Here is a 41,779-nt window from a genome sequence, read left to right as displayed (position 1 = left end):
GGACGATCGAGCTGCCGGCCGACAAGGAAATGGTGCTGCCCGGTGACAACATCTCGATCGAGGTCAATCTGATTGCCCCGATCGCCATGGAAGAAGGTCTGCGCTTCGCCATCCGCGAAGGCGGCCGTACCGTGGGCGCCGGCGTCGTCGCCAAAATCATCAAGTAATTGATGGATCGGCGGGGGGAACATCCCCCGCCCCTTTCGTTCTTTAGGGATTCCCATGAAAAGCCAGAAAATCCGCATCCGCCTGAAGGCATTCGACTACAAGCTGATCGACCAGTCCGCCGCCGAGATCGTCGAGACGGCCAAGCGCACCGGCGCCGTGGTTCGTGGTCCCGTGCCGCTGCCCACGCGCATCCGTCGCTACGACGTGCTGCGTTCGCCGCACGTCAACAAGACCTCGCGCGACCAGTTCGAGATGCGTACGCACCAGCGTCTGATGGACATCGTTGATCCCACCGACAAGACCGTGGACGCCCTGATGCGTCTGGATCTGCCGGCCGGCGTGGACGTCGAGATCGCTCTGCAGTAATCCCCGCCCGAGCCGCCTTGCGGCTTGTCCGGACCAAACCGCGCTGCCTTCTAGGCAGGGCGGTTTTTTCATGTTATGATTAAGGGCTTCGTCGTCCATTTTGGTTTTTTAAAAATCGGATGACGGGTTTTACTGTATTACAGCCCCGGCCAATCGCAGTCGGGATCGAAAACTGTGGGGAAACACCCCCCGGAGAAAACAATGTCGAATTCGACACCTACGCCCGCGGCCTGGCGCCTCGGGCTTGTGGGGCGCAAGGTTGGCATGACCCGCATCTTTACCGAGGAAGGCGAGTCCATCCCGGTCACGGTGCTGGACGTGTCCAACAACCGCGTCGCCCAGGTCAAGACGCCTGAAATCGACGGCTATGCGGCGGTTCAGCTTGCCTATGGCGAGCGTCGTGCCTCCCGCGTGGCCAAGGCTCAGGCCGGCCACTACGCCAAGGCCGGCATCGAAGCCGGTTCCATCCTCAAGGAATTCCGCCTGGACCCCACCCGCGCCGCCGAATTTACGGCCGGCGCCGTGGTCACCGTGGAGTCCGTGTTCGAAGTCGGCCAGCAGGTCGACGTCACCGGCACCACCATCGGTAAGGGTTTCGCGGGCACGATCAAGCGCCACAACTTCGGCTCCCAGCGTGCTTCGCACGGCAACTCGCGTTCGCACCGCGTGCCGGGCTCCATCGGTCAGGCCCAGGATCCGGGCCGCGTCCTCCCCGGCAAGAAAATGTCCGGTCACATGGGTGATGTCACCCGCACCGTCCAGAACCTGGACGTCGTGCGCGTGGACGCCGAGCGTGGCCTGCTGCTGGTGAAGGGTGCCGTCCCCGGCCACAAGAACGCCGACATCGTCGTGCGCCCCGCCGTCAAGGCGACGCCCAAGAAAGGAGCCTAATCATGGAACTCAAGCTCCTGAATGATCAGGGTCAGTCCTCGGCCACCGTAGCTGCCGCCGACGAGATCTTCGGCCGCGATTTCAACGAAGCCCTGGTTCACCAGATCGTCGTGGCCTATCAGGCCAATGCCCGCATGGGCAATCGCGCTCAAAAGAGCCGCGAGACGGTCAAGCACTCCACCAAGAAGCCCTGGCGCCAGAAGGGCACCGGCCGCGCCCGTTCCGGGATGACTTCCTCGCCGATCTGGCGTGGGGGTGGCCGTGCGTTCCCGAACTCGCCGGACGAAAACTTCAGCCACAAGGTCAACAAGAAGATGTACCGCGCCGGTCTGCGCGCGATCTTCTCGCAGCTGGTCCGCGAAGACCGCCTGGCCGTGGTCGAAAGCTTCACCCTCGAAGCCCCGAAGACCAAGCTGGCTGCCGCCAAGCTCAAGGATCTGGGCATCGCTGAACCCGTCCTGATCATCACTGATGCCCTGGACGAAAACGTCTATCTCGCGACGCGCAACCTGCCCAACGTGGCGGTCATCGAAACGCGCTACGCCGATCCGCTGTCCCTGGTCCACTACAAGAAAGTGCTGATCACCAAGCCGGCGATCGCCCAACTCGAGGAGTTGCTGGGATGAATGCCGAACGTCTGATGCAAGTCATTCTGGCGCCCGTCGTGACTGAAAAGTCCACGATGATCGCTGAAAAGAACAACCAGGTCGCTTTCCGCGTCGTCGCCGACGCCACCAAGCCGGAGATCAAGGCCGCCGTTGAACTGCTGTTCAAGGTCGAGGTCGAGTCCGTGCAGGTTGCCAATCGCAAGGGCAAGGAAAAGCGCTTCGGCCGTTTCATGGGCCGTCGCCGCAACGAGCGCAAGGCCTATGTCTCGCTCAAGGCCGGGCAGGAAATCGACTTTACGGAGGTGAACTAAAATGCCGCTGATTAAAGTCAAGCCGACGTCCGCCGGCCGCCGGGGCATGATCAAGGTCGTGCACCCTGAGCTGCACAAGGGCCCGGGCTACGGCCCCCTGCTCGAACCGCAATCGCAGAACTCCGGTCGCAACAACAACGGTCACATCACCGTGCGCCACCGTGGCGGCGGTCACAAGCAGCACTACCGTGTCGTCGATTTCCGTCGCAACAAGGACGGCATCGTCGCCAAGGTCGAGCGCCTGGAATATGACCCGAACCGCACGGCGCACATTGCGCTGCTGTGCTACGCCGACGGCGAGCGCCGCTACATCATCGCTCCGCGCGGTCTGGAAGTGGGTGCCACGGTCGTGTCTGGTTCGGATGCCCCCATCCGCGCCGGCAACACGCTGCCGATCCGCTCCATTCCGGTGGGTTCCACGATCCACTGCATCGAGATGCTGCCCGGCAAGGGTGCCCAACTGGCCCGTTCGGCCGGCGCGTCCGCCGTGCTGATGGCCCGCGAAGGTGTCTACGCTCAGGTCCGCCTGCGCTCCGGCGAAGTCCGCCGTGTTCATATCGATTGCCGCGCCACCATCGGTGAAGTCGGCAACGGCGATCACAGCCTGCGCCAGATCGGCAAGGCCGGTGCAGTGCGCTGGCGTGGTATCCGCCCGACGGTCCGTGGCGTTGCCATGAACCCGGTGGATCACCCGCACGGCGGCGGCGAAGGCCGCACCGGCGAAGGCCGCGAACCCGTCAGCCCGTGGGGTACTCCCGCCAAGGGCTACCGGACCCGTCGTAACAAGCGGACGGACAATATGATTGTCTCCCGTCGCAAGCGCAAATAAGGGGCGAACACTATGTCACGTTCGATCAAGAAAGGCCCGTTCGTCGATGCGCATCTGATCAAGAAGGTCGATGCCGCCGTCGGGGGCAAAGAAAAGAAGCCGATCAAGACCTGGTCGCGCCGTTCCACCATCCTGCCCGAGTTCATTGGGTTGACGATTGCCGTGCACAACGGCCGCCAGCACGTTCCCGTGTACATCAACGAGAACATGGTCGGTCACAAGCTCGGTGAATTCGCCCTGACGCGTACCTTCAAGGGACACGCGGCTGACAAGAAGGCCAAGAGGTAAGCCATGGAAACTACCGCAATCATCCGCGGCGTCCATATTTCCGCGCAGAAGACCCGCCTGGTGGCAGATCTGATCCGTGGGAAATCCGTGGCGCACGCCCTCAACATCCTGACGTTCAGCCCCAAGAAGGCCGCCGGCATCCTGAAAAAGGCGCTGGAATCGGCCATTGCCAATGCCGAACACAATGATGGCGCCGACATCGACGAACTGAAGGTCACCACGATCTACGTCGACAAGGCTCAGTCGATGAAGCGGTTCTCCGCGCGCGCCAAGGGCCGCGGCAACCGTATCGAAAAGCAGACCTGCCACATCGTGGTCAAGGTCGGGGCGTAAGGAGTCGCAATGGGACAGAAAATTCACCCGATTGGGTTCCGCCTCGCGGTCAATCACAACTGGACTTCTCGCTGGTATGCGAACGACAAGGTCTACGGCAGCATGCTCGCCGAAGACATTCGCGTCCGTGAATACCTGAAGAAGAAACTGAAATCGGCTTCCGTGGGCCGCGTCATCATCGAGCGCCCCGCCAAGAACGCCCGCATCACCGTGTACTCGGCCCGTCCGGGCGTGGTGATCGGCCGTCGCGGCGAGGACATCGAAACGCTGAAGGCCGACCTGCAGCGCCTGATGGGCGTGCCCGTGCACGTCAACATCGAGGAAATCCGCAAGCCGGAAACCGACGCGCAACTGATCGCCGACTCGATCACCCAGCAGCTCGAAAAGCGCATCATGTTCCGCCGCGCCATGAAGCGCGCCATGCAGAACGCCATGCGTCTGGGTGCTCAGGGCATCAAGATCATGTCTTCGGGCCGTCTGAACGGGATCGAAATTGCCCGTACCGAATGGTACCGTGAAGGCCGTGTGCCCCTGCACACCCTGCGCGCGAACATCGACTACGGCTTCTCGGAAGCGCAGACGACCTACGGCATCATCGGGGTCAAGGTCTGGGTCTACAAGGGCGACATGCTGCCCAACGGCGAAATGCCCCCGGAAACCGCCGCCCCGCGTGACGAAGAACGCCGTCCGCGCCGTGCGCCGCGTGGCGATCGTCCTGGCCGTCCTGGTGACAACCGTGGCCGTGGCCGTGGCCCGCGCCGTGATGCTGCTGCTCCGGCGCCTGAAGGAGAATAAAACATGCTGTCACCCTCTCGCAGGAAGTACCGCAAGGAACAGAAAGGCCGTAATACCGGCCTGGCCACGCGTGGCGCTCAGGTTTCCTTCGGCGAGTTCGGTCTGAAGGCCACGGGTCGTGGCCGCCTGACCGCTCGCCAGATCGAAGCCGCCCGTCGTGCCATCAACCGTCACATCAAGCGCGGCGGCCGTATCTGGATCCGGATCTTCCCGGACAAGCCCATCTCGCAAAAACCCGCCGAAGTCCGGATGGGTAACGGTAAGGGCAACCCGGAATACTGGGTCGCGGAAATTCAACCCGGCAAGGTGCTGTACGAAATGGAAGGCGTGAGCGAAGAACTCGCACGCGAAGCTTTCCGCCTGGCCGCCGCCAAGCTGCCCATCAGCACGACCTTCGTGTCGCGCCGCGTGGGCGCCTAAGAGAGATCAGGATATGAAAGCCAGTGAACTGCGCGCTAAAGACGCCGCCGGGCTCCAGACCGAGCTCGAGAGTCTGCTGAAGGCACAATTCAACCTGCGCATGCAGCGTGCCACCCAGCAGCTTTCCAACACCAGCCAGTTGGGCAAGGTGCGTCGCGATATCGCGCGCATCCGTACCATCATGACTGAGAACGCAGGAAAGTAACATGACTACCGAAACCCAGAAAGACACCACCAAGCGTCAGCGTACGCTGGTCGGCAAGGTCGTCAGCAACAAGATGGACAAGTCCGTCGTTGTCAGCGTCCAGACCCGTGTCAAGCACCCTGTGCTGGGCAAGTTCGTCAACCGCACCGCGAAGTACAAGGCGCATGACGAAACCAACCAGTACAACGAAGGCGACACCGTCGAAATCGCCGAAGGCCGCCCCATCTCCAAGTCCAAGTCCTGGACGGTGGTGCGCCTGCTCGAGGCCGTGCGCATCATCTGATGCCGCATCGGGGGCGACGGTTCCGCCCGCCGCCCATCGACCCCGCACGGCGCTGGCCGTGCACCCCGGACCCCGCCTCGTGCGGGGTCTGTTCGTTTGTGTGGCTGCGCAACCAGCCGATGGTATGGTGGCGATTGACGATGCCGGCATCCGGAGAACGCCCATGAAAACATCCCCTCTCTTGCGCTGGTTCGGCCTGAGCCTGCTTGGCCTGCTGGCCGCTTGCGCGGCGCCGCAACAGTCCACGACACCGACAGCGGATGCCGCATCAGCGGCCGTCTACACCCAGGCAGCATCGGTGACCCAGGCCGCCGCCGCAGCCTACGATACCGGCCTGGACATCTTCCACCCGGTTGCCGCACGGCACGGCATGGTGGTGTCGGAACAGGCGCTGGCCACACGCGCCGGCCTGGAGATCCTGCAAGCGGGCGGCAATGCCGTCGATGCGGCGGTGGCGGTTGGCTTCGCCCTGGCGGTGACGCTGCCCAACGCGGGCAATCTGGGCGGGGGCGGCTTCATGATGGTGCACGAGGCGCATGGCGGCGGGGATCATGCCCTGGACTTCCGCGAGAAGGCACCGGCTCGGGCGACGCGCGACATGTACCTGGACGCGAACGGCCAGGTGGCGGATGGCCGCTCGCTGCACACGCACCAGGCCGTGGGCGTGCCGGGCACGGTGGCCGGCCTGACGCATGCGCTGGCACGGTGGGGTTCGCTGCCCCTGTCTCGGGTCATGGCGCCCGCCATCCGCCTTGCGCAACGGGGCTATCCGGTCAGCCCGACGCTGGCGGACGCGCTGGCAAACAATGCCAGACCCATGGGCCAGTGGCCGGCGACGCGCGCGATCTTCTGGCGCGATGGCCGTCCCCTGCAGGCCGGCGAACGGCTGATCCAGCGCGACCTGGCGCGGTCCTTGCACCTGATTGCCCAGCGCGGGGCCGACGCTTTTTACCGGGGGCCGATCGGGGACAGGATCGCCGCTGAAATGGCGCGTCATGGCGGCCTGATCACAGCGCAGGACCTGGCGGGCTACCGCGCGGTCGAACGTCCGCCCATCCTGGGCGACTATCGGGGCTATCGGATCGTGACCATGCCGCCGCCCAGCTCCGGCGGCATCCATCTGGTGCAGATCCTGAACATGATGGAAGCCTGGCCCGTTGCCGATTGGGGCGCCGGCGGTGCCCGGACCCTCCACCACATGGCCGAGGCCATGAAACTGGCCTACGCCGATCGCGCGCAGTATCTGGGGGATACGGATTTCGTGACGGTGCCCGTGGCCGGCCTGGTGTCCAAGGCCTACGCCCGGCATCTGGCCGCAGGCATTGAAGCGGACCGTGCCCGACCGGCGGCCGAGATCCGTTCCGGCCAGCCGCAGCCTTACGAAAGCGACCAGACTACGCATTTTTCCGTGGCAGACGCGGCGGGTAACGCGGTGGCCGTCACCTATACGCTGAACACGAACTTCGGCAGCGGCATCGTGGCCGATGGCACCGGTATCCTGCTGAACAACGAGATGGATGACTTTTCCGCCAAGCCGGGGGTGGCCAACGTCTACGGCCTGACGGGCGGCGAGGCCAACGCCATCCAGCCCGGCAAGCGCCCGCTGTCTTCCATGACGCCCACCATCGTGTTGCGGGACGGCCGGCCCTGGCTGGTGACCGGCAGCCCGGGCGGGGCACGCATCATCACCACCGTACTGGAAACCGTGGTCGATGCCATCGACTTCGGCATGAACCCCGCCGAGGCCGCCGCCCAGCCGCGTTTTCACCATCAGTGGCAGCCCGATGAACTGCGGGTGGAAAAGGGCTTCAGCCCCGATACGCTGGCCTTGCTGCGCGGCTACGGGCACCGCGTCGCCGTCAAACCGGCCATGGGGCGCACGCAGACCATTCTGATCCGTGACGGGATGCTGTACGGCGCCTCGGACCCTCGCAATCCGGACGGCGCCGCACAGGGGTACTGAGTCAGGCCGACGGTTTATCCGCTTCCTTGCGCAATTCCTTGCGCAGGATCTTGCCCACGTTGCTGCGCGGCAGATCCTCGCGGAACTCCACGAACTTCGGCACCTTGTAGCCGGTCAGCAGCGTACGGCAGTGGGTGATCACGTCGGCCTCGGTCAGGTTCGGATCCTTGCGGATCACGTAGAGCTTGACCACTTCGCCGGAGGCGCCGTTGGGCACGCCGATGGCCGCCGCCTCCAGGATGCCGGGATGCTCGATGGCAGCGGCCTCGACCTCATTCGGGTAGACGTTGAAGCCCGACACCAGGATCATGTCCTTCTTGCGGTCCAGCAGGAACACATAGCCCTTGTCGTTCATGTAGCCGATGTCGCCGGTCAGCAGCCAGCCGTCGGCGTCGAAGACCTTGGCGGTTTCCTCGGGGCGGTTCCAGTAGCCGGCCGTCACCTGGGGCCCCTTGACGCAGATCTCGCCCGATTCGCCGATCGCCATGGTGCGATTTTCGTTGCGCACGGCGACGTCCGTGGAGGGGACCGGCAGGCCGATCGAGCCGTTGAAGTCGACCTTGTCGAACGGGTTGATGGTCACGGCGGGCGAGGTTTCCGTCAGGCCGTAGGCCTGGGCGATGGGTTTGCCGGTGGTCTTCAGCCAGCGTGCTGCGATGGCTTCCTGGACGGCCATGCCGCCGCCCAGCGTCAGGTTCAGCCCGCTGAAGTCCAGCTTGCTGAAATCGGGGTTGTTCAGCAGCGCATTGAACAGGGTGTTGACACCGGTCAGGGCCGTGAACCTGACTTTGCCGAGTTCCTTGATGAAGCCGGGGATGTCGCGTGGATTGACGATCAGCAGGTTGCTTGCGCCCAGCCGCATGAAGGTCAGGCAGTTCGCCGTCAGGGCGAAGATGTGATAGAGCGGGAGCGCCGTCACGATGCATTCACGGTCGCCCGTGCAGTAGGGCCGCACCCAGGCATAGGCCTGGCAGACGTTGGACACCAGATTGCCGTGGCTCAGCATGGCGCCTTTGGCCACGCCCGTGGTGCCGCCCGTGTACTGCAGCGCCGCCAGGTCGGCATGCGTCAGTGCGGGACGGTGATAGGGCGCGCGGGCGCCTTCGACCAGCACATCGCGCAGGCGCAGGGCGCCGGGGATATTCCAGGCCGGCACCAGTTTCTTCACATGACGGACCACCAGGTCGGTGATCAGGCCCTTGGGAAAGCCCAGCATCTCGCCCAGCGAGGTCATCACCACGCGTTTCACCTGGGTGCCGAGCATCGCCTGCTGCAGGGTGTGGGCGAAGTTTTCCGCCACCACCACCGTGGTCGTACCGGAGTCGCTCAGTTGGTGGTGCAGTTCGTGCGCCGTATAGAGAGGGTTGGTGTTGACCACCACCGCGCCGGCCATCAGCGTGCCGAACAGGCAGATCGGGTACTGCAGCAGATTGGGCATCATCAGCGCGACGCGGTCGCCTTTTCCCACCCCCTGGGCCTGCAGCCAGGCCGCGAAGGCCCGGGCCTTCGCCAGCGTCTGCGCGTAGGTCATGGACGCACCCATGCTGACGTAGGCCGTGTTGCCGGCATACTGCCTGCAGCTTTGCTCGAACAGGTCGGCCAGCGATTCGTAGGCGGCGGCCTGATCGGTGATGTCAGCCGGCACTCCTTCGGGGTAGTGTTCCAGCCAGATGCGTTCCATGATGCGATTCCTTGTCGTCAGATCGTCAGATCAATTGCTTTTGGATTCCTGGCCCAGCAGGGCCGATTTCAGGGATTCCTGGGCCGGGTGGGTACCCAGCCAGACCTTCAGGAGCGCGGTGGCGAACCGGGGGTCTTTCACTTCACCCAGCGCCTTGCCCTTGAATGATACCGAGACGGTTCCCTGATTGAAAATCACGTCCACCTGATCGCCCGACACGCCTTCGCCGCCGGTCTGCATGAACGCTTCGAAATGGGCGATGGAGTCGGCCATTTCCTTCAGCTCGGCTTCGGTGCAGTTGGCCTTCAGGCCGTCGTTCAGCGCGTCGGTCAGCGCCTTGCTGTTGATGTCGCGCAGCAGGGTCAGGCGCAACAGTTGCGGCTCGGGGCTGCTCAGGATCGTGGCCGCATCCCTGGACGGTCGGGTCCGGTACAGGGCGGCGACGTAGACGTGGAAGACGAAGCGCTGGCGCAGTCCGGCGCCGTTCAGGGTCAGGCTCTGTCCGGCGACCGACTGCTGTTCGGGCACGTCCACATTGGCCACGGTCAGGGCCAGGGCGGGCGGCGCCGCGCACAGGGCGGCGGCGGCCAGAGCCAGAGCGGCGAATGAGCGTGCGAGCCGCATGTGCGTGCGGATCTGTCGTGCGGTTTCGAGCGGTGTGTCCGGATGGCTCATGATGCGTCTCCCGCCGCGCCGGGGCGCGGCTTGCGTTGTTTGTAGTAGGCCTTGTCGGCCAGGTAGATGGTGCGCCGGACCTCCGTGTACACCGTGCCGTCGGCGTCCTTCAGGTCCACCTGGTAGACCCGCTCGGTCTCGTGATCGCGGTCCAGGTCCTCGCGGATGCCCTGCAGCTCGGTTTCCGTCAGGGCGAAATCGGCGTACAGCGTGCGGAACGCCGGTTTGCGGTAGCGGATCTCGGCGGCCTTGTCCCAGATGATGGCGTCCCGATCCAGGCGGGCCATCAGCATGCCCACGTGCACACCGTCGGTGACGGCGAATAGCGAGCCGCCAAAGATCGAACCCACGATATTGCGCGTACGCCGCGTCAGTGCCAGACGCACGCGCACGTGCAACAGGTCATGGGATACATAGTCCACCCGGCCTCCCGTTGCGCGGAAGGCCGGATGCAGGTTGAAGCCCGTGCGCATGGCACGCGCCCGCCACCGGGGCGGCAGGCGTTTCAACTGCGACAACTTCATGCCAGGCTCACGGTCGCCATGCTCAGAACTGGTGCGAGAACTGCACGCCGATGATGTCCGCGCTGCTCTTGTAATCGCCCTTCAGCACGCCGGCTGTTGCTTCTGCCGAGTGATTGTTCACTGAAGTGTTCTTCACGAACAGGTGGGCGTAGCCGACGTCGACCTTGGTGTTCTTGTTGAAGCGATATTGCGCGCCCAGCGACACCCAGTAGCGGTCGTTGTCGGGCAGGGCGGACGGACGATAGGCGTCGCTCTGCACCGGCGACTGGTCCCAGGCCACGCCGCCCTTGAAGGTCCAGCTATCGCTGTAGCGGTAGTTTGCCCCCAGAGACACGCGCCAGGCGTCCTTGAAGCGCAGATCCAGTTCGGCGTCCGGGATGCCGGTGTTCTTGATTTTCAGTTCCGGGATGCTGCTCCAGCCTGTCCAGGCCACGTCGCCCAGCAGCGTCCAGCGTTCGTTCAACTGGTGGACCACGCTGAAGATCGCGGAGTCAGGCAGCTCGATGGAGGCTTCGGCGTTGTGGGTGCCGATGACGCCCATGGCCGTGAGCCCTCCCGCCGCTGCGGCATTGAGGGACCGGTTGCTGACCTTGGTCGTGCCATCCGCGTCGATCCTGACCTTGGAGCGATAGGACAGGCCGAAGCGCGTGTCCGGCGTGGCTTGCCACAGCAGGCCGGCGTTCCAGCCCCAGCCGTCGCCCTTGGCCTTGACGCGGGCTTCCATGTCACCGGTTCCTATCAGGCCGGCCAGGGGGTGCGTGACGACGGCATACTGCGCCTTGCGGTAGTCCGCATCCAGTTGCATCCAATTCAGGCCCACGCCGATCGACAGCGTGTCGGTGGCCTTGAAGGCGATGGACGGATTGACGTTGATGCTCTCGATGGAGAATTTTTCCGAGTGGTAGCGGCCGGCCCAGCCCTTCTCGTAGTCGGTCATCAGGCCGAAGGGCGCGCCCACGCTCAGGCCCAGCCAGACGCGCGGGTTCATTTCCCAGGTGAAGTGGGCGTTGGGGACCACGCCCCAGGCGCCGGCATTGCCGCCGTCGCCGCCGTTACCGGTCGGCCGGCCACCGAGCGGACCCAGCGGTCGTCCGCCGAAGGTGGTCGGGCCCGTGCTGCCGCCATCCGAAAACTCGAAATTCGGCTTGATCCCGACCACGCCGGCGCTGACGTTCATGCCCGGCAGCAGGGTAATGCTGGCGGGGTTGAAATAGTTGGCGCTGGCGTCCTCGCCGATGGCGGCCGAGCCGGCATAGGCGTTGCCCAGGCCGCTGGCGTTCTGTTCCAGCAGCGAGAAGCCCGCGCCGTGGGCGATGCTTGCGGCACCCAGGCCCAGGACCAAGGCCGACAGGGTCTTGAGCGTGTATTGCGTTTTCATCATGTCACCTCCGGATTGTTGATGAAAAGACGTGGTGCAGGTATGCCTGCATTTGGGTTATTCCCGATTAACCACGTCGGAATAAAGAGTAAAATTTGGACACACGTATCCCCGGGCCGCAGGTGGATACCATGCGGTCACACGGATCAAAAAATTCAAAAAAAGCTCCCTGCCGCGTGTAGAGATCGTCTGCGCACGCCCTTTGCCGCCCATAAATTGACGACGAAAGAACCCCTCGCTGCGTAATGACGCAACGATGTTCAAGGCTTTGAGCGGGGCGCCGGAATCAGGCCGGCATCACACAATCAATCAGCTTCGCGTGGTATCGGTCCTCCCGTGTAGGGCGCATAGCCCGTACCAAAAATCACGCCTGCATTGGCGAGTTCGGTATCGGTGACCACACCGGCCGCCAACTGGCGGTGGGTGGCGTCGATCAAAGGTTGCAGCAGGCGGCGCGCCAGTCCCGCCGGAGCCGCACCGGCTTCGGCACGGACAGGTTTGCCCTCGCGCCAGCGGTAAAAGCCCTGGCCGGATTTACGGCCCAGTTCGTTGCGGTCCAGATGGCGTGCCAGGCAGGCCGGCGGCTGGGCCTGGCCGGTCAGTTGCGCGCCGGCGTCGCGGGCGATGTCCAGGCCCACGGTGTCGATCAGTTCGATCGGTCCCATGGGCATGCCGTAGGCTTTCATGGCGGCGTCGATGGTTTCGGGGCGCAGGCCCTCGTCCACGCAGCGCATGGCTTCCAGCATGTAGGGCGCCAGCACGGCATTGACCAGGAAGCCCGGCACGCTCTTGACCGGCAGGGGCAGTTTGCCGATGCGGCCGACGAAGGCGCAGGCGGCGGCCTGGGCGCGCGGGTCGGTGTGTCCGGTCGTGACGACTTCGACCAGGGGCATCTTCGCCACGGGGTTGAAGAAGTGGATGCCCACCAGGCGCTCCGGCCGCGCCAGGTCGCGTCCCAGGTCCTGCAGCGACAGGCTGGAGGTGTTGGTCGCCAGCAGCGCTCCGTCTTTCAGGTGCGGTTCGAGGATGGCGTACAGGCCGCGCTTGGCGTCCGGATTTTCACTGATGGCTTCGATGACCAGGTCGGCGCGGGCGACGCCCTGGCCGTCCGGGTCCGGAATCAGGCGGTCGGCGGCCAGCATCGCCTCGCGGGCGGGCTGGATCTTGCGCGTGTACAGCGTCCGGGCACGGCCGATGGCCTGGGCGATGCGCGCGCGGTCCGTGTCCTGCAGGGTGACGGTCAGGCCCTTGAGCGCGCACCAGGCGGCAATGTCGCCGCCCATCACGCCCGCGCCCACCACGTGGACGTGATGCACGGGAGGCTGGCCCCCGGCCTTGCCGAAGGACTTGAGACGTTCCTGCATGCGGAATACGCGCAGCAGATTGCGGGCGGTGTCGGAGCGGACGATGCCCTCGATCAGGGCGGGCGCCGCCAGCGCGTTGCCGGAGTGATGCGCCCAGATTTCCAGGATGGCGCGCGGGGCCGGGTAGTGGCCCTGCGGGTCGCGTTTTTCCAGGGTCTTGCGGGCCTGGCGCAGCAGCAGCGGGCGCAGGATCGGATGGCTGAGCCAGGCGTCCTTGCCGCGTGGGCCGCGCACCGGCTGGTTGGATCGGACGTGGCGCGCGGCGGACTGTTCCGCCAGACGGGGCGGCACGCACAGATCGGCCAGACCGGCCGATGCGGCACGGCGTGCGCTCAGGGCGCGGCCCGTCAGCATCATGTCCAGCGCCAGCGGGGCTCCGACTCGTTGGGGCAGGCGCAGCATGCCGCCCCAGCCGGGGAAGATGCCCAGCATGACTTCGGGCAGCGACAGGCGGGTGTCGGGTTGGTCGACGACGATGCGGTAGCGGCATGCCAGGGCCAGTTCCAGGCCGCCGCCCATGCAGTGGCCCTGCACCAGGGCCAGAGTCGGCCAGGGCACGGCCGCCAGGCGGTTGAAGACCGCCCAGCCGCGCTCGACGAAGGCACGCGCCGTGGCGGCGTCGTTCAACCGGGAGAATTCGTCGATGTCGGCGCCCGCGATGAAGCCGGCGGTCTTGCCCGAGCAGATCACCAGTGCGGTGGGCGGGGCGGACTGGAAATGATCCAGGGCACGGTCCAGTTCAGTCAGCACCTCGCCCGACAGGCGGTTGACGGAACTGCCGGCGCAATCGATGGTCAGCCAGGTGATGCCCTGCGAGTCTGTGTTGCAGCGGAAATGACGCAGGTCCAGAGAGTCGAAGGACATGTTAGGCAGCCTCGCAGAGTTCAACCAGCATGGCGCCGCCCTGGCCGCCGCCGATGCAGATGGCGGCCATGCCCCGGCGCAGACCCCGGGCCTGCAGGGCGCGGACCAGATGCAGCACGATGCGCGCGCCCGAGGCACCCACGGGATGCCCTTGCGCGATGGCGCCGCCGTCCACGTTCAGCCGATCCATGTCCAGATCTCCCAGCGCGCCGCGCCCCAGGTGTTCCCGGCACCACGATTCGTCGCGCCAGGCCGCGAGGCAGCCTAGCACCTGGGCGGCGAAGGCTTCATTGATTTCCCACAAGTCCAGGTCGTTCAGACCCAGATTCCGGCGCGCCAGGATGGCCGAGGACGCGTGTACCGGACCCAGCCCCATGACGGCGGGGTCCAGGGCTGCCCATTGGGCGTCGACGATGCGGGCGATGGGCCGCAGGCCGCGCTCGCGCACGGCGCGTTCAGAGGCCAGCAGCAGAAGCGCTGCGCCGTCGGTGACCTGGGAGCTGTTGCCCGCTGTGATGTTGCCGTAGGGTTTGTCGAACACGGGCTTGAGCCGCGCGAGCTTTTCCGGGGTGGAGTCCGCACGTACGCCGTCGTCGTCCGCATACAGCGTGCCCTTGGCGTCGACCAGGGGCACGATTTCATCGAAGGCGCCCCGGTCGCGCGCGGCCAGGGCGCGGGCGTGGCTTTGTGCCGCGTAGGCGTCGAGCTGTTCGCGCGTCAGGCCGAAACGATGGACCAGGTTTTCGGCGGTCTGGCCCATGGACAGGCCGATCACCGGATCGCTGAGGCCTTTCAGCAGGCCGATCACGGGCTTGAAGTAAGCGGGGCGGAAACGCCGCAGCAGCGGCAGGCGCTGCGCCCAGGTGCGGGCCTGGTTCCACTGGGACAGCCAATGGACCATTTCGTCAGGGAACAGCAGCGGTGCGCGCGACAGCGCATCCACGCCGCCGGCCAGGACCAGGTCGTGGCGGCCGGTCTGCAGGCCCATGGCGGCGGAATCCAGCGCCTGCATGCCGGAGGCGCAGTTGCGCATCACCGTCCAGCCGGGCACGCGGTCGCCGCAGCCCAGGCGCAGGGCAATCACCCGGCCGATATTGGTTTCGTCGGCCGAGGGTGCCGCACAGCCGATCACGACCTCGTCCAGCTCGGTGGGCGGAAAAGGCTGGCGCAGCAGCAGTTCGCGGCCCGTCTGCACGGCCAGATCGGACGCGGAGAACGGACCCGGGGCGTTGCGGGCCTTGAGGAAGGGGCTGCGCGCCCCGTCAATGAGGTAGACAGGTTCGAAGGCCATCAGAATCGGTCTCCTGCGGATTCGGTTGTGGACGGGCCCTGGAAATCCGGGGCGAAGTCGTCCACGCCGATCACGCGGTCGCGCAGCGCATTGCGTGCGCGGATGCGGTCCAGTTCATCGTCGGTGAGGCCACCGGCTGCATGGATGGCCTCGGCCATGTCGCGCACGTTGGCACGCGGGTCGGCGGCGGGGACGCGACCGGCCTTTTCAAATTCGCGCATGCGGGCTTCGAGGGCCTGCGTGTCCAGGACGGCGGCGAAGGCGGCTTCGATGGCGCCGACGGGCTCGGCCAGATCCTGCGGGACGTAGGTGCCCTGCGTCAGGCGGTCGCGTGCGCCGCCGGGCTGGCTGAGCGCGTCGGCCACCGCCATGGAGAGCGTGTCGGACGGCGCGGCGAACGGCCGGCCCCAGGGAAACAGCAGGACGCGCAAGGTCCAGGCCAGGGGGCGGTTGGGGAAGTTGGCCAGCACACCAGCGAAAGCATCCTGGGCGCGGCAGAACGCGTCCTGGATCGCCCAGTGCGCCAGCGGCGCGTCGGCGGCCTGACGGCCCTCGTCCTGGTAGCGTTTCAGCGTGGCGGAAATCAGGTAGAGCTGCGACAGAATGTCGCCCAGGCGGGCGGAGATCGATTCGCGCCGCTTCAGCGCGCCGCCCAGCGTCAGCATGGAGACGTCGGCCAGGGTGGCGAAGGCCACGGAGAAGCGCGTCAACTGCCGGTAGTAGCGGATCATTTCCGGGGCGACGGCCGTGTCGGGGCGGGCCAGCAGCGCGTTGGTGAAGCCGTGGCCGACGGCGCGCAGTGCGTTGACCGTGGTGTGGCGCACGTGCCCCCAGAAGGCGCGGTCGAAGTCCGCCAGGCCCTGTTCGGGATCGGCGGCCTGGGCGGCGCGCATTTCGTCCAGCACGTGGGGATGGCAGCGGATCGCGCCCTGGCCGAAGATGATCAGGCTGCGCGTCAGGATGTTGGCGCCCTCGACCGTGATGCCCACCGGGATCTGCTGGTAGGCGCGGCCCAGGAAGTTCTGCGGACCCAGGCAAATGCCTTTGCCGCCGATGATGTCCATGCCGTCGTTGACCACGATGCGGCCGCGTTCGGTGACGTGGTATTTGACGATGGCTGAGACCACGGCGGGCTTCTCGCCCAGGTCCACGGCACCGGCCGTCATGACGCGGGCCGCGTCCATCAGGTAGGTGTGGCCGCCGATGCGCGCCAGGGCTTCGGCGATGCCCTCGAATTTATGGATACGGGTGCGGAACTGGTCGCGTACGACGGTATAGGCGCCCACGGCGCGCGCGGTGAGCTTGGCCATGCCGGTATAGGACGAGGGCAGCGAGATCGAGCGCCCCGCCGCCAGGCATTCCATCAGCATGCGCCAGCCCTGGCCGGCCATGGCCGGCCCGCCAATGATGAAATCCAGCGGCATGAATACATCCTGCCCCTGCGTGGGGCCGTTCATGAACATGGCGTCCAGCGGGAAGTGGCGGCGGCCGATGTCTACGCCGGGATGATCCGACGGCACCAGCGCGCAGGTGATGCCCAGATCGGGCGTGCCGCCCAGCAGGCCGTCGGGATCGTACAGGCGGAAGGCCAGGCCCAGGATGGTGCAGACAGGCCCCAGCGTGATGTAGCGCTTGTCCCAGGTGACGCGCATGCCCAGGACCTCGCGGCCCTGCCATTCGCCGGTGCAGACGATGCCGTGGTCGGGGATGGCGGCTGCGTCCGAGCCGGCCCAGGGGCTGGTCAGCGCAAAGGCCGGGATGTCCTCGCCGCGTGCCAGGCGCGGCAGGTAATGGTTCTTTTGTTCGTCGGTGCCGTAATGCAGCAGCAGTTCGGCCGGCCCCAGGGAATTGGGCACCATGACGGTGACCGACAGCGCGGAGCAGCGGGTGGACAGCTTGGCGACCACGGCGGAATGTGCCAGCGCCGAGAAACCCAGTCCGCCGTATTCTTTCGGGATGATCATGCCGAAGAAGCGGTGGGTCTTGATGTAGGCCCAGGCTTCGGCGGGGATGTCCTGATCCTGCCGGGTGACGCGCCAGTCGTTCACCATGGCGCAGACGGTTTCGACTTCCTCGTCCAGAAAGGCCTGCTCGGCCTCGCTCAGGCGCGGGGCGGGGATGGCGTGCAAGGCGCGGGCACTGGGGCGGCCGCGAAAGAGGGCGCCTTCCCACCAGACGGTGCCGGCTTCCAGGGCTTCGCGCTCGGTGTCCGACATGCGCGGCAGGATGCGGCGGAAGATCCGGTACAGGGGGCGGCTGAGATGCTGGATGCGCAGGTCGCGGCGGGTCAGCACGAAGGCGGCGGCCGCCACCAGCAGGACGAGCAGGATCAGCAGGAATGTCATGTGGGAGCCTCCGGGAGTGGTGCGCCGGTCGTCAGCGGAGCGCGCAGGCCGCCCAGCAGGAAGGCCATCAGGCGGCCGAGCAGGGCCTGGGCGTCGATATTGTGGGTGTCGCCGGGCAGGTTCATGGCCTGGCTGGAGCTTTCGGCCCCCATGATGGCGTAGGCCGTGGCGCCCAGCATGAAGTGAAAGCGCCAGACGATCTCGGTTTCCGGTACGCCGGGCAGCGAGGCCAGCAGGGCGCGGGTGAAGCGGTGTGCGACGGCGGAGCGTTCGGCGGCGAACAGGGCGCTGATGGCGCCGTTCGGGTCGGACATGGTGCTGGACTGCAGCGGCATGAAGGCGCGCCGTTCGGCGCCGGCGCTGCAGGCGTGGCGCACCAGGGGGCCGAAATAGGCTTCGACGATGGCGGAAGGCTTGAGCGGCTGGCCGCCGGCCTTGGCTTCGAGCTCGTCCAGGATGCGCAGGCGTTCGTCGTTGAGCGCGTCCAGTCGGCGCTGGAACACGGCCCCGACCAGGGCGTCTTTCGAGCCGAAGTGGTAATTCACGGCGGACAGGTTCACCTGCGCCGTCTGGGTGATCTGGCGCATGGATGTGTTGTCGTGCCCGTACTCGGCGAACAGGCGTTCGGCGGCATCGAGAATGGCATCACGGGTGAGGGAGGAACGGGAAGTGGTCATGAATTAATTCAAACGTTTGTTTTAAAACTATACACAATCCACCTGGATTAGGTATCCGTGTTACCCCTAGGATTGCCGGGGTGGCAGTCGTGCACCGAGGTTCCCTGCGATTGCTGGTTGGGGAAATGCTGTGTCCAGGATACACTTTCAAAGATTCGTTTCCGTGATTTCTGAAAGGTCCGTGATGGCTTCCGTGCGACAGCTGCTGGTGATTTCGTCTCTGGTCATCGCCTGCATTCTTGTGGGCATGCTGGCGATGGGCACCAGCCTGATGGAGCGCCGGCTCGATGCCCAGCTGCAGACCGATAGCGAAAACGCCGCCGCCACGCTGGCCTTGCTGGTCAGTGCCCAGCCCGACGCCGCCGCCCGCGCGCGGGTGCTGGACGCGGCCTTTCAGCAGGGGCGCTACGCCGATCTGGCGCTGACGCCGGACGATGTCACTGCCCCCGCCTTCCAGTCCCGCCGCCCGGGGCGCTCGGCCGGCGATGCGCCGGGCTGGTTTACCGCCCTGGTCGATCTCCAGCCCCATCAGGCCTCCCGGCAGGTGGCCGGCGTCGGCGCGCTGCGGCTGACCCTGGACCCGGGGCCCGCGCGCGATGCGCTCTGGACTCACGTGTTGCAATGGACCTGGCTTGCCCTGGGGCTGGCGGCGTTCTGGGCCCTGTTCGTCGTCGCGCTGGTGAACCGGATGCGGCGCGAGCTGGCTGCCGCGGCAGTGGCCGACGCGCCCGAAATCAAGATCAAGCGCACCGAGCCCGTCGAAGACGCCGAACTGATGGACGATGTCCGCGAACGCATCGCGCCTACGATGGACGAGCAGATGGCGCGCATCGAGCGGCTGGAAATCGAATTGAACCGTGATCCGGTCACCGGTCTGGCCAATCGCAGTTATTTCCTGAACGAACTCAAGCGCATGCTGCGTGACGATTCCCGCCAGGGCGCAGTCAGCGGCTACGTGCTGCTGGTGCGCAGCCGCGACATGGCGCGGCTGCAGAACCAGACCGAACGCCAGGAACTGGATGACTGGCTGCGGCTGCTGGGGCGGCGCATCATCGAACTGCTGAACGAAAACCCGCAGACACGGGCCCTGCCCGCGCGCCTGACCGGCAGCGACTTCGTGGTGCTGTTCCCGGTGGGCGGCGGTCCCGAGGTCATGCGCCCGGTGCAGAGGTTGCGCGAACTGCTCGAAACCCTGCGGGTCAAGCTCGACAGCCACAATCTGTCGCGCTGGGCCTATGCCCTGACGGACTACACCGTGCAGTGCACGACCAAGGAAGTCCTGACGCGCCTGGATCAGGCCCTGATGTGCGCCGAGAGCGCCGGCCACGAGGAAATCGAATTCCTGTCCTACGCCGACCACGAAGACGGCGAACTGCTGATGGGCGAGGCTTCCTGGCGCACCCTGATCACCCAGGCCCTGGACCACGACCGCCTGTCGCTGGACGTGCGCCGCGTCCAGTACGAGGGCGACGACGTCACGGATCGCCACGAGGCCGCGCTGACCCTCCAGGAGGACGACCCCGACCAGCCCGTCATGTCCGGCTTCCTGTTCATGCCGGCCGCCGCGCGCCTGGGCCTGTCCCCGGCGTGCGACCTGCGCGCGCTGTGCCTGGCACTGAACTGGCTGGGCGAGCATGACGGCGTGCTGGTCATCCGCATGTCGATCGCTTCGGTCCTGGACGCACAATACATAGAGGAGATCCGCCAGATCTGCGGCAATGCCGATCCCGAACTGCTGCATCGCCTGGTGGTCGAGCTGGATGCCTATGGGCTGAGCCGCCATCTCGAGGCCTTCCGGTCCTTCGGTCGGGGCATCATCGAGGCCGGCATGCACATCGGGCTGCGCGGACTGGATCAACAGCCCGACGCCCTGCGTCAGATCCACGAGATCGATTTCGCCTACGTGAAGCTGGGCGGAAACTTCGTGCGCGAACTGCTGGCCAGTCCGGGCGGCGTGCAGATGATGGTGGCCGTCACCGAGACCGCGATCGGCATGGGCATGCGTGTCTATGTGGACGACGCGGACGATGCGGGTACGCGCCGCATGGTGATCGAATATGGGGCGTTGCCGCGCCAACTGACGGGACCGGTCGACGCAGCGGCGTGACTCCGGCCAGTCCGGGCGACGGGATGTTGTTGCGCCGCAGCCCGGGGGCACGGAAAGATCTTGCTTTTGATCTTTGTGCTGTATATAATTGCTGTCTTGCCCTTTATGACGTCTACCGCGCAGGCCATCTTGCGCGGGGCCCGAAGGGCATGCAGTAGTCTCGTGATGCGCGGTTTTCGCGTGAACAAGAATTTCAACCTAGGGCGTACTTGGCCAATCCAATTGGCTACCCAAGCGGCTGCCAAGTATGTCTGACGGGACCAAAACTGGCTGCGTGGCCGGGGATTCATGCCCTGGGCTTCGTTGTTAAGTTGGAACAGGAAAAATCATGATCCAAATGCAGACCACGCTGGACGTGGCCGACAACACGGGTGCGCGTTCTGTGATGTGCATCAAGGTGTTGGGCGGCTCCAAGCGCCGTTATGCCGCCATTGGCGACGTCATCAAGGTGTCCGTCAAGGAAGCAGCCCCCCGCGGCCGCGTCAAAAAGGGCGAAATCTACAACGCCGTGGTGGTGCGTACCGCCAAGGGCGTCCGCCGCAAGGACGGCTCGCTGATCCGCTTTGGCGGCAACGCGGCCGTGTTGCTCAACGCCAAGCTCGAGCCCATCGGCACGCGCATCTTCGGACCGGTCACGCGCGAACTGCGCACCGAAAAGTTCATGAAGATCGTGTCCCTGGCGCCCGAAGTGCTGTAAGGAGCAGATCATGGAAAACATTCGCAAAGGCGACGAAGTCATCGTGTTGTCCGGCCGCGACCGCAGCCGCCGCGGCACCGTGGTGGCCCGCGTCGACGCCGACCACGTGCTGGTCGAAGGCATCAACGTCGTGAAGAAGCACGCCAAGGGCAATCCCATGGCGGGCACGCCCGGCGGCATCGTCGACAAGACCCTGCCCATCCACATCTCGAACGTGGCGATCTACAACCCCGAAACCGGCAAGGGCGACCGTGTCGGCGTCAAGGTCGTGGACGGCGCCAAGGTTCGCATTTTCCGCTCCAACGGCGCCGTCGTTGGCGCGAAGGCATAAGGGGCGCGCACAAATGGCTCGTTTACAAGATTTCTATCGCACCAAGGTCGCGGCTGACCTGCAGGCGAAATTCGGCTATCAGTCGGTGATGCAGGTTCCCCGCATCACCAAGATCACCCTGAACATGGGTGTGTCCGAAGCCGTCGCCGACAAGAAGGTCATCGAAAACGCCGTGGGCGACATGACCAAGATCTCCGGTCAGAAGCCCGTGATCACCAAGACCCGCAAGGCCATCGCCGGCTTCAAGATCCGCGAAGACTACCCGATCGGCTGCATGGTCACCCTGCGCGGCCAGCGCATGTACGAATTCCTGGACCGCCTAGTCTCGGTGGCCCTGCCCCGTGTGCGCGACTTCCGTGGCGTGTCGGGTCGTGCTTTCGACGGCCGCGGCAACTACAACATCGGTGTGAAAGAACAGATCATCTTCCCGGAAATCGAGTACGACAAGATCGATGCCGTGCGCGGGATGAACATCAGCATCACCACCACCGCAAAGACCGACGAGGAAGCCAAGGCGCTGTTGAGCGCGTTCAGCTTCCCCTTCCGCAACTAAGGGGCTGACGTGGCAAAACTTTCCCTCATCAATCGCGACATCAAGCGCGCCAAGCTGGCCGAGAAATTCGCCGCCAAGCGTGCCTCGCTGAAGGCGATCATCGCCGACCAGTCGAAAACCGACGAAGAACGCTATCAGGCTCGCCTGGCGCTGCAAGCATTGCCGCGCAATGCCAACCCCACCCGCCAGCGTAACCGCTGCGTGGTGACGGGGCGCCCCCGTGGCGTGTTCAGCAAGTTTGGGCTCACCCGCCACAAACTGCGTGAAATGACCATGCGTGGCGAAGTGCCTGGCATGACCAAGGCCAGCTGGTAGGAGAAACACACATGAGCATGAGCGATCCCATCGCCGATATGCTGACCCGCGTGCGCAACGCGCAAATGGTCAACAAGACGTCGGTTTCCATGCCCTCCTCCAAGCTGAAGGCGGCCATTGCCGCTGTGCTGAAGGACGAAGGTTACATCGATGATTTCCGCATCGGCGGCGAACAAGCCAAGCCGCAGCTGGAAATCACCCTGAAGTACTATGCCGGCCGTCCGGTGATCGAGCGCATCGACCGCGTCTCGCGTCCCGGCCTGCGTATTTACAAGAGCAGCAACGCCATTCCTCAGGTCATGAACGGCCTGGGCGTGGCGATCGTCTCGACCCCCCGTGGCGTCATGACGGACCGCAAGGCCCGTGCCAACGGCGTCGGCGGCGAAGTGCTCTGCTACGTGGCATAAGGAGATTTCAACTATGTCACGTATTGCCAAATACCCCGTCGCGCTGCCGAAAGGCGTCGAAGCCACCATCAGCGCCGGGCAGATCGTCGTCAAGGGCCCGCTGGGCACCCTGACTCAGTCCCTGGACGGCAACGTCCGGGTTTCCCAGGAAGACGGCCAGCTCACCTTCGCCGTTGCCAACGATTCCCGCCAGGCCAATGCCATGTCGGGCACCGTGCGCGCGCTGGTGAACAATATGGTCACGGGCGTCAGCGCCGGCTTTGAACGCCGCCTGAACCTGGTTGGCGTGGGTTTCCGCGCCCAGGTCCAGGGCAACGCCCTGAAGCTGCAGCTCGGCTTCTCGCACGACATCCTGCACGACATCCCCGAAGGGATCAAAGTCGAGTGCCCGACCCAGACCGAAATCGTGGTCAAGGGCGCCAACAAGCAGGTCGTCGGCCAGGTCGCCGCTGAAATCCGCGCCTATCGCGAACCCGAACCCTACAAGGGCAAGGGCGTGCGCTATGCGGACGAGCGCGTGATCCTGAAAGAAACCAAGAAGAAGTAAGCACGCAGGCAAGGACGAATCATGGACAAGAAAACTTCCCGTTTGCGTCGTGCTGCGGCTACCCGCCGCAAGATTCACGAACTGCGCGTGCATCGCCTGGCGGTGCATCGCACGAATCTGCACATCTACGCCAACATCATTTCGCCGGAAGGCGATCGTGTGCTCGTCAGCGCCTCGACGCTCGAGCCCGAAGTCCGCAAGGAACTCGCCAGCCAGCAGGCCAACGGGGGCAACGCTGCCGCCGCCAGCCTGGTCGGCAAGCGTGTGGCCGAGAAGGCCAAGGCTGCCGGCATCGAACTCGTCGCTTTCGACCGTTCGGGCTTCCGTTACCATGGCCGCGTCAAGGCGCTGGCCGAAGCCGCGCGTGAAGCCGGCTTGAAGTTCTAAGGGAATCACATGGCTAAAGCACAAGGCAAGCACGCCCCGGAGCAAGAGCGCGACGACGGCATGCGTGAAAAGATGATCGCGGTCAACCGCGTCAGCAAGGTCGTCAAGGGCGGCCGCACCATGAGCTTCGCCGCGCTGACCGTGGTCGGCGATGGCGACGGCCGTATCGGCATGGGCAAGGGCAAGGCCCGCGAAGTACCGGTCGCCGTCCAGAAGGCCATGGAACAGGCCCGTCGTGGTCTGCTCAAGGTGGCACTGAAGAACGGTACGCTGCACCACACCGTGGTCGGCAAGCACGGCGCCTCGACGGTGCTGATCTCGCCCGCCGCCGAAGGTACCGGCGTGATCGCCGGCGGCCCGATGCGCGCGATTTTCGAAGTGATGGGTGTGCGTAACGTCGTGGCCAAGAGCCTCGGCTCCAGCAATCCGTACAACATGGTCCGTGCGACCCTCAACGGCCTGCGCGCCTGCTCCACGCCTGGGGAAATCGCGGCCAAGCGCGGCAAGACGGTCGAAGAGATCCTGGGGTAAGACATGGCACAGAAGCAAATCAAAGTCACGCTCGTGCGCTCCGTCATCGGCACGCACAAGTCCCACCGCGCCACCGTGCGCGGCCTGGGTCTGGGCAAGGTCAACAGCAGCCGTGTCCTGGTCGATACCCCCGAGGTGCGTGGGATGATCCGCAAGGTGGATTATCTGGTCACCGTCTCGGAAGCCTAAAGGAATTCTGATGTCTGTCACTCAACTGAACACGCTCGCCCCCGCCGAAGGCGCCAAGCGCGCCCGCCGTCGCGTGGGTCGTGGCATCGGCTCCGGCCTGGGCAAGACCGCCGGTCGTGGCCACAAGGGCCAGAAGTCCCGCGCGGGTGGTTTCCACAAGGTCGGTTTCGAAGGCGGTCAAATGCCGCTGCAGCGCCGCCTGCCCAAGCGCGGCTTCACGCCGCTGGGCCGCCATCTGGTCGCCGAAATCCGTCTGGCGGATCTCCAGGCGCTGCCGGTCGACGAAATCGATCTGCAGGTCCTGAAGGCCGCCGGCCTGGTGGGCGATCTGGTTCGCACCGTCAAGGTCATCAAGACCGGCGAACTGTCGCGCAAGGTCACCCTGCGCGGCATCAATGCGACGGCCGGCGCTCGCGCCGCGATCGAAGCGGCCGGCGGTTCGCTGGTTTAAGGGGCGGCTGTGGCCAAAGCTCAGGCACATAAGCCCAGCGCAGGATACGGCGACCTCAAGCGCCGTGTCCTGTTCCTCGTGCTCGCCCTGATCGTCTATCGTCTGGGGACTCACATCCCCGTGCCGGGCATCAATCCGGATGCGCTGGCGGACCTGTTCCAGCAGAACCAGGGCGGTATCCTGGGTCTGTTCAACATGTTCTCCGGCGGCGCCCTGGAACGCTTCTCCGTGCTGGCGCTGGGGATCATGCCGTACATCTCGGCCTCCATCATCATGCAGTTGCTGGCGGTGGTCGTGCCTACCCTGGAAGCCATCAAGAAAGAAGGCCAGTCCGGGCAGCGCAAGATCACGCAGTACACCCGCTACGGTACGGTGTTCCTGGCGACCTTCCAGGCGATCGGTATTTCGATGGCGCTCGAATCGCAGCCTGGTCTGGTCATCGACCCGGGTCTGTTGTTCCGCTTCACCACGATCGTGACGCTGGTCACCGGCAGCATGTTCATCATGTGGCTGGGCGAACAGATCACGGAACGTGGCCTGGGCAATGGCATTTCGCTGCTGATTTTCGCCGGGATCGTCGCCGGTCTGCCTGGCGCACTGGGCGGCATGCTGGATCTGGTGCGTACGGACTCGATGTCCATCCTGTCGGCACTGTTCATCCTGGCCCTGGTGGTCGCGGTGACCTACTTCGTGGTCTTCGTCGAACGCGGTCAGCGCCGCATCACGGTGAACTATGCCAAGCGCCAGGTGGGCAACAAGCTCTATGGCGGCCAGTCCTCGCACTTGCCGCTGAAGCTGAACATGTCCGGTGTGATTCCGCCGATCTTCGCCTCGTCGATCATCCTGCTGCCTGCGACGGTGACCAGCTGGTTCTCCAGCAACCCGAACATGCGCTGGCTGGGCGATCTGGCGGCAGCCCTGTCGCCGCAGCAGCCGCTGTACGTGACGCTGTATTCCGGTCTGATCATTTTCTTCTGCTTCTTCTACACGGCTCTGGTGTTCAACAGCCGCGAGACGGCGGACAACCTGAAAAAGAGCGGCGCCTTCGTGCCCGGGATTCGTCCCGGTGAGCAGACCGCGCGCTACATCGACAAGATCCTCATGCGGCTGACGCTGTCGGGTGCGATCTATGTCACGCTGGTGTGTCTGCTGCCGGAACTGATGCAGATGCGCTGGAACGTGCCGTTCTATTTCGGTGGCACGTCCCTGCTGATCATTGTCGTCGTCGCGATGGATTTCATGGCGCAGGCGCAGGCTTACATGATGTCCCAACAGTATGACTCGCTGCTCCGGAAGGCGAACTTCAAGGGCGCTGCGGGATTGCCCATGCGCTGAAGAACATGTCCAAGGACGACGTCATCCAGATGCAAGGGGAGGTCCTTGAAAACCTTCCCAACGCAACATTCCGCGTCAAGCTGGAAAACGGCCATATAGTATTAGGTCACATTTCGGGCAAGATGCGTATGCACTACATCCGGATCCTTCCGGGTGACAAGGTCACAGTGGAGCTCACGCCCTATGACCTGTCGCGCGCCAGGATTGTTTTCCGCTCCAGATAGGTAGCGGCCGGTCAAGAACCAGGAGATCACCATGAAGGTAATGGCATCGGTAAAGCGGATCTGCCGCAACTGCAAAATCATCAAACGTCACGGCGTGGTGCGCGTCATCTGCACCGACCCGCGTCACAAGCAACGCCAAGGCTAAGGCCGGGCATCACGGAATTCACGAGGAACAGTCATGGCCCGTATTGCTGGCATTAATATTCCGCCGCACCAACACGCCGAGATCGGTCTGACGGCCATCTTCGGCATCGGCCGCACTCGCGCTCGCAAGATCTGCGAAGCGACCGGCATCGAATATTCGAAGAAGATCAAGGATCTGACCGACGAGGAACTGGAAAAGATCCGTGAACAGATCAACAGCTACACGATCGAAGGCGACCTGCGCCGCGAAGTGCAGCTGTCGATCAAGCGCCTGATCGACCTGGGCACGTATCGTGGCATGCGCCACAAGCGCGGCCTGCCGGTGCGTGGTCAGCGCACCCGCACCAACGCACGCACCCGCAAGGGCCCGCGTCGCGCCGCAGCGTCCCTGAAGAAATAACCTGAGGAAAGAACATGGCGAAAGCTCAGAGCGGCGCCGCGCGCGTCCGCAAAAAAGTCAAGAAGAACGTGTCCGACGGGATTGCCCACGTCCACGCGTCCTTCAACAACACCATCATCACCATCACCGACCGCCAGGGCAATGCCCTGTCGTGGGCGACGTCCGGTGGCGCCGGCTTCAAGGGCTCGCGCAAATCGACGCCGTTCGCCGCCCAGGTGGCTGCCGAGTCCGCTGGCCGTGTGGCCCAGGAATGCGGCATCAAGACGCTGGAAGTCCGCATCAAGGGCCCCGGCCCCGGCCGCGAATCCTCCGTGCGTGCCCTGAATGCCCTGGGGATCAAGATCTCCAGCATTTCGGACATCACGCCGGTGCCGCACAACGGCTGCCGTCCGCCCAAGCGTCGTCGTATCTAAGGGGAACATCTTGGCTCGTTATACTGGACCCAAATGCAAGCTTTCGCGTCGCGAAGGCACCGATCTGTTCCTGAAGAGCGCCCGCCGTTCGCTGGACTCCAAGTGCAAGCTCGAATCCAAGCCCGGCCAGCACGGCCGCATCTCGGGTTCGCGCACGTCGGACTTCGGCCTGCAGCTGCGTGAAAAGCAGAAACTCAAGCGCATGTACGGCGTGCTGGAAAAGCAGTTCCGCAAGTACTTCGCCGAAGCCGAGCGCCGTCGCGGCAACACCGGCGAAACGCTGATCCAACTGCTGGAATCGCGTCTGGACAACGTCGTTTACCGCATGGGCTTTGGCTCCACGCGCGCCGAAGCGCGTCAGCTGGTGAACCACCGTTCCATCGAACTGAACGGCCATACCGCCGACATCGCCTCGATGCTGGTCAAGGCCGGTGACGTGATCACCGTGCGTGAAAAGGCCAAGAACCAGATCCGCATCAAGGAAGCCCTGGAACTGGCGACCGGCAATGGCCTGCCCCAGTGGGTCGAAGTCGACTCCGGCAAGCTGTCGGGCGTGTTCAAGCAGGCCCCGGATCGCGCGGATGTCGCTCACGACGTCAACGAATCCATGGTCGTGGAACTGTATTCCCGCTGATCCCACACGATCGGTGGCATGCGCCACCCGCCGTCCTTCGGGGCGGCGGTTGCCGGAACCGGCCTTCAGGCCGGGGCGACCGGCGGTTTTCCGGGAAGGGACACGCGTCCCTTCCTTGTTGTTTTCTTCCGTCAGCCTTATCGGTGTAACGAGCCGAGGGTATTGAAAAGGAATATTCATGTCTGCACAAGGTTTTCTGAAGCCCCGTACCATCTCCGTCGAAACCCTGGGCGCTCACCACGCCAAGGTCGTGATGGAGCCCTTCGAGCGCGGCTACGGCCACACGCTGGGCAACGCCCTGCGCCGCATCCTGCTGTCCTCCATGTCGGGCTATGCGCCCACTGAGGTCCAGATCAGCGGGGTCGTGCACGAATATTCCACGATCGCCGGTGTGCGCGAGGACGTCGTCGACATTCTCCTGAACCTGAAGGGCGTGGTGTTCAAGCTCCACAACCGCGACGAAGTCACGCTGCAACTGAACAAGCAGGGCCCCGGCGAAGTCCGCGCCCGCGACATCGAACTGCCGCACGACGTCGAGATCATCAACCCGGATCACCTGATCGCCACCCTGACGGACAATGGCCGTCTGGAAATGCAGGTCAAGGTCGAACAAGGCCGCGGCTACGTGCCGGGCAATGTGCGCGCCCTGGTCGATGACCGTTCGGCCACCATTGGCCAGATCGTGCTGGATGCTTCCTTCAGCCCCGTGAGCCGCGTCAGCTACGCTGTGGAAAACGCCCGCGTCGAACAGCGTACCGACCTGGACAAGCTGGTACTGGACGTGCAGACCAACGGCGTCATCAGCCCCGAAGAAGCCGTGCGCCAGTCGGCCCGCATCCTGATGGACCAGATCTCCGTGTTCGTGTCGCTGGCCGACAAGGACGCCGGTCAACTGACCACCAGCCTGCCGGTGGGCGGCCAGTCGGCCCCGATCGATCCGGTGCTGCTGCGCCCGGTCGACGATCTGGAACTGACGGTGCGTTCGGCCAACTGCCTGAAGGCTGAAAACATCTACTACATCGGTGATCTGATCCAGCGCACCGAAAACGAGTTGCTCAAGACCCCGAACCTGGGCCGCAAGTCGCTCAACGAGATCAAGGAAGTCCTGGCTGCACGCGGCCTGACCCTGGGCATGAAGCTGGAAAACTGGCCGCCCGTCGGCCTCGAGCGCCCCTGATCGCAGTACCGGCATGGGGCGGGGCCTGTGTCCTGCCACATGCTAAAATCCCACGTTTGCCCGAATTTTGGGCAGACGCTGTCAACCCACCCGGGCCGCGCCTCGTGCGATAGAAGATCCGGGTTTCAGATTCAATAAGGAAATCATCATGCGTCATCGTAGCGGTCTCCGCAAACTGAACCGTACCAGCAGCCATCGTCTGGCCATGTTCCGCAACATGGCAGTGTCCCTGCTGACCCACGAAGCCATCAAGACCACGCTGCCCAAGGCCAAGGAACTGCGCCGTGTGGTCGAGCCTCTGATCACGCTGGGCAAGAACCCCACGCTGGCCAACCGCCGCCTGGCCTTTGCCCGCCTGCGTGATCGCGACGTCGTCACCAAGCTGTTCAACGACATCGGACCGCGCTTCGCTGACCGCAACGGTGGTTACACCCGTGTGCTGAAGATGGGCTTCCGCCAGGGCGACAACGCCCCCATGGCCTACATGGAACTGGTCGACCGTCCGGAAGCCGAAACGCCTGCCGGCGAATAAGTCTTTTTGCCGTCCGATCCTTGATCGGCGGCAATGCGATACGACGAAACGGGCCCTTTGGGGTCCGTTTTGCGTTCGGTCATGGGTGCTTGGCAGTGTGCACAGGTACAATGGGGACTGTCCCCCCACTTGCCTGAAAACCATGAAAGATCAGATGCCTGGCAGCAATTCCACACTGGTTGTGCGCCAGGACGGCGCCCCCACCGACACCGTCGTGGTGCTCAGCACGGCACCCGACGAGCTCCTGGCCAAGCGCATCGCGCACGTGCTGGTCGAGGAATCGCTGGCGGCCTGTGCCCAGGTGGGGCCGGCCATCATTTCCATGTATCTGTGGCAAGGTGAACTCGAAGGGACGGACGAAGTCCAACTCACCTTCAAGACCACGGCGGACGCTTTACCCGCGCTGCACGCGCGGCTGTGCGAACTGCACCCCTACGAGATCCCCGAATTCGTGGTGCAGGGCGTGCCGGCGGGCAGCCGTGCCTATCTGGACTGGGTGGCTCAGGCAACCCGGGCCGCCGTCCAGGCTGATACCCGGGACGCCTGACGAACCGGCGTCGCTGTCTTCAAGGAAACGTTGTTCATGTCGTTTTTGTCGGACCCCCGCCCGCCGTTTGCGCCGGGCTCGCCTCTGCCTGCGCGCCAACCCGGCCTATGGCATCGGGCGGTGGTACTGCTGGGCATCCTGCTGCTGGCGCTGTGCGGCCTGATGGCCTCGGATGCAGCCCGGGCGGCGGACGATTTCCTGCCGCCCGAGCAGGCCTTCGTCGAATCGGCGGCCATGGCCGATCCCCTGAACCTGGATCTGCACTGGCGCATTGCGCCGGGCTATTACATGTACCAGGACCGCTTCGAGGTGCGCATCGAGGACGCCCAGGGTGGCCTGCTGCTGTTCCGTCGCTCTGACCTGACCCCGGAGGATGCCGAGACCCGTGCGCCGGCCTGGAGGGATGCCTTGCGGCTGCCGCGTGGCCAGGTCAAGTACGACCCCACGTTCGAGAAGGACATGGAGGTCTTCCATGAAGGCGTGACGCTGCGGGCGCCGCTGCAGGCAGGGGCGCAGGGGCCTTTGCAGGTCACCGTCACCGGCCAGGGCTGCGCCGACACGGGTCTGTGCTACCCGCCCATGACGACGAGCTTCACCTTGCAGGCGGACGGTGGCGGCTATCGGGCAATCGGTGACCATGTCCGCAGCCAGGTGCCGGCACCGCGCGACGAGACGCCTGTTTCCGGCTCATCCGCCGGTGCGGCGTCGGGCGCCGGCTTGTCGGCCGCCTTGCGCGCCGGGACCGCTGCGCAGGCGCCGACGGACGCGTCTCCAGCCTCGCCAGCATCCGTGTCCGCAGCCGCATCCGCATCTGCGCCGATCGGATCGGACGGCGAGTCCTGGCTGGATCTGGGTGACGTCGGCATGGCGGCCTGGCTGCATCAGGCGCCGTTGTGGCAGATCCTGGCATTGAGTGTCACCCTGGGCGCCCTGCTGTCCCTGACGCCTTGCGTGCTGCCCATGGTGCCCATCCTGCTGGCGGTGATCTCCGGCGGCGGGGGCGCCGTGAGCCGGACGCGCGGTTTGGGGCTGGCGGCGGTGTATGTGCTGGGTATGTCCCTGGTGTATACCGCCCTGGGCGTGGCTGCCGGCTTGCTGGGCGCGGGGCTGGCCGCCTGGCTGCAGTCACCCTGGGTGCTGGGCACCTTTGCCGTGCTGCTGGCGCTGTTCGCGCTGGCGATGCTGGACGTCTTCACCCTGCAGGCCCCGGTGGGCATGCAGTCCGTCATGCAGGCGCGGCTGCAGCGCCTGCCGGGCGGTCGCGTCGGCGGTGTGTTCGTCATGGGGCTGCTGTCGGCCCTGATCGTCGGGCCGTGCGTTGCCGCGCCGCTGGCCGGCGTGCTGCTGTTCATCTCCCAGACCGGCGATGTGGTGATCGGTGGTACCGCCCTGTTCGCCCTGGCCTGGGGCGAGGGTTTGTTGCTGCTGGCCGTCGGTGCCGGGGCGGGTGCGCTGATGCCACGCGCCGGGGCCTGGATGGCGCCGCTGAAGGCGGGCTTCGGCTTGCTGCTGCTGGCCACCGCCTGGTGGATGGCGCGGCCCTTGCTGGCCGACGGGCTGTATGTGGCCGGCTGGATTCTGCTGGCGTTGTGGGCCGCCCTGCTGGCCTGGTCGGCGGCCGCTCTGGGTCAAGGCGAGGCCGGGCCGTTGCGGCTGCTGACGCGCGCCCTGGCCCTGATGCTGGCGCTGTGGGGGCTGGCGCAGGGCGCCGGCCTGCTGGCGGGCGGGCAGGACATGCTGCGGCCCCTGGCGCCGTTCACGGGATCGGCGGCGGGCGGCGCGGCAAGTGGTGGCGGCCTGGCTGCGGCCGATCCTGCGGCCATCCGTGCCCGCTTCACGCGTGTCTCATCGCTGGCGGACCTGGATGCGCGGCTGGCTGCGGCGGACCGGCCCGTGATGCTGGATTTCTACGCCGACTGGTGCGTGTCCTGTCTGGAGATGGAGAAATTCACCTTCAGCGATCCCGATGTGGCGGAACGCATGGGCCGGATGCTGCTGCTGCAGGCGGACGTGACCCGCATGACGGATGAAGACCGTGCGCTGCTGGCGCGTTTCGACCTGTTCGGCCCGCCGGGCATCATTTTCTTTGACGGCAGCGGTCAGGTGATTCCGGATGCCCGGGTGGTGGGGTTCAGGAAGGCGGATGCGTTCCGCCGGGTGCAGGATCGGGTGTTAAGTCAGGGGGAGTGAGTGGTCCAGCCGTTGTGCAGGTGTCGCCTGCACAATGCCCTGATCAGCCAGGATCGTCACCAGACTGGACCGCTGTCTTTGCGGCGTCCGATTCATCCTCAGACTCCGGCTTGCGCTTCTCGATCGCGGCGGCGGCCAGGATGCCGATTTCGTACAGCAGGCACAGCGGCGCGGCCAGCAGGATCTGGCTGAGGACGTCGGGCGGCGTCACCACGGCGGCGACGACGAAGGCGCCGACGATCACGTAGCCGCGCACTTCACGCAGTTTCTTCACCGTGACCATGCCGGTCTTGACCAGCAGAATGACCGCGATCGGGACTTCGAAGGTCACGCCGAAGGCGAGGAACATGGTCAGTACGAAGTTGACGTAGGCCTCGATGTCCGGCGCCGGGGTGATGGACTGCGGCGCGAAGTGGGCGATGAAGGTGAAGACCGTGTGGAAGACCACGAAATAACAGAACGCCATGCCCAGCAGGAACAGCAGGGTGCTGGAGACGATCAGGGGCAGCGCCAGGCGCTGTTCGTGGCGGTACAGGCCCGGGGCGACGAAGGCCCAGGCCTGGTACAGGACCACCGGCAGGGCCAGCACGAAGGATGCCAGCAGGGTGACCTTGATCGGCACCATGAAGGGCGTGATGACCCCCGTGGCGATCATGCGCGTGCCCTGGGGCAGCGAGGCCAGCATGGGCTGGGCCAGGAAGTCGTAGATCATCGACGGGCCCGGATAGATGAACAGCACCACGAAGATGCCGATCACGGCCACCACGGCCCGCAGCAGGCGTGTGCGCAGTTCGATCAGGTGGGAGATGAACGTGTCCTGGGACGAGTCGTTGGAAGCGTCTGTCATGCCGTGCTTCAGTGACTGGAATCGGTGGGGGCCGGCGCGGGCTGGCGCGCAGGTTCGGGCGACGTCGCAGCAGAGCCGGTCGGCGGCAGCGGATCCAGCGTCTGACGGGCCTGATCCAGGGTGTCCTTGATCGACTGCGCGGGCTGGGTGACGGCGGCTTTCAGTTCATCCACCGATGAGGTCATGGAGGATTCCACCGAGCGTGCGGCGTCTTCCATCTGGTTCTTGATGTCGCCGATTTCCTTCAGGTCCATTTCCTTCTGGATGTCGGTCTTGACCTCGTTCACGTAGCGCTGGGCGCGGCCGAGCAGGTGCCCGACCGTGCGGGCGACCTTGGGCAGGCGTTCGGGGCCGATGACGATCAGCGCGATGACGCCGATCAGCATCAGTTCGCTGAAGCTGACATCAAACATAGTGGATCCGGTGCGCGGCGGTGAGGGTCAGGCGTCGTTCTTTTCGCGGGCCTGTACGTCCACGGTGCCGGAGTCCTGGGTCTGCTGGGTGACGGCCGGTTTGGCGGCGGAGTCATCCTGCGCGTCTTTCATGCCCTTTTTGAAGCCCTTGACGGCGCCGCCAAGGTCTTCACCCATGTTGCGCAATTTTTTTGTGCCGAAGATCAGGGCCACGATGACCAGGACGATCAGCCAATGCCAGATGCTGAAGCTACCCATGAGAACTCCTTAAGCGGCGGGTGCCGCACGATTGGACCAGGGGCGTTCGCCCCCCAGAATGTGGAAATGCAGGTGATCGATTTCCTGGCCGCCTTCGGTGCCGGTGTTGGCCACCAGACGGAAGCCTCCGGCAGGCAGCGGGTTGCAGCCGTTGGCGAAGGCGATTTCGGGCGCCAGGCGCAGCATGCGGGCCAGCCAGTCGCCGTCGGCGGGGCCGAGTTCGGCCAGGGAGGCGACGTGATGTTTTGGAATCAGCAGCAAATGCACGGGCGCCGCCGGATTGATGTCGTGGAATGCGAGGAATTCGTCGTCTTCGTGGACAATGCGGGCGGGGATTTCGTGCCGGGCGATTTTACAGAACAGGCAATCGTGGCTCATGGGGATCTACGAGGCGGGGCCGGACATCGACCCGATCAATCCCATATGTTGCCATATTTTTGTGAGGGTTGGTTTGAGCATGTCAATCCTTGGGGCGGGCCGCTTTTTCCTCCAGCCCGGACAGGCCCTCGCGGCGGGCCAGTTCGGCCAGCACGTCTTCGGGCCGCAGGTCGAAGTGCGTCAGGGCGACCAGGCAGTGGAACCACAGGTCGGCAGTCTCGTAGACGATCTGGTCGCGGTCGCCATCCTTGGCGGCCATGACCAGTTCGGTGGCTTCTTCACCGATCTTCTTCAGGAAGGCATCCGGTCCGCGCGCCAGCAGTTTGGCGGTATAGGACGACTGCGGATCGCCGCCGCGATCGGGCCGGCGCGTCGCCAGCGTGTCGGCCAGCCGGGCCAGGGTATCGGCGGTGGAGGAAGTCGTCATGTGGGCAATCCGTGATCGAAGGCGGGCCGGGCGCTCGGCCCGGCGCGGGTGTTCAGTGGCTGTGAGGGTGGCCGTAGATGGCCGCGGGGTCCTTCAGCACCGGGTCCTGTTCGACCCAGGCTGGTTGGTCGCCGCCCAGGTCCAGGCCGCGATAGAAGCAGCGTTCGCGCCCGGTGTGGCAGGCGATGCCGCCGATCTGGGTGATCTTCAGCAGCAGCACGTCGCCGTCGCAGTCCAGGCGGATGTCGTGGACCTGCTGGACGTGGCCGGATTCCTCGCCCTTGCGCCACAGCCGGGCGCGCGAACGCGAGAAGTACACGGCGCGGCCGGTGCGTACGGTTTCGCGGACGGCTTCGGCGTTCATCCAGGCCACCATCAGCACGGTGCCGGTCTGGGCGTCCTGGGCGATGGCGGGGATCAGGCCTTGATCGTCAAAGCGCAGGGCCGCCAGCCAGTCGTCGGGAGCGCCGGCGGTGGGTGTGCTGGGGCCGGGCGTCGTCATGCGGATCGCACCGGGATGCCCCGGGCGGCCAGGTAGGCTTTGGCCTCGGCCAGAGTGTGCTGGCCGAAGTGGAAGATGCTGGCGGCCAGTACCGCGCTGGCATGGCCCTGAAGGATGCCGTCGGCCAGGTGCTGCAGGGTGCCGACGCCGCCGGAGGCGATCACCGGCACCGGCACGGCATCCGAAACCGCGCGGGTCAGTTCCAGGTCGAAGCCGGATTTGGTGCCGTCGCGATCCATGCTGGTGAGCAGCAGTTCACCGGCGCCCAGATCGGCCATGCGGCGCGCCCATTGCACGGCGTCCAGGCCGGTGGCGCGGCGTCCGCCGTGGGTGAAGATTTCCCAGCGCGGGTCCTCGTCGGCACCGGAGACGCGACGGGCGTCCAGCGCCACGACGATGCATTGCGAGCCGTGGTGGCGAGCGGCCTCGGCCACGAGTTCGGGGCGGGCGATGGCGGCACTGTTGATCGAGACCTTGTCGGCACCCGCGTCCAGCAGGCGCTGCACGTCGGCCACCTGGCGCACGCCGCCGCCGACCGTCAGGGGGATGAAGACCTGACGCGCCACGGCTTCGATGATGGGCAGGATCAGGTCGCGGTCATCGGACGTCGCCGTGATGTCCAGGAAGGTGATCTCGTCGGCGCCTTGCTCGTCGTAGCGGCGGGCGATTTCCACCGGGTCGCCGGCGTCGGTCAGGTTGACGAAATTCACGCCCTTGACCACCCGCCCGGCGTTGACGTCCAGGCAGGGGATGATGCGGCGGCACAGGCCCGACGGGGCCGGCGAGTCGGCCAGGGGAGCGGCGGCTTGGGTCATGCGTCGGCGTCCTCGCCTTCATCGTCCGGGGGGCCGACCAGTTCGTCAGCCAGATTCTGGGCGGCAGCGAAATCCAGGGTGCCTTCGTACAGGCTGCGGCCCAGGATGGCGCCATCGACGCCTTCGTCGGCGACTTCGCACAGGGCGCGGATGTCGTCCAGCGAGGCGACGCCGCCCGAGGCGATGACGGGGATGTGCACGGACTGCGCCAGGCGCACGGTGGCTTCGATGTTGACGCCCGACAGCATGCCGTCGCGGCCGATGTCGGTGTAGATGATGGACTCGCAGCCGTAGTCTTCGAATTTGCGGGCCAGGTCCAGCACGTCGTGACGGGTCAGTTTCGACCAGCCGTCGGTGGCGACCTTGCCGTCGCGCGCGTCCAGGCCGACGATGATGTGGCCGGGGAAGGCCGAGCAGGCGTCGCTGAGGAAGCCCGGGTCCTTGACGGCGGCCGTGCCGATGATGACGTAGGAGATGCCGTTGTCCAGGTAGTATTCGACCGTGTCCAGGTCGCGGATGCCGCCGCCGATCTGCACCGGGATGGCGTCGTCCACGGTGTCCACGATGGCCTGGATGGCGGCGCGGTTGCGCGGCTTGCCGGCGATGGCGCCGTTCAGGTCCACCAGATGCAGGCGGCGTGCGCCCTGGGCGGCCCATTGGGCGGCCATGGCGGCGGGGTCTTCGGAGAACACGGTGGCCTGGTCCAGGTCGCCCTGGCGCAGGCGCACGCAATGCCCGTCTTTGAGGTCGATGGCGGGGATGAGCAGCATGGTCGTCGTCGGTACGGAAAGGGTGTGGTGCCGGAGGCCGGAGGCTTCAGGGCTGCCAGCGGGTGAAGTTGCGATACATCTGCAGCCCGGGGGCTGCGCTCTTTTCAGGGTGAAACTGTACGGCAAAAATATTGCCGTCCGCAATGGCGCAGCAGAACGGCAGGCCATAGAGGCTGGTGCCGGCGGTCAGCGCCGGGTCGGCGGGTTCGGCGTAATAGCTGTGGACGAAGTAGAACGACGTGTCCTGGGCGATGCCGTCCCACAGCGGGTGGGCGCGGGTCTGGGTGACGGCGTTCCAGCCCATGTGGGGGACTTTCAGCCGGGCGCCGTCGTCGGTCGCGTGGTCGAAGGCCGGCCCCTGGAAGCGGCGCACGCGGCCGGCGAACAGGCCCAGGCCGGGGGTGTCGCCCTCGTCGCTGGCGTCGAACAACATCTGTTCGCCCACGCACACGCCCAGCAGCGGTTTTTCACGGGCGGCCTGCAGCACCGCGTCGCGCAGTCCGGACGTGATCAGCGTCTGCATGCAGTCGGGCATGGCGCCCTGGCCCGGGAACACGATACGGTCGGCGGCGCGGATCTCGTCGGCGCCGCGGGCGATGCGGATGTCGTGGTCGGGTGCGGCGGCTTGCAGAGCGCGGGCGACGGAATGGAAGTTGCCCATGCCGTAGTCGACGATGGCGATGCGGGTCACGATGCGGGAGTCCTGGCTATGAGAGCGGGATTACAGCGTACCCTTGGTCGAGGGGATGGCGCCGCCGGCGCGCGGATCGACTTCGGTGGCCATGCGCAGCGCGCGGCCGAAGGCCTTGAAGATCGTTTCGCACTGGTGGTGGGCGTTTTCCCCGCGCAGGTTGTCGATGTGCACGGTCGCCAGGGCGTGGTTGACGAAGCCCTGGAAGAATTCACGCGCCAGATCGACGTCGAAGGTGCCGATGCGCGCCCGGGCGTAGTCCACGAAATAGAACAGGCCGGGGCGGCCGGACAGGTCCACCACCACGCGCGACAGGGATTCGTCCAGCGGCACGTAGGCGTGGCCGTAGCGGCGCAGGCCGGCCTTGTCGCCCGCGGCGGCGGCGAAGGCCTGGCCCAGGGTGATGCCGACGTCCTCGACGCTGTGGTGGTCGTCGATGTGGGTGTCGCCGTCACAGTGGACGTCCAGGTCGAACAGGCCGTGGCGGGCGATCTGGTCCAGCATGTGGTCGAGAAAGGGCACGCCGGTGTTCAGGCTGCGGGTGCCGGTGCCGTCCAGATTGATACTGACGCGGATGCGGGTTTCCTGGGTGTTGCGTTCGATGGTGGCGGTGCGCATGGACATGGGTAGGTGATCGGTGTGAGCCGCGCGGCCCCGTGGGGGCCGGGCGGGTGGGTTCAGGGCTGCGCGTCCAGGCGCAGCGAGGCGCTGGCGGCGTGGGCGTGCAGGCCCTCGCCGGTGGCCAGGGTGGCGGCGATGCGGCCCAGGGTCTGGGCGCCGGCGTGCGAAACCTGGATCAGGCTGCTGCGCTTCTGGAAATCATACACGCCCAGCGGCGAGGAGAAGCGCGCGGTGCGCGCGGTGGGCAGGACGTGGTTCGGTCCTGCACAGTAATCGCCCAGGGATTCAGAACTGTAGGCTCCCAGGAAGATCGCGCCGGCGTGGCGGATCAGAGGCAGCAGGGCCTGTGGATCGCGCGCGGAGATTTCCAGGTGTTCCGGGGCGATGCGGTTGACGATGTCGCAGGCCTGCTCCAGGCTGTCGGTGCGGATCAGCGCGCCCCGGTTGGCCAGGCTGACGCGCAGAATGTCGGCGCGCGGCTGGGTCGGCAGCAGGCGTTCGATGGCGGCCTGGACGGCGTCCAGATAGCCGCCGTCCGGGCACAGCAGGATGGCCTGGGCGAGTTCGTCGTGCTCGGCCTGGGAGAACAGGTCGATGGCCAGCCAGTCGGCCGGCGTGCTGCCGTCGGCCACGATCAGGATTTCGGATGGGCCGGCGATCATGTCGATGCCCACCGTGCCGAACACGCGGCGCTTGGCGGCGGCCACATAGGCATTGCCCGGCCCGGTGATCTTGTCCACCGCCGGCAGGGTGGCGGTGCCGTAGGCCAGTCCGCCCACGGCCTGCGCCCCGCCGATGGCGAACACGCGATCGACGCCGCCCAGAGCGGCGGCGGCCAGCACCATGGGATTGCGCGTGCCGCCGGGCGTGGGGGTGACCATGATCAGTTCGGGCACGCCGGCGACCTTGGCCGGGATGGCGTTCATCAGCACCGAGGACGGGTAGGCGGCCTTGCCGCCCGGCACGTACAGGCCGACGCGGTCCAGCGGGGTGACCTGCTGGCCCAGCATCGTGCCGTCGGGTTCGGTATAGGTCCAGGTCTCGGCGCGCTGGTGCTCGTGGTAGCGGCGCACGCGGTCTGCGGCGGCCTCCAGCGCGGCGCGCTGGTCGGCGGGCAGGCCGTCCAGGGCCGCCAGCCAGTCGGCACGGGGGATTTCCAGAGCGTCCAGGCGGTCGGCCCGGACATGGTCGAAGCGCGCCGTGTAGTCCAGGATCGCCGCGTCGCCACGCGTCTGCACGTCGTGCAGGATGTCGCGCACGGCGGTCTCGATGGCCTCGTCCTGCGAGGCGTCATAGGCCAGCAACCGGGTCAGGGCCGCATCGAAATCGGCAGCGCGGGCATCCAGGCGGTGAATCAGGGACATGGCGGGAACCAGAGTGTGAATGGTCTATCTTACTGTGTAGCGGCGCGGGCGAAGGCACCCAGGAACGGTTGCAGGCGTTCACCCTTCATCTTGAGCGCGGCCTGGTTGACGATCAGGCGCGAGGAAATCTGGCGGATTTCCTCGACCTCGACCAGGCGATTGGCGCGCAGCGTGCCGCCCGAGGACACCAGATCGACGATGGCGTCGGCCAGGCCCACCAGCGGGGCGAGTTCCATCGAGCCGTAGAGCTTGATGATGTCCACGTGCACGCCCTTGGCGGCAAAGTGTTCGCGCGCGGCGCGCACGTATTTGGTGGCGATGCGCAGGCGCGAACCCTGGCGCACGGCGGCCTGGTAGTCGAAGCCCTCGGGGGCGGCCACGCACAGGCGGCAGCGGGCGATGTTCAGGTCGATGGGCTGGTACAGCCCGCCCGGGTGCTGCGCCATGTGTTCGTGCAGCACGTCTTTGCCGGCGATGCCGAAGTCGGCCGCACCGTACTGGACGTAGGTGGGCACGTCGGACGCACGCACGATGATGATGCGCAGTTCGTCCGAGTCCGTGGGCAGGATCAGCTTGCGCGAGGACTCGGGGTTTTCCGGCACGCCCACGCCGGCGGCGGCCAGCAGCGGCAGGGTTTCTTCGAAGATGCGGCCTTTGGACAGGGCCAGGGTCAGGGGGGGTTGAGCCATGTCGCTTTATTGGATGCGTTGGATGTCCGCGCCCAACGCCTGGAGCTTGTGTTCCATGCGTTCGTAGCCGCGGTCCAGGTGGTAGATGCGTTCCACCGTGGTCTGGCCGCTGGCCGCCAGGCCGGCGATCACCAGGCTGGCCGAGGCGCGCAGGTCGGTGGCCATGACGGTGGCCCCCAGCAACTGCTCGACGCCCTGGACGACGGCGGTGTGGCCGTCGATCTCGATGTCCGCGCCCATGCGGCGCAGTTCCTGCACGTGCATGTAGCGGTTTTCGAAGATGTTCTCGGTGATGACGGCGGTGCCTTCGGCCAGGGTGTTCAGGGCCATCAACTGGGCCTGCATGTCAGTCGGAAAGCCCGGGTATTCGCTGGTGCGAAAGCCCGTCGCGCGCGGCCGGGCGGACATGCGGGCGCGGATCCAGTCCGGCCCGGTGGTGATTTCCAGCCCGGCGTCGCGCAGCTTGTCCAGCACGGCGCCCAGCGTGTCGGGGGCCGCGTGGCGCAGGGTGATGTCGCCCCCCGTGGCGGCCACGGCGCACAGGAATGTACCGGCTTCGATGCGGTCGGGCACGATGCGGTGGGAGGCGCCGTGCAGGCGCTCCACGCCCTCGATGACGATGCGGTCGGTGCCGTGGCCTTCGATGTGCGCGCCCATGGCGATCAGGACGTGCGCCAGATCGACGACTTCCGGTTCGCAGGCGGCATTTTCCAGCACGGTGCGGCCATCGGCCAGGGTGGCTGCCATCAGCAGGTTTTCCGTGCCGGTCACCGTGACCATATCCGTCAGGATGTTGGCGCCGCGCAGGCGCTCGGCTTCGGCCACGACGAAGCCGTGGTCGATGTGGATGCGCGCGCCCATGGCGGCCAGGCCCTTGATGTGCTGGTCGACCGGCCGCTGGCCGATGGCGCAGCCGCCCGGCAGGCTGACCCGGGCGCGGCCGAAGCGCGCCACCAGCGGTCCCAGCACCAGGATGGATGCCCGCATGGTCTTGACCAGTTCGTAGGGGGCTTCCTGGCTGGACACCTGATCGGCCTGGAGGGTGACGCGGGTCTCGCCCCCGCGTTCCGCGCGCACGCCCATGCGTTGCAGCAGGGTCAGGGTGGTGCCGATGTCGCGCAGGGCCGGGACGTTGTCCAGTGCCAGCGGGTCGGCGGTCAGCAGCGACGCGCAAAGGATCGGCAGGGCGGCGTTCTTGGCTCCCGAGATGGCGATTTCGCCGTGCAGCGGGCGGCCGCCCTGGATCAGCAGCTTATCCATTGGTCTTGGTGGTTTCGTATTCGGATGGTGTCAGGGTGCGCATCGACAGGGCGTGGATTTCCGCGCGCATGCGGTCCCCCAGGGCCTGGTAGACCGCCTGGTGGCGGGCCAGCGTGCGTTTGCCCTCGAAGACGGGGCTGACGATCAGCGCCTCGAAGTGGGCGCCGTCACCGGAGACTTCCAGGTGTTCGCAGGGCAGGTTGTCGGCGATGTACTGGCGGACGTGCTCGGGTGTGGGGGACATGGTTCAGCTCCGTAGTTTGTAGCCGCGCGCCAGCAGGCGCAAGGCGAACAGGCTCAGGGCCACGGCGACGGCCAGCACGATGGCCAGGCCGCGCCAGGGGGAAACGTCAGACGCCGTGAAGAATCCGTAG

At 65.8% G+C, this 41,779-nt stretch carries 56 protein-coding genes and 1 pseudogene (1 of these 57 cut by a window edge); 34 read left to right on the top strand and 23 right to left on the bottom strand.

Annotation, left to right across the window (positions count from 1 at the left end):
- The 13 genes and pseudogenes from WA983_RS08565 to ggt all read left to right on the top strand — a co-directional run.
- A pseudogene (locus tag WA983_RS08565) lies at positions 1-167 on the top strand (elongation factor Tu); the annotation flags it as partial.
- Between the two features lie 55 nt (positions 168-222).
- Positions 223-534, top strand: coding sequence for a 30S ribosomal protein S10 (rpsJ, locus tag WA983_RS08560; protein ID WP_291771496.1), 312 nt, complete (start codon positions 223-225; stop codon positions 532-534).
- 201 nt (positions 535-735) lie between these two features.
- Positions 736-1,425, top strand: coding sequence for a 50S ribosomal protein L3 (rplC, locus tag WA983_RS08555; RefSeq protein ID WP_424248529.1), 690 nt, complete (start codon positions 736-738; stop codon positions 1,423-1,425).
- 2 nt (positions 1,426-1,427) lie between these two features.
- Positions 1,428-2,051 (top strand): 50S ribosomal protein L4, encoded by a 624-nt coding sequence (gene rplD / locus WA983_RS08550; RefSeq protein ID WP_424248531.1) that lies wholly within the window; start codon positions 1,428-1,430, stop codon positions 2,049-2,051.
- Positions 2,048-2,344 (top strand): 50S ribosomal protein L23, encoded by a 297-nt coding sequence (rplW, locus tag WA983_RS08545; RefSeq protein WP_043679002.1) that lies wholly within the window; start codon positions 2,048-2,050, stop codon positions 2,342-2,344. Before rplD ends, rplW begins: the two co-directional genes overlap by 4 nt.
- Before the next feature lies 1 nt (position 2,345).
- Positions 2,346-3,173, top strand: coding sequence for a 50S ribosomal protein L2 (gene rplB / locus WA983_RS08540; RefSeq protein WP_424248533.1), 828 nt, complete (start codon positions 2,346-2,348; stop codon positions 3,171-3,173).
- Between the two features lie 12 nt (positions 3,174-3,185).
- Positions 3,186-3,461 (top strand): 30S ribosomal protein S19, encoded by a 276-nt coding sequence (gene rpsS, locus WA983_RS08535; RefSeq protein WP_066454635.1) that lies wholly within the window; start codon positions 3,186-3,188, stop codon positions 3,459-3,461.
- Positions 3,462-3,464: 3 nt separating this feature from the next.
- Complete coding sequence (gene rplV / locus WA983_RS08530) at positions 3,465-3,794, top strand: 50S ribosomal protein L22 (RefSeq protein WP_424248535.1); 330 nt, start codon at positions 3,465-3,467, stop codon at positions 3,792-3,794.
- A gap of 9 nt (positions 3,795-3,803) precedes the next feature.
- The gene (gene rpsC, locus WA983_RS08525) at positions 3,804-4,589 is read left to right on the top strand and encodes a 30S ribosomal protein S3 (protein WP_424248537.1); all 786 of its coding nucleotides are present in this window, start codon (positions 3,804-3,806) and stop codon (positions 4,587-4,589) included.
- Positions 4,590-4,592: 3 nt separating this feature from the next.
- Positions 4,593-5,009 (top strand): 50S ribosomal protein L16, encoded by a 417-nt coding sequence (rplP, locus tag WA983_RS08520; protein WP_269356089.1) that lies wholly within the window; start codon positions 4,593-4,595, stop codon positions 5,007-5,009.
- Between the two features lie 13 nt (positions 5,010-5,022).
- Positions 5,023-5,214 (top strand): 50S ribosomal protein L29, encoded by a 192-nt coding sequence (gene rpmC / locus WA983_RS08515; protein WP_043678987.1) that lies wholly within the window; start codon positions 5,023-5,025, stop codon positions 5,212-5,214.
- A 1-nt stretch (position 5,215) separates the two neighbouring features.
- Positions 5,216-5,497: a 30S ribosomal protein S17 gene (rpsQ, locus tag WA983_RS08510; RefSeq protein WP_424248539.1), complete on the top strand. Its 282-nt coding sequence runs from the start codon at positions 5,216-5,218 to the stop codon at positions 5,495-5,497.
- Positions 5,498-5,660: 163 nt separating this feature from the next.
- Positions 5,661-7,460, top strand: a complete 1,800-nt coding sequence (gene ggt / locus WA983_RS08505; RefSeq protein ID WP_424248541.1) for a gamma-glutamyltransferase — start codon at positions 5,661-5,663, stop codon at positions 7,458-7,460.
- Position 7,461: 1 nt separating this feature from the next.
- Here ggt and WA983_RS08500 read toward each other — a convergent pair whose 3' ends face one another.
- The 8 genes from WA983_RS08500 to WA983_RS08465 all read right to left on the bottom strand — a co-directional run bounded on the left by WA983_RS08500 (position 7,462) and on the right by WA983_RS08465 (position 18,259).
- Positions 7,462-9,141 (bottom strand): AMP-binding protein, encoded by a 1,680-nt coding sequence (locus WA983_RS08500; protein WP_424311909.1) that lies wholly within the window; start codon positions 9,139-9,141, stop codon positions 7,462-7,464.
- 30 nt (positions 9,142-9,171) lie between these two features.
- On the bottom strand, positions 9,172-9,816 hold the full coding sequence (locus WA983_RS08495) for a chalcone isomerase family protein (protein ID WP_424248544.1): 645 nt from the start codon (positions 9,814-9,816) through the stop codon (positions 9,172-9,174).
- Positions 9,813-10,340: a DUF4442 domain-containing protein gene (locus WA983_RS08490; protein ID WP_424248546.1), complete on the bottom strand. Its 528-nt coding sequence runs from the start codon at positions 10,338-10,340 to the stop codon at positions 9,813-9,815. The genes WA983_RS08495 and WA983_RS08490 overlap by 4 nt, the downstream gene beginning before the upstream one ends.
- A 22-nt stretch (positions 10,341-10,362) precedes the next feature.
- Complete coding sequence (locus WA983_RS08485; protein WP_424311908.1) at positions 10,363-11,721, bottom strand: OmpP1/FadL family transporter; 1,359 nt, start codon at positions 11,719-11,721, stop codon at positions 10,363-10,365.
- A 302-nt stretch (positions 11,722-12,023) separates the two neighbouring features.
- Complete coding sequence (locus WA983_RS08480; protein WP_424248550.1) at positions 12,024-13,946, bottom strand: 3-hydroxyacyl-CoA dehydrogenase NAD-binding domain-containing protein; 1,923 nt, start codon at positions 13,944-13,946, stop codon at positions 12,024-12,026.
- A gap of 1 nt (position 13,947) precedes the next feature.
- Positions 13,948-15,237 (bottom strand): acetyl-CoA C-acetyltransferase, encoded by a 1,290-nt coding sequence (locus tag WA983_RS08475; RefSeq protein WP_424311907.1) that lies wholly within the window; start codon positions 15,235-15,237, stop codon positions 13,948-13,950.
- A complete protein-coding gene (locus tag WA983_RS08470) occupies positions 15,237-17,582 on the bottom strand; it encodes an acyl-CoA dehydrogenase (protein ID WP_424248554.1) in 2,346 nt (781 codons plus the stop codon). The genes WA983_RS08475 and WA983_RS08470 overlap by 1 nt, the downstream gene beginning before the upstream one ends.
- Complete coding sequence (locus tag WA983_RS08465; protein WP_424248556.1) at positions 17,579-18,259, bottom strand: TetR/AcrR family transcriptional regulator; 681 nt, start codon at positions 18,257-18,259, stop codon at positions 17,579-17,581. Before WA983_RS08465 ends, WA983_RS08470 begins: the two co-directional genes overlap by 4 nt.
- Before the next feature lie 184 nt (positions 18,260-18,443).
- On the opposite strand from WA983_RS08465, the gene WA983_RS08460 reads away from it, so the two are divergent.
- From WA983_RS08460 to dsbD, 21 genes are all read left to right on the top strand, one after another.
- The gene (locus tag WA983_RS08460; protein ID WP_424248558.1) at positions 18,444-20,366 is read left to right on the top strand and encodes an EAL domain-containing protein; all 1,923 of its coding nucleotides are present in this window, start codon (positions 18,444-18,446) and stop codon (positions 20,364-20,366) included.
- Between the two features lie 328 nt (positions 20,367-20,694).
- A complete protein-coding gene (gene rplN, locus WA983_RS08455; protein WP_043678954.1) occupies positions 20,695-21,063 on the top strand; it encodes a 50S ribosomal protein L14 in 369 nt (122 codons plus the stop codon).
- Positions 21,064-21,073: 10 nt separating this feature from the next.
- Positions 21,074-21,394: a 50S ribosomal protein L24 gene (rplX, locus tag WA983_RS08450; RefSeq protein WP_424248560.1), complete on the top strand. Its 321-nt coding sequence runs from the start codon at positions 21,074-21,076 to the stop codon at positions 21,392-21,394.
- A gap of 13 nt (positions 21,395-21,407) precedes the next feature.
- Complete coding sequence (gene rplE / locus WA983_RS08445; RefSeq protein ID WP_424248563.1) at positions 21,408-21,947, top strand: 50S ribosomal protein L5; 540 nt, start codon at positions 21,408-21,410, stop codon at positions 21,945-21,947.
- A 9-nt stretch (positions 21,948-21,956) separates the two neighbouring features.
- Complete coding sequence (rpsN, locus tag WA983_RS08440) at positions 21,957-22,262, top strand: 30S ribosomal protein S14 (RefSeq protein WP_424248565.1); 306 nt, start codon at positions 21,957-21,959, stop codon at positions 22,260-22,262.
- A gap of 11 nt (positions 22,263-22,273) precedes the next feature.
- Positions 22,274-22,669, top strand: coding sequence for a 30S ribosomal protein S8 (gene rpsH / locus WA983_RS08435; protein ID WP_376811396.1), 396 nt, complete (start codon positions 22,274-22,276; stop codon positions 22,667-22,669).
- Between the two features lie 13 nt (positions 22,670-22,682).
- Positions 22,683-23,216, top strand: a complete 534-nt coding sequence (gene rplF, locus WA983_RS08430; protein WP_424248567.1) for a 50S ribosomal protein L6 — start codon at positions 22,683-22,685, stop codon at positions 23,214-23,216.
- A 21-nt stretch (positions 23,217-23,237) separates the two neighbouring features.
- Positions 23,238-23,603, top strand: coding sequence for a 50S ribosomal protein L18 (gene rplR, locus WA983_RS08425; protein ID WP_376811394.1), 366 nt, complete (start codon positions 23,238-23,240; stop codon positions 23,601-23,603).
- 9 nt (positions 23,604-23,612) lie between these two features.
- Positions 23,613-24,134 carry a 30S ribosomal protein S5 gene (gene rpsE, locus WA983_RS08420; protein WP_424248569.1) on the top strand — a complete coding sequence of 174 codons (522 nt, stop codon included), beginning with the start codon at positions 23,613-23,615 and terminating at the stop codon, positions 24,132-24,134.
- 3 nt (positions 24,135-24,137) lie between these two features.
- Positions 24,138-24,323 (top strand): 50S ribosomal protein L30, encoded by a 186-nt coding sequence (gene rpmD / locus WA983_RS08415; protein ID WP_043678932.1) that lies wholly within the window; start codon positions 24,138-24,140, stop codon positions 24,321-24,323.
- 10 nt (positions 24,324-24,333) lie between these two features.
- Complete coding sequence (rplO, locus tag WA983_RS08410; RefSeq protein ID WP_424248571.1) at positions 24,334-24,774, top strand: 50S ribosomal protein L15; 441 nt, start codon at positions 24,334-24,336, stop codon at positions 24,772-24,774.
- 9 nt (positions 24,775-24,783) lie between these two features.
- Positions 24,784-26,109 (top strand): preprotein translocase subunit SecY, encoded by a 1,326-nt coding sequence (secY, locus tag WA983_RS08405; protein WP_424248573.1) that lies wholly within the window; start codon positions 24,784-24,786, stop codon positions 26,107-26,109.
- Positions 26,110-26,114: 5 nt separating this feature from the next.
- On the top strand, positions 26,115-26,333 hold the full coding sequence (gene infA, locus WA983_RS08400; RefSeq protein ID WP_424311906.1) for a translation initiation factor IF-1: 219 nt from the start codon (positions 26,115-26,117) through the stop codon (positions 26,331-26,333).
- Between the two features lie 31 nt (positions 26,334-26,364).
- Positions 26,365-26,478 (top strand): 50S ribosomal protein L36, encoded by a 114-nt coding sequence (gene rpmJ, locus WA983_RS08395; protein ID WP_003805360.1) that lies wholly within the window; start codon positions 26,365-26,367, stop codon positions 26,476-26,478.
- 33 nt (positions 26,479-26,511) lie between these two features.
- Positions 26,512-26,877 carry a 30S ribosomal protein S13 gene (gene rpsM, locus WA983_RS08390; RefSeq protein ID WP_424252355.1) on the top strand — a complete coding sequence of 122 codons (366 nt, stop codon included), beginning with the start codon at positions 26,512-26,514 and terminating at the stop codon, positions 26,875-26,877.
- A gap of 14 nt (positions 26,878-26,891) precedes the next feature.
- On the top strand, positions 26,892-27,290 hold the full coding sequence (rpsK, locus tag WA983_RS08385) for a 30S ribosomal protein S11 (protein ID WP_353138204.1): 399 nt from the start codon (positions 26,892-26,894) through the stop codon (positions 27,288-27,290).
- 10 nt (positions 27,291-27,300) lie between these two features.
- Entirely contained in the window at positions 27,301-27,924 is a 624-nt protein-coding gene (gene rpsD, locus WA983_RS08380; protein WP_424252352.1) for a 30S ribosomal protein S4, read from the top strand.
- A gap of 178 nt (positions 27,925-28,102) precedes the next feature.
- Positions 28,103-29,101: a DNA-directed RNA polymerase subunit alpha gene (locus WA983_RS08375; RefSeq protein WP_424252351.1), complete on the top strand. Its 999-nt coding sequence runs from the start codon at positions 28,103-28,105 to the stop codon at positions 29,099-29,101.
- Between the two features lie 148 nt (positions 29,102-29,249).
- Entirely contained in the window at positions 29,250-29,633 is a 384-nt protein-coding gene (rplQ, locus tag WA983_RS08370) for a 50S ribosomal protein L17 (protein WP_424252350.1), read from the top strand.
- Between the two features lie 154 nt (positions 29,634-29,787).
- Positions 29,788-30,180 (top strand): divalent-cation tolerance protein CutA, encoded by a 393-nt coding sequence (gene cutA / locus WA983_RS08365; protein WP_424252356.1) that lies wholly within the window; start codon positions 29,788-29,790, stop codon positions 30,178-30,180.
- 36 nt (positions 30,181-30,216) lie between these two features.
- Positions 30,217-32,370: a protein-disulfide reductase DsbD gene (gene dsbD, locus WA983_RS08360; protein ID WP_424311905.1), complete on the top strand. Its 2,154-nt coding sequence runs from the start codon at positions 30,217-30,219 to the stop codon at positions 32,368-32,370.
- Positions 32,371-32,413: 43 nt separating this feature from the next.
- Here the strand turns inward: dsbD and tatC are convergent, their stop codons facing one another.
- The 15 genes from tatC to WA983_RS08285 form a co-directional block, all read right to left on the bottom strand.
- Complete coding sequence (tatC, locus tag WA983_RS08355) at positions 32,414-33,217, bottom strand: twin-arginine translocase subunit TatC (RefSeq protein WP_424311904.1); 804 nt, start codon at positions 33,215-33,217, stop codon at positions 32,414-32,416.
- Between the two features lie 8 nt (positions 33,218-33,225).
- A complete protein-coding gene (gene tatB, locus WA983_RS08350; RefSeq protein WP_424248996.1) occupies positions 33,226-33,630 on the bottom strand; it encodes a Sec-independent protein translocase protein TatB in 405 nt (134 codons plus the stop codon).
- 27 nt (positions 33,631-33,657) lie between these two features.
- Positions 33,658-33,888, bottom strand: coding sequence for a Sec-independent protein translocase subunit TatA (gene tatA, locus WA983_RS08345; RefSeq protein ID WP_424248995.1), 231 nt, complete (start codon positions 33,886-33,888; stop codon positions 33,658-33,660).
- 9 nt (positions 33,889-33,897) lie between these two features.
- Positions 33,898-34,266 carry a histidine triad nucleotide-binding protein gene (locus WA983_RS08340; protein WP_376811382.1) on the bottom strand — a complete coding sequence of 123 codons (369 nt, stop codon included), beginning with the start codon at positions 34,264-34,266 and terminating at the stop codon, positions 33,898-33,900.
- A gap of 82 nt (positions 34,267-34,348) precedes the next feature.
- A complete protein-coding gene (locus WA983_RS08335) occupies positions 34,349-34,693 on the bottom strand; it encodes a phosphoribosyl-ATP diphosphatase (RefSeq protein WP_424248992.1) in 345 nt (114 codons plus the stop codon).
- Between the two features lie 52 nt (positions 34,694-34,745).
- Positions 34,746-35,195: a phosphoribosyl-AMP cyclohydrolase gene (gene hisI / locus WA983_RS08330; RefSeq protein ID WP_424248991.1), complete on the bottom strand. Its 450-nt coding sequence runs from the start codon at positions 35,193-35,195 to the stop codon at positions 34,746-34,748.
- Positions 35,192-36,010 (bottom strand): imidazole glycerol phosphate synthase subunit HisF, encoded by an 819-nt coding sequence (hisF, locus tag WA983_RS08325; RefSeq protein WP_424248989.1) that lies wholly within the window; start codon positions 36,008-36,010, stop codon positions 35,192-35,194. Before hisF ends, hisI begins: the two co-directional genes overlap by 4 nt.
- The gene (hisA, locus tag WA983_RS08320; RefSeq protein ID WP_424248987.1) at positions 36,007-36,780 is read right to left on the bottom strand and encodes a 1-(5-phosphoribosyl)-5-[(5-phosphoribosylamino)methylideneamino]imidazole-4-carboxamide isomerase; all 774 of its coding nucleotides are present in this window, start codon (positions 36,778-36,780) and stop codon (positions 36,007-36,009) included. The genes hisF and hisA overlap by 4 nt, the downstream gene beginning before the upstream one ends.
- Positions 36,781-36,826: 46 nt before the next feature.
- Positions 36,827-37,471: an imidazole glycerol phosphate synthase subunit HisH gene (gene hisH, locus WA983_RS08315; RefSeq protein WP_424248985.1), complete on the bottom strand. Its 645-nt coding sequence runs from the start codon at positions 37,469-37,471 to the stop codon at positions 36,827-36,829.
- 30 nt (positions 37,472-37,501) lie between these two features.
- Complete coding sequence (gene hisB, locus WA983_RS08310; RefSeq protein WP_424249003.1) at positions 37,502-38,089, bottom strand: imidazoleglycerol-phosphate dehydratase HisB; 588 nt, start codon at positions 38,087-38,089, stop codon at positions 37,502-37,504.
- A gap of 59 nt (positions 38,090-38,148) precedes the next feature.
- Positions 38,149-39,456, bottom strand: coding sequence for a histidinol dehydrogenase (gene hisD, locus WA983_RS08305; RefSeq protein ID WP_424248984.1), 1,308 nt, complete (start codon positions 39,454-39,456; stop codon positions 38,149-38,151).
- 29 nt (positions 39,457-39,485) lie between these two features.
- Complete coding sequence (gene hisG / locus WA983_RS08300) at positions 39,486-40,145, bottom strand: ATP phosphoribosyltransferase (protein ID WP_424311903.1); 660 nt, start codon at positions 40,143-40,145, stop codon at positions 39,486-39,488.
- Positions 40,146-40,151: 6 nt separating this feature from the next.
- Positions 40,152-41,405, bottom strand: coding sequence for a UDP-N-acetylglucosamine 1-carboxyvinyltransferase (murA, locus tag WA983_RS08295; RefSeq protein WP_424248980.1), 1,254 nt, complete (start codon positions 41,403-41,405; stop codon positions 40,152-40,154).
- On the bottom strand, positions 41,398-41,649 hold the full coding sequence (locus WA983_RS08290; protein ID WP_424248978.1) for a BolA family protein: 252 nt from the start codon (positions 41,647-41,649) through the stop codon (positions 41,398-41,400). Before WA983_RS08290 ends, murA begins: the two co-directional genes overlap by 8 nt.
- A gap of 3 nt (positions 41,650-41,652) precedes the next feature.
- Positions 41,653-41,779: the 3' portion of an ABC transporter permease gene (locus tag WA983_RS08285; protein WP_424249002.1), read on the bottom strand. It continues 632 nt past the right edge of the window; the window shows 127 of its 759 coding nt (coding positions 633-759); the start codon falls outside the window, past its right edge — the gene reads right to left on this strand; the stop codon is at positions 41,653-41,655.

This window comes from Castellaniella sp., from assembly GCF_049650445.1.
Lineage (GTDB): Bacteria > Pseudomonadota > Gammaproteobacteria > Burkholderiales > Burkholderiaceae_B > Castellaniella.
The sequence above is the reverse complement of the archived record's forward strand: the minus strand, read 5'-3'. Positions and strand labels throughout refer to the sequence as shown.

Coding starts and splice junctions, on each gene's coding strand:
- WA983_RS08465 (WP_424248556.1), bottom strand. CDS start 18,259: ATGACCACTTCCCGTTCCTCCCTCACCCGTGATGCCATTCTCGATGCC.
- rplR (WP_376811394.1), top strand. CDS start 23,238: ATGGACAAGAAAACTTCCCGTTTGCGTCGTGCTGCGGCTACCCGCCGC.
- rpsJ (WP_291771496.1), top strand. CDS start 223: ATGAAAAGCCAGAAAATCCGCATCCGCCTGAAGGCATTCGACTACAAG.
- rplV (WP_424248535.1), top strand. CDS start 3,465: ATGGAAACTACCGCAATCATCCGCGGCGTCCATATTTCCGCGCAGAAG.
- hisD (WP_424248984.1), bottom strand. CDS start 39,456: ATGTCCCTGATTCACCGCCTGGATGCCCGCGCTGCCGATTTCGATGCG.
- rplO (WP_424248571.1), top strand. CDS start 24,334: ATGTCTGTCACTCAACTGAACACGCTCGCCCCCGCCGAAGGCGCCAAG.
- rplE (WP_424248563.1), top strand. CDS start 21,408: ATGGCTCGTTTACAAGATTTCTATCGCACCAAGGTCGCGGCTGACCTG.
- rpsC (WP_424248537.1), top strand. CDS start 3,804: ATGGGACAGAAAATTCACCCGATTGGGTTCCGCCTCGCGGTCAATCAC.
- WA983_RS08460 (WP_424248558.1), top strand. CDS start 18,444: ATGGCTTCCGTGCGACAGCTGCTGGTGATTTCGTCTCTGGTCATCGCC.
- infA (WP_424311906.1), top strand. CDS start 26,115: ATGTCCAAGGACGACGTCATCCAGATGCAAGGGGAGGTCCTTGAAAAC.
- rplC (WP_424248529.1), top strand. CDS start 736: ATGTCGAATTCGACACCTACGCCCGCGGCCTGGCGCCTCGGGCTTGTG.
- rplW (WP_043679002.1), top strand. CDS start 2,048: ATGAATGCCGAACGTCTGATGCAAGTCATTCTGGCGCCCGTCGTGACT.
- WA983_RS08475 (WP_424311907.1), bottom strand. CDS start 15,237: ATGGCCTTCGAACCTGTCTACCTCATTGACGGGGCGCGCAGCCCCTTC.
- cutA (WP_424252356.1), top strand. CDS start 29,788: ATGCCTGGCAGCAATTCCACACTGGTTGTGCGCCAGGACGGCGCCCCC.
- WA983_RS08500 (WP_424311909.1), bottom strand. CDS start 9,141: ATGGAACGCATCTGGCTGGAACACTACCCCGAAGGAGTGCCGGCTGAC.
- WA983_RS08495 (WP_424248544.1), bottom strand. CDS start 9,816: ATGAGCCATCCGGACACACCGCTCGAAACCGCACGACAGATCCGCACG.
- rpmJ (WP_003805360.1), top strand. CDS start 26,365: ATGAAGGTAATGGCATCGGTAAAGCGGATCTGCCGCAACTGCAAAATC.
- dsbD (WP_424311905.1), top strand. CDS start 30,217: ATGTCGTTTTTGTCGGACCCCCGCCCGCCGTTTGCGCCGGGCTCGCCT.
- murA (WP_424248980.1), bottom strand. CDS start 41,405: ATGGATAAGCTGCTGATCCAGGGCGGCCGCCCGCTGCACGGCGAAATC.
- tatC (WP_424311904.1), bottom strand. CDS start 33,217: ATGACAGACGCTTCCAACGACTCGTCCCAGGACACGTTCATCTCCCAC.
- ggt (WP_424248541.1), top strand. CDS start 5,661: ATGAAAACATCCCCTCTCTTGCGCTGGTTCGGCCTGAGCCTGCTTGGC.
- tatA (WP_424248995.1), bottom strand. CDS start 33,888: ATGGGTAGCTTCAGCATCTGGCATTGGCTGATCGTCCTGGTCATCGTG.
- WA983_RS08335 (WP_424248992.1), bottom strand. CDS start 34,693: ATGACGACTTCCTCCACCGCCGATACCCTGGCCCGGCTGGCCGACACG.
- WA983_RS08470 (WP_424248554.1), bottom strand. CDS start 17,582: ATGACATTCCTGCTGATCCTGCTCGTCCTGCTGGTGGCGGCCGCCGCC.
- rpsS (WP_066454635.1), top strand. CDS start 3,186: ATGTCACGTTCGATCAAGAAAGGCCCGTTCGTCGATGCGCATCTGATC.
- rpmC (WP_043678987.1), top strand. CDS start 5,023: ATGAAAGCCAGTGAACTGCGCGCTAAAGACGCCGCCGGGCTCCAGACC.
- rplF (WP_424248567.1), top strand. CDS start 22,683: ATGTCACGTATTGCCAAATACCCCGTCGCGCTGCCGAAAGGCGTCGAA.
- hisB (WP_424249003.1), bottom strand. CDS start 38,089: ATGCGCACCGCCACCATCGAACGCAACACCCAGGAAACCCGCATCCGC.
- rplP (WP_269356089.1), top strand. CDS start 4,593: ATGCTGTCACCCTCTCGCAGGAAGTACCGCAAGGAACAGAAAGGCCGT.
- tatB (WP_424248996.1), bottom strand. CDS start 33,630: ATGTTTGATGTCAGCTTCAGCGAACTGATGCTGATCGGCGTCATCGCG.
- rplD (WP_424248531.1), top strand. CDS start 1,428: ATGGAACTCAAGCTCCTGAATGATCAGGGTCAGTCCTCGGCCACCGTA.
- WA983_RS08340 (WP_376811382.1), bottom strand. CDS start 34,266: ATGAGCCACGATTGCCTGTTCTGTAAAATCGCCCGGCACGAAATCCCC.
- WA983_RS08490 (WP_424248546.1), bottom strand. CDS start 10,340: ATGAAGTTGTCGCAGTTGAAACGCCTGCCGCCCCGGTGGCGGGCGCGT.
- rpsQ (WP_424248539.1), top strand. CDS start 5,216: ATGACTACCGAAACCCAGAAAGACACCACCAAGCGTCAGCGTACGCTG.
- rpsK (WP_353138204.1), top strand. CDS start 26,892: ATGGCGAAAGCTCAGAGCGGCGCCGCGCGCGTCCGCAAAAAAGTCAAG.
- rplN (WP_043678954.1), top strand. CDS start 20,695: ATGATCCAAATGCAGACCACGCTGGACGTGGCCGACAACACGGGTGCG.
- rpsE (WP_424248569.1), top strand. CDS start 23,613: ATGGCTAAAGCACAAGGCAAGCACGCCCCGGAGCAAGAGCGCGACGAC.
- rpsH (WP_376811396.1), top strand. CDS start 22,274: ATGAGCATGAGCGATCCCATCGCCGATATGCTGACCCGCGTGCGCAAC.
- rplB (WP_424248533.1), top strand. CDS start 2,346: ATGCCGCTGATTAAAGTCAAGCCGACGTCCGCCGGCCGCCGGGGCATG.
- rplQ (WP_424252350.1), top strand. CDS start 29,250: ATGCGTCATCGTAGCGGTCTCCGCAAACTGAACCGTACCAGCAGCCAT.
- hisI (WP_424248991.1), bottom strand. CDS start 35,195: ATGACGACGCCCGGCCCCAGCACACCCACCGCCGGCGCTCCCGACGAC.
- rpmD (WP_043678932.1), top strand. CDS start 24,138: ATGGCACAGAAGCAAATCAAAGTCACGCTCGTGCGCTCCGTCATCGGC.
- hisF (WP_424248989.1), bottom strand. CDS start 36,010: ATGACCCAAGCCGCCGCTCCCCTGGCCGACTCGCCGGCCCCGTCGGGC.
- WA983_RS08290 (WP_424248978.1), bottom strand. CDS start 41,649: ATGTCCCCCACACCCGAGCACGTCCGCCAGTACATCGCCGACAACCTG.
- WA983_RS08485 (WP_424311908.1), bottom strand. CDS start 11,721: ATGATGAAAACGCAATACACGCTCAAGACCCTGTCGGCCTTGGTCCTG.
- hisA (WP_424248987.1), bottom strand. CDS start 36,780: ATGCTGCTCATCCCCGCCATCGACCTCAAAGACGGGCATTGCGTGCGC.
- rplX (WP_424248560.1), top strand. CDS start 21,074: ATGGAAAACATTCGCAAAGGCGACGAAGTCATCGTGTTGTCCGGCCGC.
- WA983_RS08375 (WP_424252351.1), top strand. CDS start 28,103: ATGTCTGCACAAGGTTTTCTGAAGCCCCGTACCATCTCCGTCGAAACC.
- hisG (WP_424311903.1), bottom strand. CDS start 40,145: ATGGCTCAACCCCCCCTGACCCTGGCCCTGTCCAAAGGCCGCATCTTC.
- WA983_RS08480 (WP_424248550.1), bottom strand. CDS start 13,946: ATGTCCTTCGACTCTCTGGACCTGCGTCATTTCCGCTGCAACACAGAC.
- rpsM (WP_424252355.1), top strand. CDS start 26,512: ATGGCCCGTATTGCTGGCATTAATATTCCGCCGCACCAACACGCCGAG.